The sequence below is a fragment of the Kineosporia sp. NBRC 101677 genome (genome assembly GCF_030269265.1).
GTDB classification, from domain to species: domain Bacteria; phylum Actinomycetota; class Actinomycetes; order Actinomycetales; family Kineosporiaceae; genus Kineosporia; species Kineosporia rhizophila.
This window is the reverse complement of the sequence record NZ_BSTA01000006.1, coordinates 504,671-560,829: the sequence shown is the minus strand read 5'-3', so window position 1 is coordinate 560,829 and position 56,159 is coordinate 504,671. Positions and strand designations below refer to the sequence as shown.

The 56,159-nt window shown below is 68.6% G+C and carries 55 protein-coding genes, 1 pseudogene and 1 riboswitch (2 of these 57 running past the window's edge); of the genes and pseudogenes, 28 read left to right on the top strand and 28 right to left on the bottom strand.

Annotation, left to right across the window (positions count from 1 at the left end; translation table 11 throughout):
• Positions 1 to 437 carry the 5' portion of a TetR/AcrR family transcriptional regulator gene (locus tag QSK18_RS20650; RefSeq protein ID WP_285622015.1) on the bottom strand. It extends 118 nt beyond the left edge of the window, so only the first 437 of its 555 coding nucleotides appear in the window; the start codon lies at positions 435 to 437; the stop codon falls past the left edge of the window.
• 82 nt (positions 438 to 519) lie between these two features.
• On the opposite strand from QSK18_RS20650, the gene QSK18_RS20645 reads away from it, so the two are divergent.
• Positions 520 to 1,239 (top strand): SDR family oxidoreductase, encoded by a 720-nt coding sequence (locus tag QSK18_RS20645; protein WP_285622012.1) that lies wholly within the window; start codon positions 520 to 522, stop codon positions 1,237 to 1,239.
• A gap of 197 nt (positions 1,240 to 1,436) precedes the next feature.
• A complete protein-coding gene (locus QSK18_RS20640; protein WP_285622008.1) occupies positions 1,437 to 2,375 on the top strand; it encodes an NAD(P)-dependent alcohol dehydrogenase in 939 nt (312 codons plus the stop codon).
• 14 nt (positions 2,376 to 2,389) lie between these two features.
• Here QSK18_RS20640 and QSK18_RS20635 read toward each other — a convergent pair whose 3' ends face one another.
• Together QSK18_RS20635 and QSK18_RS20630 are read right to left on the bottom strand one after the other, a co-directional pair.
• Positions 2,390 to 2,731 (bottom strand): YciI family protein, encoded by a 342-nt coding sequence (locus tag QSK18_RS20635; protein WP_285622005.1) that lies wholly within the window; start codon positions 2,729 to 2,731, stop codon positions 2,390 to 2,392.
• Between the two features lie 542 nt (positions 2,732 to 3,273).
• Complete coding sequence (locus tag QSK18_RS20630; RefSeq protein ID WP_285622004.1) at positions 3,274 to 3,717, bottom strand: MarR family winged helix-turn-helix transcriptional regulator; 444 nt, start codon at positions 3,715 to 3,717, stop codon at positions 3,274 to 3,276.
• Between the two features lie 85 nt (positions 3,718 to 3,802).
• On the opposite strand from QSK18_RS20630, the gene QSK18_RS20625 reads away from it, so the two are divergent.
• The 3 genes from QSK18_RS20625 (at position 3,803) to QSK18_RS20615 (ending at position 6,349) form a co-directional block, all read left to right on the top strand.
• The gene (locus QSK18_RS20625; RefSeq protein WP_285621999.1) at positions 3,803 to 4,216 is read left to right on the top strand and encodes an SDR family oxidoreductase; all 414 of its coding nucleotides are present in this window, start codon (positions 3,803 to 3,805) and stop codon (positions 4,214 to 4,216) included.
• Positions 4,164 to 4,661 carry a Rossmann-fold NAD(P)-binding domain-containing protein gene (locus QSK18_RS20620; RefSeq protein ID WP_285621994.1) on the top strand — a complete coding sequence of 166 codons (498 nt, stop codon included), beginning with the start codon at positions 4,164 to 4,166 and terminating at the stop codon, positions 4,659 to 4,661. The genes QSK18_RS20625 and QSK18_RS20620 overlap by 53 nt, the downstream gene beginning before the upstream one ends.
• 128 nt (positions 4,662 to 4,789) lie before the next feature.
• Complete coding sequence (locus QSK18_RS20615) at positions 4,790 to 6,349, top strand: S1 family serine peptidase (RefSeq protein ID WP_285621992.1); 1,560 nt, start codon at positions 4,790 to 4,792, stop codon at positions 6,347 to 6,349.
• Positions 6,350 to 6,404: 55 nt separating this feature from the next.
• Here QSK18_RS20615 and QSK18_RS20610 read toward each other — a convergent pair whose 3' ends face one another.
• Positions 6,405 to 6,842: a MarR family winged helix-turn-helix transcriptional regulator gene (locus QSK18_RS20610; protein WP_285621989.1), complete on the bottom strand. Its 438-nt coding sequence runs from the start codon at positions 6,840 to 6,842 to the stop codon at positions 6,405 to 6,407.
• Positions 6,843 to 6,912: 70 nt separating this feature from the next.
• Here QSK18_RS20610 and QSK18_RS20605 point away from each other — a divergent pair, with 70 nt between their 5' ends.
• Positions 6,913 to 7,860: an NAD-dependent epimerase/dehydratase family protein gene (locus QSK18_RS20605; RefSeq protein WP_285621986.1), complete on the top strand. Its 948-nt coding sequence runs from the start codon at positions 6,913 to 6,915 to the stop codon at positions 7,858 to 7,860.
• 8 nt (positions 7,861 to 7,868) lie between these two features.
• Here the strand turns inward: QSK18_RS20605 and QSK18_RS20600 are convergent, their stop codons facing one another.
• From QSK18_RS20600 to QSK18_RS20580, 5 genes are all read right to left on the bottom strand, one after another.
• Positions 7,869 to 8,663: a TIGR02452 family protein gene (locus QSK18_RS20600; protein WP_285621983.1), complete on the bottom strand. Its 795-nt coding sequence runs from the start codon at positions 8,661 to 8,663 to the stop codon at positions 7,869 to 7,871.
• Between the two features lie 103 nt (positions 8,664 to 8,766).
• Positions 8,767 to 9,636, bottom strand: a complete 870-nt coding sequence (locus tag QSK18_RS20595) for an NAD-dependent epimerase/dehydratase family protein (RefSeq protein ID WP_285621980.1) — start codon at positions 9,634 to 9,636, stop codon at positions 8,767 to 8,769.
• Positions 9,637 to 9,828: 192 nt separating this feature from the next.
• Positions 9,829 to 10,188 carry a FlgD immunoglobulin-like domain containing protein gene (locus QSK18_RS20590; protein WP_285621977.1) on the bottom strand — a complete coding sequence of 120 codons (360 nt, stop codon included), beginning with the start codon at positions 10,186 to 10,188 and terminating at the stop codon, positions 9,829 to 9,831.
• A gap of 135 nt (positions 10,189 to 10,323) precedes the next feature.
• Positions 10,324 to 10,932, bottom strand: coding sequence for a hypothetical protein (locus QSK18_RS20585; protein ID WP_285621974.1), 609 nt, complete (start codon positions 10,930 to 10,932; stop codon positions 10,324 to 10,326).
• 751 nt (positions 10,933 to 11,683) lie between these two features.
• Positions 11,684 to 13,027, bottom strand: a complete 1,344-nt coding sequence (locus tag QSK18_RS20580) for a GGDEF domain-containing protein (RefSeq protein ID WP_285621971.1) — start codon at positions 13,025 to 13,027, stop codon at positions 11,684 to 11,686.
• Positions 13,028 to 13,383: 356 nt separating this feature from the next.
• Between QSK18_RS20580 and QSK18_RS20575 the strand changes: the two genes are divergently transcribed.
• Entirely contained in the window at positions 13,384 to 14,181 is a 798-nt protein-coding gene (locus QSK18_RS20575) for a hypothetical protein (protein ID WP_285621969.1), read from the top strand.
• Positions 14,182 to 14,339: 158 nt separating this feature from the next.
• Positions 14,340 to 16,145 carry an AfsR/SARP family transcriptional regulator gene (locus QSK18_RS20570; protein WP_285621966.1) on the top strand — a complete coding sequence of 602 codons (1,806 nt, stop codon included), beginning with the start codon at positions 14,340 to 14,342 and terminating at the stop codon, positions 16,143 to 16,145.
• Positions 16,146 to 16,153: 8 nt separating this feature from the next.
• Here QSK18_RS20570 and QSK18_RS20565 read toward each other — a convergent pair whose 3' ends face one another.
• The 3 genes from QSK18_RS20565 to QSK18_RS20555 form a co-directional block, all read right to left on the bottom strand.
• Positions 16,154 to 17,062: a pyridoxamine 5'-phosphate oxidase family protein gene (locus tag QSK18_RS20565; protein ID WP_285621963.1), complete on the bottom strand. Its 909-nt coding sequence runs from the start codon at positions 17,060 to 17,062 to the stop codon at positions 16,154 to 16,156.
• 13 nt (positions 17,063 to 17,075) lie between these two features.
• Positions 17,076 to 18,470 carry an FAD-binding oxidoreductase gene (locus QSK18_RS20560; RefSeq protein WP_285621960.1) on the bottom strand — a complete coding sequence of 465 codons (1,395 nt, stop codon included), beginning with the start codon at positions 18,468 to 18,470 and terminating at the stop codon, positions 17,076 to 17,078.
• 97 nt (positions 18,471 to 18,567) lie between these two features.
• Positions 18,568 to 19,995, bottom strand: a complete 1,428-nt coding sequence (locus QSK18_RS20555) for an MFS transporter (RefSeq protein ID WP_285621957.1) — start codon at positions 19,993 to 19,995, stop codon at positions 18,568 to 18,570.
• An 87-nt stretch (positions 19,996 to 20,082) separates the two neighbouring features.
• Here QSK18_RS20555 and QSK18_RS20550 point away from each other — a divergent pair, with 87 nt between their 5' ends.
• Positions 20,083 to 20,682 (top strand): helix-turn-helix domain-containing protein, encoded by a 600-nt coding sequence (locus QSK18_RS20550; RefSeq protein WP_352396590.1) that lies wholly within the window; start codon positions 20,083 to 20,085, stop codon positions 20,680 to 20,682.
• Between the two features lie 65 nt (positions 20,683 to 20,747).
• Here the strand turns inward: QSK18_RS20550 and QSK18_RS20545 are convergent, their stop codons facing one another.
• From QSK18_RS20545 to QSK18_RS20530, 4 genes are all read right to left on the bottom strand, one after another.
• The gene (locus QSK18_RS20545; protein ID WP_285621952.1) at positions 20,748 to 20,954 is read right to left on the bottom strand and encodes a tautomerase family protein; all 207 of its coding nucleotides are present in this window, start codon (positions 20,952 to 20,954) and stop codon (positions 20,748 to 20,750) included.
• 32 nt (positions 20,955 to 20,986) lie between these two features.
• Positions 20,987 to 21,892, bottom strand: a complete 906-nt coding sequence (locus QSK18_RS20540; RefSeq protein ID WP_285621949.1) for an SDR family oxidoreductase — start codon at positions 21,890 to 21,892, stop codon at positions 20,987 to 20,989.
• Between the two features lie 163 nt (positions 21,893 to 22,055).
• Entirely contained in the window at positions 22,056 to 22,811 is a 756-nt protein-coding gene (locus QSK18_RS20535) for an alpha/beta hydrolase (RefSeq protein ID WP_285621943.1), read from the bottom strand.
• Positions 22,812 to 22,883: 72 nt separating this feature from the next.
• On the bottom strand, positions 22,884 to 23,501 hold the full coding sequence (locus QSK18_RS20530; protein WP_285621938.1) for a TetR/AcrR family transcriptional regulator: 618 nt from the start codon (positions 23,499 to 23,501) through the stop codon (positions 22,884 to 22,886).
• 97 nt (positions 23,502 to 23,598) lie between these two features.
• Here QSK18_RS20530 and QSK18_RS20525 point away from each other — a divergent pair, with 97 nt between their 5' ends.
• Entirely contained in the window at positions 23,599 to 24,387 is a 789-nt protein-coding gene (locus tag QSK18_RS20525; protein ID WP_285621935.1) for an SDR family oxidoreductase, read from the top strand.
• Positions 24,388 to 24,408: 21 nt separating this feature from the next.
• On the opposite strand, the gene QSK18_RS20520 is transcribed toward QSK18_RS20525, so the two are convergent.
• Entirely contained in the window at positions 24,409 to 24,999 is a 591-nt protein-coding gene (locus QSK18_RS20520; RefSeq protein WP_285621933.1) for a hypothetical protein, read from the bottom strand.
• Positions 25,000 to 25,135: 136 nt separating this feature from the next.
• Here QSK18_RS20520 and QSK18_RS20515 point away from each other — a divergent pair, with 136 nt between their 5' ends.
• The gene (locus QSK18_RS20515; protein WP_352396589.1) at positions 25,136 to 25,996 is read left to right on the top strand and encodes an LLM class F420-dependent oxidoreductase; all 861 of its coding nucleotides are present in this window, start codon (positions 25,136 to 25,138) and stop codon (positions 25,994 to 25,996) included.
• Between the two features lie 18 nt (positions 25,997 to 26,014).
• Here the strand turns inward: QSK18_RS20515 and QSK18_RS20510 are convergent.
• From QSK18_RS20510 to QSK18_RS20475, 8 genes and pseudogenes are all read right to left on the bottom strand, one after another.
• Positions 26,015 to 26,368 (bottom strand): annotated as a pseudogene (locus QSK18_RS20510) (MFS transporter); the annotation flags it as partial.
• Between the two features lie 112 nt (positions 26,369 to 26,480).
• Positions 26,481 to 27,707, bottom strand: coding sequence for an Nramp family divalent metal transporter (locus tag QSK18_RS20505; protein WP_285621920.1), 1,227 nt, complete (start codon positions 27,705 to 27,707; stop codon positions 26,481 to 26,483).
• A gap of 1 nt (position 27,708) precedes the next feature.
• Positions 27,709 to 28,674 carry a class 1b ribonucleoside-diphosphate reductase subunit beta gene (gene nrdF / locus QSK18_RS20500; protein WP_285621908.1) on the bottom strand — a complete coding sequence of 322 codons (966 nt, stop codon included), beginning with the start codon at positions 28,672 to 28,674 and terminating at the stop codon, positions 27,709 to 27,711.
• Positions 28,675 to 28,688: 14 nt separating this feature from the next.
• A complete protein-coding gene (gene nrdE, locus QSK18_RS20495) occupies positions 28,689 to 30,854 on the bottom strand; it encodes a class 1b ribonucleoside-diphosphate reductase subunit alpha (RefSeq protein WP_285621905.1) in 2,166 nt (721 codons plus the stop codon).
• Complete coding sequence (gene nrdI, locus QSK18_RS20490) at positions 30,833 to 31,240, bottom strand: class Ib ribonucleoside-diphosphate reductase assembly flavoprotein NrdI (RefSeq protein ID WP_285621900.1); 408 nt, start codon at positions 31,238 to 31,240, stop codon at positions 30,833 to 30,835. Before nrdI ends, nrdE begins: the two co-directional genes overlap by 22 nt.
• A gap of 4 nt (positions 31,241 to 31,244) precedes the next feature.
• The gene (nrdH, locus tag QSK18_RS20485; protein WP_285621897.1) at positions 31,245 to 31,478 is read right to left on the bottom strand and encodes a glutaredoxin-like protein NrdH; all 234 of its coding nucleotides are present in this window, start codon (positions 31,476 to 31,478) and stop codon (positions 31,245 to 31,247) included.
• A 132-nt stretch (positions 31,479 to 31,610) separates the two neighbouring features.
• Positions 31,611 to 31,830, bottom strand: a riboswitch (cobalamin riboswitch).
• 272 nt (positions 31,831 to 32,102) lie between these two features.
• Entirely contained in the window at positions 32,103 to 32,777 is a 675-nt protein-coding gene (locus QSK18_RS20480; RefSeq protein ID WP_285621894.1) for a DUF6766 family protein, read from the bottom strand.
• Between the two features lie 93 nt (positions 32,778 to 32,870).
• On the bottom strand, positions 32,871 to 33,272 hold the full coding sequence (locus QSK18_RS20475) for a hypothetical protein (protein WP_285621891.1): 402 nt from the start codon (positions 33,270 to 33,272) through the stop codon (positions 32,871 to 32,873).
• 315 nt (positions 33,273 to 33,587) lie between these two features.
• Here QSK18_RS20475 and QSK18_RS20470 point away from each other — a divergent pair, with 315 nt between their 5' ends.
• The 17 genes from QSK18_RS20470 (at position 33,588) to QSK18_RS20390 (ending at position 52,171) form a co-directional block, all read left to right on the top strand.
• Complete coding sequence (locus QSK18_RS20470; protein ID WP_285621887.1) at positions 33,588 to 35,525, top strand: methyl-accepting chemotaxis protein; 1,938 nt, start codon at positions 33,588 to 33,590, stop codon at positions 35,523 to 35,525.
• 27 nt (positions 35,526 to 35,552) lie between these two features.
• Positions 35,553 to 37,199, top strand: coding sequence for a chemotaxis protein CheW (locus QSK18_RS20465; RefSeq protein ID WP_285621884.1), 1,647 nt, complete (start codon positions 35,553 to 35,555; stop codon positions 37,197 to 37,199).
• Positions 37,196 to 38,245, top strand: coding sequence for a chemotaxis-specific protein-glutamate methyltransferase CheB (gene cheB, locus QSK18_RS20460; protein WP_285621882.1), 1,050 nt, complete (start codon positions 37,196 to 37,198; stop codon positions 38,243 to 38,245). The genes QSK18_RS20465 and cheB overlap by 4 nt, the downstream gene beginning before the upstream one ends.
• A 70-nt stretch (positions 38,246 to 38,315) precedes the next feature.
• Positions 38,316 to 38,945: a HEAT repeat domain-containing protein gene (locus QSK18_RS20455; protein ID WP_285621879.1), complete on the top strand. Its 630-nt coding sequence runs from the start codon at positions 38,316 to 38,318 to the stop codon at positions 38,943 to 38,945.
• A complete protein-coding gene (locus QSK18_RS20450) occupies positions 38,942 to 39,853 on the top strand; it encodes a CheR family methyltransferase (protein ID WP_285621876.1) in 912 nt (303 codons plus the stop codon). The genes QSK18_RS20455 and QSK18_RS20450 overlap by 4 nt, the downstream gene beginning before the upstream one ends.
• Positions 39,850 to 40,263 (top strand): response regulator, encoded by a 414-nt coding sequence (locus QSK18_RS20445; protein ID WP_285621873.1) that lies wholly within the window; start codon positions 39,850 to 39,852, stop codon positions 40,261 to 40,263. Before QSK18_RS20450 ends, QSK18_RS20445 begins: the two co-directional genes overlap by 4 nt.
• Positions 40,260 to 42,665, top strand: a complete 2,406-nt coding sequence (locus QSK18_RS20440) for a chemotaxis protein CheA (protein WP_285621870.1) — start codon at positions 40,260 to 40,262, stop codon at positions 42,663 to 42,665. The genes QSK18_RS20445 and QSK18_RS20440 overlap by 4 nt, the downstream gene beginning before the upstream one ends.
• Entirely contained in the window at positions 42,646 to 43,188 is a 543-nt protein-coding gene (locus tag QSK18_RS20435; protein ID WP_285621867.1) for a hypothetical protein, read from the top strand. Before QSK18_RS20440 ends, QSK18_RS20435 begins: the two co-directional genes overlap by 20 nt.
• Positions 43,188 to 43,562, top strand: coding sequence for a response regulator (locus QSK18_RS20430; protein WP_285621864.1), 375 nt, complete (start codon positions 43,188 to 43,190; stop codon positions 43,560 to 43,562). Before QSK18_RS20435 ends, QSK18_RS20430 begins: the two co-directional genes overlap by 1 nt.
• A complete protein-coding gene (locus QSK18_RS20425; protein WP_285621862.1) occupies positions 43,559 to 44,572 on the top strand; it encodes a methyl-accepting chemotaxis protein in 1,014 nt (337 codons plus the stop codon). Before QSK18_RS20430 ends, QSK18_RS20425 begins: the two co-directional genes overlap by 4 nt.
• Positions 44,573 to 44,943: 371 nt before the next feature.
• Positions 44,944 to 45,759: an ABC transporter permease gene (locus QSK18_RS20420; RefSeq protein WP_285621860.1), complete on the top strand. Its 816-nt coding sequence runs from the start codon at positions 44,944 to 44,946 to the stop codon at positions 45,757 to 45,759.
• A complete protein-coding gene (locus QSK18_RS20415; RefSeq protein ID WP_285621858.1) occupies positions 45,756 to 46,532 on the top strand; it encodes an ABC transporter permease in 777 nt (258 codons plus the stop codon). Before QSK18_RS20420 ends, QSK18_RS20415 begins: the two co-directional genes overlap by 4 nt.
• A gap of 199 nt (positions 46,533 to 46,731) precedes the next feature.
• The gene (locus QSK18_RS20410) at positions 46,732 to 47,907 is read left to right on the top strand and encodes a serine hydrolase domain-containing protein (RefSeq protein WP_285621855.1); all 1,176 of its coding nucleotides are present in this window, start codon (positions 46,732 to 46,734) and stop codon (positions 47,905 to 47,907) included.
• Positions 47,908 to 48,103: 196 nt separating this feature from the next.
• Positions 48,104 to 48,310: a hypothetical protein gene (locus QSK18_RS20405; protein ID WP_285621851.1), complete on the top strand. Its 207-nt coding sequence runs from the start codon at positions 48,104 to 48,106 to the stop codon at positions 48,308 to 48,310.
• A 29-nt stretch (positions 48,311 to 48,339) separates the two neighbouring features.
• Positions 48,340 to 49,050 (top strand): SDR family oxidoreductase, encoded by a 711-nt coding sequence (locus QSK18_RS20400; protein ID WP_285621848.1) that lies wholly within the window; start codon positions 48,340 to 48,342, stop codon positions 49,048 to 49,050.
• A gap of 83 nt (positions 49,051 to 49,133) precedes the next feature.
• Positions 49,134 to 50,987, top strand: a complete 1,854-nt coding sequence (locus QSK18_RS20395; RefSeq protein ID WP_352396600.1) for an ABC transporter ATP-binding protein — start codon at positions 49,134 to 49,136, stop codon at positions 50,985 to 50,987.
• Positions 50,988 to 51,391: 404 nt separating this feature from the next.
• Positions 51,392 to 52,171 (top strand): hypothetical protein, encoded by a 780-nt coding sequence (locus QSK18_RS20390; RefSeq protein WP_285621836.1) that lies wholly within the window; start codon positions 51,392 to 51,394, stop codon positions 52,169 to 52,171.
• 1 nt (position 52,172) lies between these two features.
• Here QSK18_RS20390 and QSK18_RS20385 read toward each other — a convergent pair whose 3' ends face one another.
• The 3 genes from QSK18_RS20385 to QSK18_RS20375 form a co-directional block, all read right to left on the bottom strand.
• Positions 52,173 to 53,255, bottom strand: a complete 1,083-nt coding sequence (locus QSK18_RS20385; protein WP_285621834.1) for a Gfo/Idh/MocA family protein — start codon at positions 53,253 to 53,255, stop codon at positions 52,173 to 52,175.
• Positions 53,256 to 53,347: 92 nt separating this feature from the next.
• On the bottom strand, positions 53,348 to 54,721 hold the full coding sequence (locus QSK18_RS20380) for an AAA family ATPase (RefSeq protein WP_352396599.1): 1,374 nt from the start codon (positions 54,719 to 54,721) through the stop codon (positions 53,348 to 53,350).
• Between the two features lie 194 nt (positions 54,722 to 54,915).
• Positions 54,916 to 56,159, bottom strand: partial view of an FtsX-like permease family protein gene (locus QSK18_RS20375; protein ID WP_285621826.1) — the 3' portion only. Its footprint extends 229 nt past the window's final position; the window shows 1,244 of its 1,473 coding nt (coding positions 230-1,473); its start codon lies beyond the right edge, outside the window; the stop codon is at positions 54,916 to 54,918.

Genomic DNA, 56,159 nt, shown 5'->3' with positions numbered 1-56,159 from the left:
GCCAGGCGGTCGTTGGGGGTGCCGGGCGGAAGGTCGCCGTCCTTCGCACCGCGCTCCAGTCGGCTCACGAGCCGCTGATGAAGCTCCTCGCGTTGTGAGGCGAGCCGTGGCTCGGTCAGCATCAGGCAACCGGGAGGCGTTTGGACGTCGGTGTGGGCGTGGGCGGTGTCGTCCAGTATGCGCAGGATGCTTTCGCGCGCGGTGGGCAGTTCGGCCGCCTGGTCGAGTCCCTCGCACGTGCGCCGGAAGTACTCGGCCGAGGCTTCCTCGAACAGACGCTGCTTGTCCCCGAACGCCGCGTAGAGGCTCGGCGGCGACACGCCCATGGCCGCGGTGAGCGTCGCGATCGACGTCGCGTCGTACCCCTCGCGCCAGAACTGTTCGACGGCAGCCGCCAGGGCTGCGTCGCGATCGAAGCTTCGGGGTCGGCCGGCCATGCACCCATCATAACGTAGTGATCGCTATGGAATGTGGTAGCGTCCCCGACATCAATAGTGATCGCTACAGAATGGAACTGTCGTGGAGCTGAAGGACGCAGTAGTGCTCGTCACCGGAGCGAACCGGGGCATCGGGGCCGAGTTCGTCAGGCTCCTGAAGGAGCGCGGAGCCGGCAAGATCTACGCCGCCGCCCGGGACGAGAGCTCCATCCAGGCCGACGGCGTCGAGCCGATCAGGCTCGACATCACCGACCGCGGCCAGATCGAGGCCGCGGCTCGCCGCGCCGGTGACGTGCAGGTCCTGATCAACAACGCCGGCATCTCCACGGGTACGTCGCTGATCGGGGGAGACGAGGAGGCCGTACGGCGGGAGATGGACACCAACTTCTACGGTGCGCTGCTGCTGACCCGTGCCTTCGCCCCCGTCCTCAAGGCCAACGGCGGCGGCGCCATCCTCAATGTCGTCTCCGCCCTGTCCTGGTTCACCCTTCCCGGGGCCGGCGCCTACGCGGCGTCGAAAGCCGCAGCGTGGAGCCTGACCGACAATGCGCGCCTCGAACTCGCACCCCAGGGGACGCATGTGGTCGGCGTGTACATGGGCCTGGTCGACACGGACATGAGCAAGGGCCTGGAGGCGCCGAAGGTCCCGGTGGCCGACCTAGCGGGCGCGGGCCTGGATGCGATCGAGTCGGGGGCCCAGGAGGTCCTGGCGGACGACTGGGCGAAGTTTGTGAAGTCCGGGCTCACGCTCGACCCGCAGCAACGGTACGAGAAGATCTTCGCCGCCCTCAGCGGGAGCTGAGCGGTCCCTCCCCTTCTAGGCCCCACACCATTCGGTGAGGTCCAGAGGCCCGGCCCTCACACTCGTCCTGAATTCGATCTTTCTGCTGGGCGTCTGGGCTATGCGTGAACCTCCTCGTCGACCCAGGCGTGTCAAAGGGTGTAGGGGTTTGCTCACCGCGGCCCGTCGCGTAGTCCCGTGCTCGCAGGGAGGGTGCCGTGAAGGCAGTTTGCTACGAAGCGTTTGGTCCGCCCGAGGTGCTGCGGGTGCTCGAGGTTCCTCCACCTGTGGCCAGAGCCGGGCAGGTGCTCGTCGAGGTGCACGCCGCGGGGGTTCACCCGGTCGAGATGGCTATCCGCCAGGGCAAACTGCGCAAGATCGTTCCGGGCCGGTTTCCGCGGGGCGTGGGCGGTGACTTCTCCGGGCGGGTCGCTGCAGTGGGAGAGGGGGTGAGCCGGGTGGCTGTCGACGAGCTTGTCTACGGGGTCATGCCGCACATGAAACTGGGCAGCGTCGCGGAGTTCGTGGCTGTCCCGCAGGAGAAGGTGGCACGCATCCCGGACTCGATCAGCGCCATCGAGGCGGCCACTCTTCCTGTTGCCGGAACCACCGCCCAGCGGGCGCTGACCCATAGCGTCACTCTCGGCCCGGGCCAACGCCTACTGGTTCGGGGCGCCACCGGCGCCGTGGGAGTCGTGGCGGTGCAGCTGGGTAAGGCCCTGGGTGCTCACGTGACCGCACTGGCGAACGCACGCCATGGCGATCTGGCGACGTCCTTGGGGGCCGACGTCGTCCTGGACTACAAGAAGACGCCACTGCGTACGCTAAAACAGTTCGACGTGATCCTCGACCTGGTCGGCACGCAGGTGTCGGACCTGCGTCGGCAGCTGAGCCCGAAGGGGCGGCTGGTCACCCTGGCGCTAGACCCGGATCATCTGCTGCGTTCCTTCCTCGGGGTGCTCGCACCCAGGACCCGGGCGTTCACGAACAATCCTTCAGCGGCCGACTTGGAGGCGCTCACCCGTTACGTCGAGCAAAAGCAGATCCGCCCGGTCGTGAGCGAGGTGCTGGCCATGCACGAGGTGGTGCGGGCGCACGGACTCGTCGAACGAGGTGGCATCCGTGGCCGCCTGATCCTGGACCTGGGTAAGGCCTAGAGGGACGAGGGTGCTCACACCTGCGGATCCGGCATCAGTTCGTGGACTTTCTGGGGGCATCGACAGGAGACGGCGATCCGGGCCGCCCACTCCAGCGCCTCCTGCCTGGTGGGCACGTCCACGATCGAGAAGCCTCCCAGGGCCTTTTCTTCTACTGCGTCACCCACGTAGTCGGTAACCGACCCGTCGGTGGCGACCACCTGCCTCCCCTGATGGATCAACCCGCCTCCGAACACCCACACTCCCGCGGCCTGGGCCGCTCTCACCACTGCCATCGAGGCTCTCGCGAGTTCGGGCAGTTCCTCCGGGGTAAAGATCATGGTGCCCTCGTCGAAAGAGATCATGTAGCGGGGCATCGGGCTTCTCCAGTCTGCGGGTGGCTCCGCAGGAAGGACCGGCGAAGCCGGCAGAACTCATCGTGCAGGCAGCACTCAGGATTCGCGCCCGGTCGCGTCGGTGACGACGAGCGCGCCGGTGTCAGGATGCCCGAACGCCTGTCTGAGGCTGCTGGCCTTGGTGCTCGGCACTCGGTTTTCCGGGGTGTCGAGGGTTATGCGTACCCTTCACCTCGTCATTGCCGCCGAGAACGAGACGGTCGCTTCGTAGCCGGTCAGGGCAAGAGCCGCTCATTGAGTGAGCAGCTGAACCGGAACCGATGCTCATTCGTGTCATGAGTGCCCCAACTGGGAGGGGCGCAGTTCCTGCGGGGATGTCATCAGGGTGATATTTCCCGCAGGAACGCTCTCCCAGGTTCTCTCGGGGCCGCTGGTGCCGGCCAGACCGGGATCCCTCAACCAGGGCCTGGCCGGCGCCTAGCGGAGGCGCAGGGATGTATTGCAGGGGGTCCGCGGGCTTGAAGCGTTAGTACTCGCGAGGGCCCGTTGCTGTCGGCACCCCATCACGCGCATGGATTGTTCGTCCTGCTAGGGGCCAAGCGCGGGAGCACCGCGTTCAGCGTGTCTGTTTCTTCCCGAAGCAACCCCAGCTGATCCGGCTGGTTCTCGGTCTGCACCGCGGGCCAGACCTCCTGCGTCAGAGCGTGCCCCGGGTCGGTAAGGGCAGGGATTGCGGCGTCCTTTGGCCCGGCCCCTTCGCAGCGGCTTACACCGCGCTCCACCAGTCCGTCCAGGACACCGCTGATCGACTGTGGGCGTGCCAGCACCTCACGTGCCAGATCAGCCTGGGTGAACACGGCCCCGGTGGACGGGTGGCATTGCACGCCGAACTGCACGGGAGAGATGCCGCGCGGGGCGAAAATCTGGTAGCTCGCGTTCGGCCTAGCGTGCGGCGGGATCAGAAACCACTTGCCCAGGCCGTCGATGTGTTGAGGGGGCACGTTCACATCGGCTTGCCACCGCTTGGGTCTTCCATTCCCTCACTATCAGGTTCCTGCTATCCGTAAGGTGGGCATGTCTAAATCCCTACCCATGTACTTGCCCTCTGCGCAGAGTGACGTTGAGGGGCGCTCGCTGGTCATCGGGGCCATCGGTCGCGCCCTGGCCGACGAGCTGCTCGCTGGCGGCGCCGATCTGCGGGTGATGTGCCGACGTGCCGAACAGGTACGTGGCTTCTTAGGCCGCGGAATCGACGCTGCTCAGGGCAGCCTGGACGACAGCGACGGCTTGCGTGCAGCGTTGCGTGAGTGTGATCAGCTGTTCTTGAACGCTCCGCCGGGGCTGCAGCAGCGCGGGCAGAACCGCCGTATCGTCGATGCCGCCGTCGATGCGAGAGTGTCTCATGCGGTGAAGATCTCGGATGCGAACCCGGAATTAGCCATTCTCTGGGCGCATGACCACGCCCGGGCCGATGAGTACATCAGGCGCAGCCTGGACTGTTCTTAAACCCGGCGCCTTCGTCGGTAACCTGCCGACCGAAGCGGCGGCGATCCGCCAGTTCGCTGCCGCAGACGAGCGGAAACGGCGCCCCCGCATGGGCGCCACGGCCGATACTGCGGCCGTGGTTGCCCGAATCCTGGCCGATCTCGATCTGCAGGGGCAGGCCGGCGATGGCGGGAAGACGTACCTGCTGACCAAGGATCGTCCTCGCTCCTTCCTGAAGATCGCCAGCCTCCTCACGGAGGCCCTGGGGTGCCGGGTGCGTTACCTCCAGCTGCCGGTCTTCTACGCGAGGCTGAGCGCTTCGGGGGTTCCGGACTGGCGGGCACGCGGTCTGGCTCACCAGTACGTGGACGTAGTGCGTCGTGGTCAAGACGGCGGAAGGTTGTGCAGCCGACCATCCCTGACTTGCTGGGCCGCCCCGCCACCACGCTCGCCGACTTCGCCGTGAAGCACCGAAGGAACTCAGCTGCGACTGAGCGCACCCCTGAGTGAGCGCCATGACGGCTCTGGGGTTTCGTCAGCGTCTGCGATCTTGCTTACGCTGACGAAACCCCGCCGTCGCTAGCTTCCGTGGCCATGAGCAGACGGATACAGACGATCGTGCTGGGTGGCCTGGCCATGGTCATGGCCGTGGGGTGGGCGCTGGTCAGTACCGGTCCCGCAGCCGCGGTCATCGGCAGTACCGAAGCCCGGCAGCCCTATTCGTTCATGGCGTCAGTTCAGTACGAATCGCCCCGCAGTGACGGGCACCGGTGCGGTGGTGTGTTGATCGCACCGCAGTGGGTGCTCACGGCCGGGCACTGTGCCAACACCCCGACCGGAGCCACGGTGGCAGTGCCGCGCGGCTGGAAGGTGCGGGTCGGCTCGTTGAGCACCGACACCGGCGGTGAGCTCGTCGAGGTGGGCAAGTTCTACCGGCGCCACAATCGGTACGACCCGGCCGGGGAGGACCTGACGCTGCTGCACCTGAAGCATGCGGTGAAGGCGAAACCGGTGACGCTGTCCACCGGTACCCCGGCGGACGGAACCGCTGTGCGGATCCTGGGATGGGGTGCCACCTCTGAGGCCTGCTTCGGCGAGTTCAATGACCGGACGTGCTTTCCCGGCCAGCTGCACCAGGCCGACACCAAGGTCGTGCCCCTGGCCCAGTGCTGGGACGAGGACGGCAACACCCTGCCGCTGTGCATCGGCAGCAGGGAACCGGCGGTCGGCGCGGGCAACATGGACTCCGGTGGCCCCGCCCTGATGCGCGTCAACGGCGACTGGGTCCTGGCCGGCACGGTGATCGGCCCGGGCACCCGGGGGGCAGACCTGCCCGTCATGTACACCGACATCTCCAAGAACCGTGACTGGGTCAACGGCATCATCACCGGCACGAATGTGCCCGCCGACAGCGTCATCCCGGACATGGAGGGCTCGGCCACGGTCGGCGACTGCCGCGGAGCGGTGGTGCGCCCCCGCACCGCCCGGCCACAGGACAAGGCACTGGTGCTCACGAACGGCCACTGCGTGGCGGGTTCACGGCCGGCGCCGGGCAAGGCCCTGGTCGATCGGCCCGCCGGACTGGACGCACCGGTCGTCATCGCCGACGCCGCCGGATACCCGCAGGCCAGCGCCCGCGCCGAGCGGCTGGTGTACGCGACCATGACCGGCACCGACATCGCCCTGTACCGGCTGGACAAGACCTACGCCCGGCTCACCACTGAGGGGGCGAAGGTGTTCGACCTGACCACCCGCCCTCTGCGCGCCGGTGACTCCTTCGCCTTCCTGAACCAGATGGCCCGTCCCACCTGCTCGGTCGAGGCCGTGGTGCCGCACCTGCGGGAAGCCGGCTGGCAGCAGGACAAATCGGTGCGATACGCCCTCGCTGATGCCTGCACCAGCAGGCCCGGCGACTCCGGTTCGCCGCTGGTGTCCCTGGGCGGGGGCACCGTGCTGGGAATCAACAACACGCACAACGACAGCGGTGAGCGCTGCACCGAGAGCAACCCGTGCGAAGTGGGCCTGGACGGGACGGTCGTCGTTCGTGAGGGCCACAGCTACGGTCAGCAGGTACACCAGATCGCCGGGTGCCTGAACAAGTCCTCGGCGCTGGACCTGAAGCGGGCGGGGTGCTCGCTGACTGCTCGCCGCTGACACGTACCGGGGCGGTGGCTGCGCTGAACGATTCAGGTGGCCACCGCCTTGGGTTTCACCCCTCCAGCAGTGTGCGCAACGTGCGGTGGAGCTGAGCCGATGCGTTCGGGTCAAGGCCTGCCAGGAAAGACTTTTCGGCCTGTGCGTACGCCGCCCACGCGGCATCGAACGTTTTCAGGCCTTCTGGCGTCAGCTCGACGACGTTGCGCCGGCGGTCGGCCGGGTCGGGCCTGCGGGTCACCACGCCCTTGCGCTCCAGGGCGTCCAGCAGCGCCACCATCGTCGTCCGGTCGATACCGAGCGTCTGCGCCACCTGCAGCTGTGACTTCGGCTCCTGGTGGGCCAGGACGCGCAGTGCTCCGATGTCTTTGCTGTCGATCCCGAACGGCTGCAGAGCGGCGTCCGTCGCGGCCGTGAGCCTCGCGGTGGCGTGTTTGAGCAGATACGCCAGGACGTCGTGCGGATCGGCGGCGGGGCGGGCTTCGCTGGACATGACCCGCAGTCTACGCCTAGTCTGATCGTCAGCAGCACTGACGATCAGACATCAACCGAAAGGCACCATCATGATCCTCGTGACCGGCGGGCTCGGCTTCATCGGCTCCCACACCGTCCGCGCCCTCACCGACGCCGGTGAGGAGTGCGTCCTCCTGCAGCGGCGTGAGCCCACCCTGCCCGAGCACCTGGCCGGCCTACCGGTGCACACGGTCCAGGCCGACATCTCCGACCTCGACGCCCTGCTCGCGGTGGGCAAGAAGTACCCGATCACCGGCATCGTGCACCTGGCCGTCTCGCTGCCGTGGGTGAACGACGGCGCCGACCCGGTCGACTCCTTCGGCCAGTCGCTGGAGTCGTTCCTGAACATCGTGCGGGCCGCACAGGCCTGGGGCGTGCGCCGCGTCGTCACCGCCAGCACCATCGGCGTCTACATGGGCACCCCGGTCGAAGGTGCCCTCACCGAGGACATGCCCCTGTCGCTGGAGTTCACCCACGCCATCCCGACCTTCAAGAAGATCACCGAGCTGGTCGCCGGGCACCTCTCGAACACGACCGACGTGCAGATCGTCAACGCCCGCATCTCCGGGACCTGGGGCCCCGGTGGCCATCTGCCCGACCCCTTCTTCGCCGCTCCCTCTCTGATCCAGGCCGCCGCCCTGCGCCGGGAGCCCGACCTGAGCGGGCTCGCGCAGCCCGCCCACGCCGAGGACTCCCTGGACCTGATGTACGTCAGGGACACCGGCCGCGCCCTGGCCCTGCTGCAACTGGCCGGCGAACTCCACCACCCCACCTACAACGTGGCCTCCGGCCGGGCCACGAGCAACACCGAGGTCATCGCCGCGATCCGTTCGGCCGAGCCCGCATTCGACGCCGAGCTCCCCTCGGCCGGCGCGCAGCCGGCCGCCTGGCTGGACATCACCCGCCTTCGTCAGGACACCGGTTTCGAACCGGAGTACGACACCGCCGCCGCGGCGGCCGACTACATCGCCTGGCTGCGGGCGGGCAACGCGAGGTGAAAGTCTGATCAGCTGAAGACGTCCGCGAAGGCGGCGTAGGTGGGTGTCCCACGGTGGTGGTCCAGGACGGCGAAAACCACCTCGTCGAACCAGGGCCCGCGATCCAGGGCGAGCGCGAAGGCCTCGGCCACCACAGTGGGGTCGTTGCCGAAGACACCGCACCCCCAGGCCCCCAGGACGATCCGGCGGTGACCGTGCGCGGCGGCGACGGCCAGGACTCGGGCGGCCCGGCGTTGGAGGATCTCGGCCACGCTGGGCAGGAGCGCGGGCTGCTGCCTGGTGAGGGCCGCGCGGTTCGGGGCTGCCGAGGTCAGGAACGACACCAGGTAGGGCTTGGCCAGCAGGTTGCCGTCGTCATCGCGCACCACCGGAACATCGGGGGAGTAGATGACGCGATCGGAGTAGGTGAGTTCTGGATGCCTGCGGTGGTAGCCGTAGAAGCCCTCGACGGGGCGAAGGCAGGCGTACAGGGCCGAGCTCCGGGCCAGGCTCTCCTCCTGCGCCTGAGAGCCGTTGAGGAAACCGCCGCCGGGATTGCGGGCCGAGGCGAAGTTCAGGCAGGCCACGCCATGTCCGAGCTGCTGCGCTGCAGACAGGCTGGTTTCGTTGGTCACCGTCACCTCGGCCTTCCGTGCAGGGACGGCCGGTGCGGCCAGGGCGTCGTCCGGGACGTACAGGACCGTCCCCGTCACCGCTGCGGTGACTTGCCCGCGGATGTCGACCTCTCGCCCGTCCACCGAGTAGGTTCCGCGCTCAAGGATGCCGACCGTCTCCTCGGCCATGGCCTTGCGAATGTTCCGCATGCGCCACATCCTGATGCCCGCCGTCGCCCGCCAGCAAGGGAAAACGTCCGACGAGCACGGCGCACCAGCAGTGAAGCCCCGCGGGGTTTCGCAGTGATGACATTCAGTCCGGTGAAACCTCATCGCGCCAGGAGTGCCGCGGCTCGTAACCCAGTACGCGACGTGCCTTGTCGATACTCAGCAGGGTCTCGTGCTCGCCCAGCTCTTTGCGGATCTCCACGTCCGGGAAGACCTCGGCCATCAGCGAGGCGCTGGAGCGGGACATCACCGTGTCGGCATTGGCGATCACGAACACCTCGCGTCCCGGGGTGCGGTACTCCAACGAGCGGCGCACGGCCTGGGCTCCGTCACGGGCGTCGATGTAGCCCCACAGATTCCACTTACGCAACTGCGGGTCGGCGTCGAAGGCCGGGAAAGCGGCGTAGTCCTCGGGGTACATGACGTTGGAGAACCGCAGGCCGGTCATCGACAGTTCGGGGTCCCAGCGGCAGAACTGCGTGGCCATCTCCTCCTCCAGCGTCTTGACCAGCGAATAGGTCGACTCCGGGCGGGGGTGGTACTCCTCGTCGACGGGCGCGTACGGGGGAGGGGTGTCGAAGGGCAGGCCGAGCACGGTCTCGCTGGAGGCCCACACCACCTTGCGGACGCCCGCGGCCCGGCAGGCGTTGAAGACGTTCCAGGTCGCGGGGGCATTGTTGGCGAACGTGGCCGAGTTCGGGATCAGGCCGGGGGCGGGGACCGCGGCGAGGTGGACCAGGGCCTCGGGCCGGGGGCCGCGCTCGTCCACGGCTCCGGAGACGATCTCCAGCACCTGCCCGTAGTCGGTCAGGTCGGCGCGAAGCGAATCCCCGCTCCAGCCCGTGACACTCACCCGGTCCACGGCCAGGACGTCCCACCCGTGGGTGGCCAGGTCGGTGATGACGGCCCGGCCGAGCTTGCCGGCGGCTCCGGTGACGACGACGCGTTGTGACATGGCATAGGACGGTAGTGCCAGGAGACCCGTTGTGCCCGCCCGCCCACCGACGAGAACGCCCGGCCACCACAGTGGCCGGGGCCATCTCTTAGGTCACTCGGTGTCCGGTGCTCCAGCGGCTTCCTCGGCAGCGCCGCGCACGGGCGAGTCGTCCCCAGCTAGTCGCCGGTGCCTCGCCACTCACGACGGCTCTCAGCGACTCAGGGCGACGCGGCCGGTGATCGCCCCTCCGTCGACGCCGATCAGCTTCCCTTCGCCGTCAGCCGCTTTGGCGCTCAGTTCCCAGGTGTAGGTACCCGTTGCAGCCTTGCCGCCGGTCTGGGTCTTGCCGTTCCAGCGCACGTCGCGGATGCTCCCGTCCGGTGCATTGCCTTTCAGAGTCTCTACGGTCCGTCCAGTGCTGTTGCGGACGGTGAGAACGACCGCGGTCAGCGGCTTGCTGGTGTTGAACTCGAGCCGCCAGGAATCGCCGCGGCCGTCCCCGTACGGCTGCACGGTGTGGGTGGCGTTGCCGCGGTCCAGCAGTCGGTAGGCGCCCGGTGTGCCCGGCACACCCAGGGCACAGCGTCCCGCGGAGAAGGCAATCGGCCGCCCCGAGGCACCCAACCGGAGCTGACGCTCGTCCGAAAAATTGGTTCGTCTGTGCCGGAGACCCTGATGCTGCCAGACCTCGGCTCCAGGCTGCTTCTACCGGGAGCCGTCAGCGGTCCACAGCTGCCCCGCGCTCAGGAGAGCCGAGGCAATCAAGGCCTTCTCTGCACCAACAGTGGCTATCCGCTTGGCGGTCCGGTCGATCGAGTACACCCCCGCGGTCCTCAGCGGGCCGCCGACCGCCGCGACGAAGCGGTTGCCCACACCGGCCACGCCCGTGTTCCGGCCGGTCAGTTTCACGGTACGCACGCTCGTGCCGTCGAAGATTCTCAAGCACCAGTCGCTGTCGCCGGGGCGAACGATCGGGCCGACGCGCTGGTCGGCCAGCGCCAGAGCCGACTGCGGCCACAACGGTTCGGTGTACCGCGTGATCCGGTCACCGGATCGCACCCAGAGGCGGATCTCCCGCTTGTTATCTGCGAAGTCGCCGGGGCTGAACCAGCTGATCGTCGTCGCCGAGATAGCGGGGCCGAAGAGCGTGCCGGTGGAGGACTCGATCCGCTGCACCTTCGCGGTCGCCAGATCAATGAGATCCACGGCGTAGGTGGTCTGCATGCCGTCCGCGCTGACCGTATGACTGGTCACCCTGGCCCCCATCGCGTCGGCGGCGACCTCCGGCGCCTGTTGCAGGCCGGTGAGCTGCACCGTGCTGGATCCGTGGGGGCCGTGGCGGGTCAACGTGCCGTCGGCGTACCCCAGCCATCCGTCGGTGGTCAGGGGCGAGCGGGGTCTCTGCCGTTTCGGTGATGCTTTCGGTGCGCGTGACCAGGTCGAAGCGGTGCAGGCGGAACGGCGGGCCCACCGTCGCCGGGTTGGCGCTCGTCCGCCAGCCCATGACGCCGTTCAGCGTGCCGACCGGGGTGAGGAAGGCGCCTGACTGCGAGGGGAACAACTGCAGCCGCGAATCGGGCGGCCCAGCCAGCAGATCCTGGTCCCTGCGCTGCAGCACCGCGAAGCCGGCCTTGGATGCGCCGAGCAGGGAGATGGTTGAGCTGTCGCTGCGGTGCAGCGGGACGGGTGTTCATACGTCGGTGTCCTGAGCGAGCGCAGCGGCCGACGCTGTGAGTGGGTCGGCCGTGACCACGCCGGTGCCGAAGAGGTCCGGCGAGGTCAGGACGGATGCCGCGATGATCGCGGCGGCCGCGGCGGAACGGGCGGCTCGGACGCGTGCCCTGGAGGTCGGTCGCCGGCTCGATGGAGTGGGCTCTGGTTCCCGGGTCATCGCCGCCTCCGATCAGGCCGATACCGTGCCGCCGGGTCTCCTTCGTGCGATCGCTCGTAACCGGCGATCTGTTACAGGTAGCAGCGTTGCATCAGATCGGTCTTCTGCTGGAGGGACACGATCGGGGCGGTTACGGCTGAGCAAGCGTTCGTACGGGCGGGCGAACAGATCAGATCACGCTGAGGCAAAGACCTCGATGCGGCCCCGGCCGTTCTCCTTGGCCCGGTACAGCGCCATGTCTGCGTTGTGTATGAGGGTCGCCGCTTCGGGGCTGTCTTCGGTGAGGACGGCGATACCGATCGAGACGCCGATGGTCACCGGGTGGCCGTCGAGGTCGAAGGGTTCGGAGAGAGCACTGCGGATCCGCTCGGCCACCGCGTGTACGTCGGTGCTGTGACGTACGCCGCGGCACAGCACGAGAAACTCATCGCCTCCGAAACGGCAGACGAAGTCGTCAGGGCGAGTTGCGTCGGCAAGGCGCCGGGCGACCTGTCGCAGGAGGTCGTCACCCGTGGCGTGGCCGTAGGTGTCGTTGACGGGCTTGAAACCGTCAAGGTCGAGGAAAAGTGTCCCCACGATGCTGGGAGGGTCGGTCGACCTCCTGCGCCGCCAGTCGTTGATCGCTGCGTCGGTACGTTCCATGAAAAGGGCGCGGTTCGGCAGGCCCGTGAGTGGGTCGTGCAGGCGGGCCTTGGCGAGGCGGTTGGCGTTTCCCAGGGCTGAGAACCCCATAAGCAGGATGAGCAGCATGGCAGCGGCGAAGGCTGCGAACAACTGCCAGGCCGCCCTGCTGGCCGCTTGGACGGGAGCCAGCAGTGTCGTACGCGGTGCTGTCATGAGCAGTTGCCACCGGCTGTCGGCGATCTGGTGCGCCGAGAAGTACGTGTTGCCGACAACGCCCTTGCTCATCGATCCACTCGGTACCGTCCTGGTCTGGTCGCCCAGGGGGGTGCCGGGTTCAGCTGTCGTCGAAGACGTGATGATTTGTTTCTCTCCGTCGATCACGTACGAAGAGCCCGTGACGGGGCTGATAGCTCCAGCGAAGAGCTGGTCCAGTTGCGCCAGAGGAACCGGGACCACCATGAGGCGCGGGCCGTCCAGGGCGTCGAAAGGCTGATAGGCCAGAACGCCCGAAGAGTCACTGCTGCGGTCGATGTTCCCGAAAGCTATTTTTCCGGTCTCCTGGGATATGGCGAAACCAGGGTCAGACGACAGGACGGCCTCCGCTGGTACATCGGATCTCGGGTGCGCGAAAAGCATCCGGCCGTCGGCGTCCAGAACGGCGTACCACGCCGTCCCCAGATCCAGGTTGCGGGTGTTCACCCGCATCTGCGCTTGTGTGCCGGCGAAGTACCGTTCCGCGTCGGCCCGGATCTGGGCGTCGTTGCCCGCCAAAGTGCCAGAAACGAACTTTGCCGCAACGGCGACCCGGGCATCGAACTCGGCAAGGGCCTTGTCCCCTGAGGCCGACGTGGTGTTGTGGACGTAAGTGCCGGCGGCGACGACAACGACCACCATGAGAGCCACGGGAAACCCAACGCGTACCAAACGCGCCAATTGCATCAGGGGCCGTCCCGTCAGACTGTTCCTCACCCACCCTTTGTCGGCACTCCACTGCCTAGCATGAGGGGCGGCTGCCGAGTGGCGAAGCAGGAGCATGCCCTGATCAGGCCCGTGCGGAGGAGAGATCCGGGCCTTTCGCAGGTCGCAGAACCTGAGAGCCACCTGAGGAGGACCTTCAATGTTCGAGAAATCGCCTGCACCGGTTCACAGGTAATTCTAAGCTGACGCGGCGCCCCGGGGAGGATGCCGGGCCGCGTCAGCGTGCCTCCTGCGTCCTGCCGGCACGCTTCGAACTCAGCGAACGGAATCGCATGTCCGCGAACAACTCGCGACCTCTCCACACCCGCTTCTTCACCGCCACCGCGGCCGCCGTGCTCGGCGCTGCCGTACTGCTCGCCGGGACCGGTGGCGAGAGCGCCCAGGCGATCACCGCCCAGAACGTCTCGGCGCCCCTGGCCCAGGCTGCCGCCCCGACCGGAGCACAGACCGCCGCCTACTCGGCCGCCGCGCGGACGCCGATCCAGATCCTCAAGGCCGCCCGCGCCAAGGCCAAGAAGGCCAAGACGGTGCGCGTCCAGGCCACGATCAAGGACCCGGGCGGCACCATCAAGCTGGACCTGCGGATCACGAAGGCGGGCAAGGCCACCGGGAGCCTCTCCACCCCCGGTGACGGCTCGATGAAGCTGATCCTGGTCAGCAAGAAGAAGGGCTACTTCAAGCCGGGCAAGGACATGCTCGAGCAGATCGCCGAGGGCGACGAGTCGGTTAAGGAGCAGCTGGCCGGGCGCTGGATCGAGTTCGGCCGGGGCGAGGGCCTGGACGACGCCTTCGAGCTGGCCTCGTGGAAGACCTACACCCAGGACGTCTTCACCCTGGCCGGGCCGCAGAGCGGCCTGGTCAAGGTCAAGGGCAAGAAGGTCAAGGGCTACAAGAAGACGATCGGCCTGAAGGAGCGGGGCATCCAGGGCACGATCCTGATCGCCGCTGACGGCACGAACCGGCTGGCTGCCTACACGCACCCGGAAGGCCGCTTCACCTACACCGCCTGGAACGCGAAGGTCAAGATCAAGGCCCCGGCGAACCCGCTGAGCGCCTCCAGCATCTCCTGATCCATCCCCCTCGAAGACGCTCCCGGCCCTGCGGCCGGGGGCGTCTCCGCCTGTCCGGAAGGAGACCGAAAGTCCCTCTCCAGTAGGATGCTTCGCCCTCTCGAATCGTCAGCTAGAGTATTGGGTTCGGTAAGGCGATCGGTTCGGAAAGGACTCCGGTGACGACTGAAGAGGCCACCGAACTGCGCTTTGCCGTTCTGGGCCCGGTGCGTCTGTGGCGTGGTGGGCAGGAGATCGCAACCGGTTCGCCGCAGCAGCAGGCTGTGCTGGGCGCCCTGCTGCTGGCCCGGGGCCGTGCAGTCTCGATCACAGAACTGATCCGCGTGGTCTGGGGCGAGGAGCCGCCGGCCACCGCCCTGGGAACGGTGCGGACCTACATCTCCCGGATGCGGCGCCTCCTGGAAGGCACCAGGGCCCGGATCGATGCGGTCGCCGGTGGCTACGTACTGCGCGACGAAGGCCTGCGGGTGGATGCCTGGGACGTCCAGTCCGCGCTGAACCAGGTCACGGGCAGCGCCGCCGACCCGATCCCCGTCCTGGCCGATGCCCTGGCCGCCTGGTCCGGCCCAGCCCTGGAAGGGGTACCGGGAACTTGGGCGCAGGCCCAGCGGGTGCGTCTCAACGACCTGCGCGTGGCCGCGACCGAAGCGCTGATCCGGTCCCGCTTACGAGAAGCAGGACCCAGCGCCCGAGAGGTCGACGACCTCACCGGCCTGGTCCAGGAGAACCCCCTGAACGAAGACCTCCGGGCGCTGCTGATGCTGGCCTTGCACCACCAGGGGCGGCGCGCGCAGGCGCTGGAGGTGTTCCACACCGGACGGCATCTCTTGCGCGAGGAACTGGGGCTCTCGCCGGGCCCGACCCTGCACGCGGCGCAGGAGCAGATCCTGCGGGACGACGAGAACGTCCCCGCGCGGCCCCCCGCGCGGCAAGTGACCTACCTGCCCGTGGTCCTGGCCGACTTCGTCGGGCGCCGACAAGCGCTGGCCGAGCTGGAGTCGGCGCTGACCGGCCCGGGCGCGGTGGCGGGGATCGCGGGGATGGGCGGTTCGGGCCGCTCCTCGCTGGCCGTTCTGGCCGCCCACCGTCTGGCTCCGGGGTTCTCCGGCGGTCAGGTCTACGTGGATCTGGCCGGCCCCGGAGGACTGGACGGGGTGCTGGAACAGCTCCTGCGGCTCATGGGGGCCGATCTCTCAGCCTTGCCCGGCCGGGAGGCCAGGGCGGCTGAGCTGAACACACTCGCGTCGGGCGAGCGGCTGCTGCTGGTCGTCGAGAACGTCAGCTCGCTCGAGCAGCTCCAGCTCCTTCGCCAGGCCCTTCCCTCAGCCGCCCTGTTGTTCACCTCGCTGCGGCAGGTGCACGGCATGGCCGACGTCACCTGGGTCCGGCTGCAGCCGCTGAGCCACTCGGAGAGCCTCGAGCTCTTCGCCGCGGTCGCCGGGCCCGAGCGCGTGGCCCAGGAGACGCAGGCCTGCCGGGAGCTGGCGGCCCTCAGCGGTGGGTACGCGCTCGCGGTGCGGGTCTTCGCCCAGCGGGTACGGGACCTGCCCCGGTGGAACGTCTCGGCCATCACCCAGAACATGCGTGAAGAGATGGCCCACCCCTTCTCCTCCGGCCACGCGGACTGCGACCTGCTCGCGGCGCCGGTCGAGCGCACCTACAGCGTGCTGGACCCGGAAGCGGCGCGGATCATCCGGATGCTGGGACTGCTGCCCGACCAGGAGTACTCCGCCGCCCGGATCGCCGACCTCCTACGGATTCCGGTGCACCAGGTGTTCTTCGCGGCGGCCGCCTGCATCGACGTCTCGCTGCTCAGAGAGTGCGCCACCGAGCACCACTACCGCCTGAGCGACCCCGTCGTGCGCACCGTGATGATGCGCCTGGCCCATGCCACCGACGGGGCGCGGGAGGTGGCCCGGGTGCAGGCCGACCACGCGAGCGATCGGCTGTGCGCCCCGGCCTGAGCAACGGTTTACCCAGCCAGGTGGCGGAACCGGTCCCACTGCACCGGGGCCGGGCTGATCCCGCGCCGGTCCCGATAGCGGCGGGTGGCCTGCTTGTTCTTCCTGACCAGACGCAGGAGGTCGAGCGGGGTGCGCAACCGCATCGGTTCCACAACCCGTTCGGGCACGAACAGCCGTCGCCCCGTCCCGTCTGTCTCCAGGCGCCCACGCACCAGGGCGTTGGCCTGTCCGGCCACGAGTTCGTCGTGGTGATGCATCAGCAGACTGGCCGGCCCGTCCAGGGCTTCGATACCGGCCGGGACGTCGACGCGGTATCCACCGGCCGGAGCGTCCGCCACGGCCTCCACGCGGAACAGCACCGGCGCCCCGGACCGGTCGCGGGCCCCCAGCACGGCCGAGGGAGCCTGGGCCAGGGCCTCGGCCCCCACCAGGCCTGTCGCTGACATGCTGGCCCGTTTCTGCGGTCGGAAGGCCGGCAGCGTGGTGACCGCCGTCGGCTCGACGTCGATCCGAAGCCGGACGAAGTACCAGTCCATCAGCCGGCGCATGGGTCCGCGCAGGTATGCGCGATTGCCCGGCTGACGGGCGAAGACCATCGCCCAGTAGGCCTCCAGACCCTCCGGAGAGACCAGGACCGATTCCGGGCTGAGGGCCGAGCCGGACACCAGGACCTGCGGCGGCAGGTCCCGGCCACTGCCGGTCGGGTCGGAGAACAACAGAGCCACCCGGCCGTCCCGGCGCACGTTCACCGCCTTCTGGGCGAAGGCGAGGGTGGTGGTGATCACGAACGAGCCGTCCGGTTGCCGCAGGGTGAGGGTCGGCCAGGCCAGTGGTGTGCCGTCCGGCCCGAGAGTGGCGAACTCGCACGAGCGGTAGGCGTCGACGAGGGAGGAGACATCGGGGTCGAGGGAGATCACGTCGGCCTCGCCGTCAGCCGGCGATCAGGACGTGGTTCACCCGGAACCGGTTCAACGGGTCGTACTTGAGCTTGCACTCGAGCAACCGCTCGTGAACGGCCGGGGAATAGGCCCGCGCGATCTGCGCCGGGTCTGCGTCGGCCGGGCTGAGGAAGTTCAGCACCGACCCAGGATGCTTCCACGGGGTCAGGGCATCCAGCAGCGCATCAAGAGGGTCGGCGACCGCCGCCTGATTCCCCGGAGCTGCGGTTGCTCCCAACCACAGGGTGAACGGCGCGTCTCGATGGCCGACCGCGTTGGCCACCTCGGGCTCGCGGCCGAGAGCTCCTCCCAGGCGACGGATCTCGGCCACCAGGACGGGGGTGTCCGCCCCTGCGCCCGCGGCCTCGACGAAGGCCTGGGCTGCCTCTGGCGGGAATCCGGTCAGCATGGTGGTGCGCTCGTAGGCCGGCAGCGGCTCGACCGGATCATTGTGTACCACGGCATATTCGGTGTACGGACGCTCTTGCGCCAGGTCGATGAGCGCCGGCGCCGCGACCCGTACCGGTGCCAGCAGCGCCTCACCCTCCGCGGCCGTACCCAGATGGGAAAAGCGCAGATGCGCAATGACCTTCCCGCGCAGAGGCTCGGGGACGAACGGCGCCGGAGGCAGCCTCAGAAAGGCAAAGGAGACACTGACGCGGTCGTCGTCCAGACCGGCCAGACGGCGGAACTCGCTCAGGACGGCATCTGCATGCTCGGCGTCGAAGTAGAGGCCGCCGCCGTAGAACCGAGACACCGGCATCAGCGAGAACGTGAGCGAGACGACCACCCCGAAGTTGGACTTGCCCCCGCGCACGGCCCAGAACAGGTCGGGCTCGCTCTGCGCGGTCACCGTGCGCAGTTCGCCGTCCGCAGTGACGATGTCGAACGAACGCACGTGGTCGGCCGCCCAGCCGAAGCGGCGCCCGAGCACCGGGCTGAGGCCACCACCGAGGGTGTAACCCACCACCCCCACGTTCAGGGCCGAACCACTGACCGGCGCCAGGCCGAGGGCACCGGCCGCGGACACCACCTCCTGCCACTCGACGCCCGCCCCCACGGTCGCCGTTCGGGCCCTCTGATCGATCTGCAGGCTCTTCAGCCGGCGCACGTTGATGAGTACAGCCTGGTCGGCTGTGCTCATCACACCGTGCCCCGTGGCCAGAACGGCCACCGGCAGGTTCTGGATCGCGGCGAAGCGCACGGCCGCCTGCACGTCGGCAGCATTGGTGGCGCCGACCGCCACTGCCGGCGTCTGCGGGAAACCCAGGTTCCAGGCAAAGGTCTCGTCGCCGTACGACTGGTCAGCAGGAGTAGCTACGGGACCGGCCACCTGGCTGGTCAGAAGGTCCAGGGCGGCCGGGGGAATGATCACTGCGTCGTTCATGCCGATCAGCACAACAGGGCACGATCAACAAAACATGGACGATGGTTGGACGCGGGTACCTGAGGACGTCGGTCTGGTGCGGGCCGCCGTTGACGCCTCAGCGGGGAGGCTGTTCGTCCCCGCGCCCTGGTCGCCCAGGGGACTGTGCGCTGAGCGCAGCCACAGCGACAAGTACCAGCCCGCAACCGGACACGATGATCCAACCGGGGCGGGAGGCGGCCGCCAGGCCCGCCGCATCGACATCGGCCACCAGACTCCCACCGACAGCTATCCCGATGGCCGCGCCCACCTGCCGGGCCGCCGATGTGGTTCCACCTGCCACACCCGCCCGTTCCTTCGGCAGACCGGTCACCGCGGTCGTCGTGAGCGGAGCGTTCGCGAAGCCGATCCCGATCCCGACCAGGGCCAGGGCGAGCAGGGCCCATCCGGTTCCTCCCCGGTCGCCGGCCAGGAGCAGACCCAGCCCGCCCACGGCGAGGAACCCGCCGGCCAGCAGCAAGGGCAGACGGGGCCCGCGCCGGCCCATCAGCGTCCCGGCGATGGGCGCGCAGATCGTGGCCCCCACTGCCAGAGGCAGCGTCGCCGCCCCGGCCCGTGCTGCCGACCAGCCCAGGGTCTCCTGCAGGTACAGGGTGTTCAGGAACAGGATCGTGTTCAGCGCCACGAACACCGCCGCGGCCCCGAGCACGGCGCCGGCGAACGCCGGCCTGCGGAACAGGGCCGGATCCATCAGTGGCTGCTGCCGGCGGGTCTCGATCTGGACGAAAGCGAGGACCAGGACCGCCAGGAGAAGGGGGCCCGCGATCAGCCCAGCGGTTGCGTGGTGCAGTCGCGGCATCTCGATCAGAAGTCCGACGCCCAGGCCGATCGACGTCATCAGCAGGACCTGGCCGGGCAGGTCGAGGCGGCGGTGCCGGTGACCTCGGGACTCCGGCACGACGAGCGCCACCAGAAGAAGGGCCGCGAGCACGATCGGGACCCCGGCCCAGAACACCGCCCGCCAGCCGAGCGCAGTGGTCAGCGCCCCACCCAGGACCGGCCCGGTGGCCATGCTGAGCCCGAAGACGGACGCCCAGACTCCGATCGCGCGGGCCCGTTCACGCGGCTCGGGCATGGCGTTGACCACGATGGCCAGCGCCACCGGGCTGAGCATCGAGGCGCCCACACCCTGCAGTGCGCGCGCCGCGATCAGGACCTCCAGGGACGGGGCGAGCGCGCAGGCGAGCGAGGCGGCACCGAACGTCACCAGGCCGGTCCGGAACACCCGGCGGCGCCCGTACCGGTCGGCGAGCGAACCGGAGGTGATGAGCAGGCCGGCGAAGACGATCGTGTAGGCATCGACCGTCCACTGCAGCCCTCGGGTGTCCGTGCGGAGGTCACGGCCGATGTCCGGCAGGGCCACGTTGACGATCGTGGTGTCGAGGCCGATGAGGAACATGGCGGTCGCGCACACGGCCAGCACCGTCCAGCGCCGCCTCGTGCTGAGCGCGGGGGATGCAGGGGAGACCTGCTGGGAGATGGTCACGAGTCACCGTCCGTCGGAAGCGATTGGGGTGGCTCATCGTGTGGGCGGGGGTGGGGCCGGGGCGACGGAATTTGCGAGAACTGCAAAATGGTGGACGTGAGTGTGGAGGAAATCCTGGACGGCATCGGCACACGGGTGCGTTCAGTACGTCAGAGCCGAGGACTGACGCTGGAGTCGCTGGCCGAGGAGACCGGCCTGTCGGTCAGTACCCTCTCGCGGCTGGAGACCGGCCGCCGTCGGCCGACCCTCGACCTGCTCATCCCCCTGGCCCAGGCTCTGCATGTCGCACTGGACCAGCTCGTCGCCGCACCGGCCACGGGCGACCCGCGCACGCACCTGACCCCGCAGCGCCGGGACAGCGGCAGCGTCTTGGTACCGCTGACCCGCTATCCCGGACGGGTACGCGTCTTCAAACAGGTTCTGGCGCCGCGTGAACCGCACCTGGTCTCGCATCCCGGATACGAATGGCTCTACGTGCTCGCCGGACAGCTGCGCCTCATTGTCGGTGAACGCGAATTTCACCTGGTGCCGGGCGAGATGACGGAGTTCGACACTGCCGAGCCGCACTGGTTCGGTCCTGCGGACGGCACGGCCGTCGAGATCCTCCATCTCTTCGGGCCGTTCGGCGACCAGCCGGTCGTCCGGGCAATTGGCCCGGTGATCGGCCCGGAGGAGACCGGCTCGTAGCGGGTCAGGCGGAGGTGGGTGACCTGCGCCTGACCGCGACGACAGGAGGCGGGGGCAGGCGCCGATCAGCTGCGGCCGAGCATCTCCGCGGTCAGGATCGTTCCGCCGAGGTTCCAGCCACCCTCGACGACCTCGTCGACGAGTACGAGGGTGGTGGCCCGGGCGCGTTCACCGTAGACCGAGACGTAGGCCTCGACCACCGCGTCGGAGAGTTTCTTCTTCGACTCTGGGGTGAGGGTGTCGGCGGGAACCTTGAGGTTGGCGAAAGGCATGGTTGTTCTCTTTTCTTTCTGGTGACGGGTTTTCAGAGTGCGGCGTTTGAGGGCAGCAGGCTCTCGAGGCCGACGCGGCGGTAGAACTCGGCGCGGATGCGGTCGGCGACGGCCGAGACCACTTCGCTGCCGTCCCGGCTGGGGTCGACGTGGGTGCGGAAAGGCCTTTGGCCTGCGGGGAGATCGATCACGCGCACGATCTCGTCGGCGACGGACTGCGCGTCGGCGTCGGCCGGAATCAGTGCGGCCAGGCGCTGAGGCAGGTCGTTCAGCAGTTCACCGTACAGCGGCGCGTACGCCGCCTCGGTCGCCTGGTCCTCGGGGCGGCCGGCGTGGGCGAAGTGGTTCGTTCCAGAGGTGAACGCCCCGGGGACCACGATCGTGGTGTCGATGCCGAAGCGGATGAGCTCGCCGGCGTAGCTTTCGGCCAGGGCGTCCATGGCGGCCTTGGCGGCGAAGTAGGGGGCCAGGAACGGCGGGTGCCCGCCGCGGGTGGAGGAACTGCCCACCCAGACCAGCAGGCCGGAGCGCTGCTCGCGCAGCAGGGGGAGGGCGGCCCGGTTGACCCGCTGGGTGCCCACGACGTTGACGTCGTAGAGGGCGGCCAGCTGATCGGGGGTGAAGGCTTCGGCCGGTCCGCTCACCATGTGGCCAGCGTTGTGCACGATGACGTCCAGACGTCCGTGCTGCTGGTTCACTTCGTCGAGGGCGGCGTCGGCGGAGGCCTGGGACTGCACATCCAGTTCGACGGCGCTCAGGCGCAGGCCCTCCGTGCCGGCCAGTTGGGCGAGATCGGCGACGACTTGGGCGTTGCGGCCGGTGGTGGCGCGCATTCCGGCGATGACCGTGTGCCCGGCGCGGGCCAGGGACAGGGCGGTCAGGTGGCCGAAGCCGCTGGAAGCGCCCGTGATGAGGACGACTTGGGGGGAGTCGGTCATGATGCACTCCAGTCTGTCGATATCGTCGGTACGGCTTGCCCGTTCCGTTGATACGAAGATCGTAACACACTCATGGATCGTTGGTAGTTTGTCGCCGTATCGACGATACGTAAGGAAGTGTGTCACCCCGGGGAGCGGCCGATCCCGTGGTCGGCGGCCCAGGTCAGGTGAACGAGGTCAGCACGGCGTCGCCGAGTGTTGTGCCCTTCACCAGCAGGTCGTAGGGCAGGTCGAAATGGTTACGGCCCGGTACCACCAGGTCGACCGCCGGCTTCAGCCGATGGGCCATTTCTCGGTGCTGACGGGCGTATTCGTCAGTCTCGTTCTCGCCGCGAGCCATGATCACCGGGGGGCAGTCGGCGTGCAGGTGGTGGATCGGGCTCAGGGCTCGGGCGTTGGTGGCGTCGAGGCGCAGGGCGTCGTTGACATAGCTGTGGCGCACTGGTTCCAGGTCGTACATCCCGCTCAGCAGCACGCACCCGGCGACCGGCGTGGTCCGAGAGAGAACCGCGGCCGCGACCAGATGGGCACCGGCCGAGGATCCGGCCACGTGTATCCGGTCGGCGTCGAAGCCCAGGGTGGTGGCGTTGTCGTGCAACCAGGTCAGACCGCCTCTGACAGAGGCCACCATGCTCGGTAGGGAGTTGTCCGGGGCCAAGCCGTAGCCGATCGCGGCGAACGCGATGCCGGCCCGGTGTGCGTCCGGGGCGGCGAAGGCCGACTCCTGGCGGCTGAGGGCCTGCCAGTTGCCGCCGTGTACGTAGACCACCAGGGGGCAGTCAGGGTCCGGCCCAGGAAAGAAGTCCAGCCGCTCGGCCGGGGCCGGGCCGTAGGCGAGATCAGGCTGGTGCTCGAGACAGGTCCGAGCCCGGCGACTGCGTTCGGCGTAAGCGTCGAGGTAGGCCGTGAGAGACTCCACGCGACTGCTCGGCGAGTACTGCTCATCGAGTTCCTGCCGTGAGTATCTGCGCCAGGAAGCCATACTCAGACCCTACGTCATAGTAGCTTCTGTGGATCGGCTTCCTTCGGTGTCTTCCTGAGGCCCGTGCCAGAACGCCGGTGAGGCGGCCATGATCAGCCACTCGCCCCGCTCGACGTCGAGAACTTCTGCCTCGAGCCATACTTCGAGAGCCCCGACGGTGCCGGCGGCCGCGTAGGCGGCGAGCCCTCTGATGTCGCCGTCGGACTGCGCCCCGGCGGGCAGGATTCCGGGATGTCGGCGGGCATGTGCCTCCAGCGATCCGCGCACCACCGCCTCCAGATTGTCCCGAAGAGGGCTGAGCAGGTGGGGTGTGGAGGCGTTGCGGTAGACGCCTGCATGATCGGCGACGTGCTGGCAGAGTGCGCGCACCCCGGCCCGCATGCCGGAGTCCGTCCGGCTGCTTCCGGAGAGGTCCGGGTGATCGCCGGCGATGTTCTCCAGTTCTTCGCGCAGCAGGGTCGCCAGCAGGTCCAGAGGTGAGCTCGAGTGACGGTAGAACGTGTCGCGGGTCACCTCGGCCTCTCGGCACAGTTCGGTGACGGTGACGTCGGTGACCGGGCGTTGCTCGGCCAGGCGGTAGACGGCCACCCGCAGAGCGTCCCGGGAGCGCCGGAAGCGCGAATCCATCGTTCGAGTGTAGTCCCCGCCTCTATCTGACATGTGTCAGATAGAGGCGTAGAGTTCTTTCGGTCGGCACAGAGGCCGGCGCAGAAAGGACGCGAAAATGACCAGGTTCGAAGGTAAGACCGTTGTCGTCACCGGCGGTGCCCGCGGGATGGGCGCTGCCCACAGTCGTGGCTTCGTCGCCGAAGGTGCCCGGGTGGTGATCGCCGACGTGCTCGACGCGGAGGGCGAGGAGCTGGCCGGAGAGCTCGGCGAGGCCGCGCTGTACCGCCACCTCGACGTGACCGACGAGCAGCAGTGGGCCGAGGTCGTCCGGGCAGCGACGGCCGCCTTCTCCGCGCCCACCGTGCTGGTGAACAACGCCGGGATCGGCGGCAGCGGCACCCTGGTCGAGGACAAGACGCTGGCCGACTGGCGCAAGCTGCTCGCGGTCAACCTGGACGGCGTCTTCCTGGGCACCCGGGCGGTGATTCCCGGAATGAAGGCGGCCGGTGGCGGCGCCATCGTCAACATCTCGTCGTTCGCGGGGCTGATCGGCACGCCGAACGCGGCCGACTACACCACCAGCAAGTTTGCGGTCCGGGGCTTCACCAAGGCGGTGGCGATGGAAGTGGCCCCCTACGGCATCCGGGTCAACTCCGTGCACCCGGGCTACATCCGCACCCCGATCCTCGGGCCCCTGGGCGACGAGGTGGTGCACGGCAAGGTCGCGCTGGACCGGATGGCCGGCCCGGAAGAGGTGACCCGGATGGTCCTGTTCGTCGCCTCCGACGACGCCAGCTACTCCACCGGCGCCGAGTTCGTCATCGACGGCGGCTGGTCGGCGGGATCCACGGTGGGCATCGGGCAGACGAACGCGCAGTACTACCAGCAGAACTCGGAAAGCTAGAACGAGCCGCCGAGGGGCCGCTCAGTCACGGCCCCTCGGCAGCACGCTGAGGTGATCCAGGCCCTTAGTAGGCCCGTACTTCTCCAGCCACGCGCGGCCGCGCCGGGAGTCGCGGATCTGGAACGGCACGGACGCTGTCACCCCGACGATCCCGACAATGATCAGGACGTCCCAGGGCTCGAACTCGCCGTCCAGCAGATTGAAGGTCCACAGCAGCAGGAAGAACGGCACCATCCACAGCAGGCGGCGCTGACGCACCAGGCCCTGGGCGGTGTTGACGGCGACCTCATGGTCCCGCTCCTCGACGGGTTGCCCCGCCCTGACCGCCTTCACGACGGCCTTTCGCCGGTTCTTGTCGACTCCCAGCAACAGGGATGGCTGCGCCCAGGCGGTGCCCCTTCGCCGCAGCCAGACGACCAGGCCCAGTGGGATCAGTGCGGCCGCGGTCACGGCGAGGGTCAGGACGACCCAGAACAGCGGTGAGTCGCCGTCGGACAGGACGAACAGCACGCCGTACAGGAGCGGGGTCAGGACGATGGAGACGAGCGCAAGGATGCCCAGCCATCGGTTCTGCCTACGCCGGGCCCGAAGCACCACATCCGTCTCACTCATGTGCATGATCTTCACCGAGTCGGCGGATGGGCGCATTTCGGACGCGGGACCACGTCCTCGTTGACTGCGGTCGAAGACTGAGGTTGGCTACAGGGGCGCCGCCGCAGGTGCTCGAAGCTGAGAAGGGGTTGCCGGTTTGAAGCTCTCAGGTGTCGGTGTGTGGGACGGATGGCTGCGCTACGGCGACCCGCAGGAGGTGGCTCAGGCTGCGGCAGAGCTGGAGAGCCTGGGCTACAGCGCCCTGTGGATCCCGGACACCGGCGGCCCGGTCTTCGACGCCGTGCGCAACCTTCTGGCCGCGACCAACGAGATCGTGGTCGCCACCGGCATTCTCAACCTCTGGATGCACGAGCCCCAGGCAGCGGCCGCCGCTCACGCGGAACTGACGCAGACCTATGGGCAGCGATTCCTGATGGGCATCGGCGTCAGTCATGCCCCGATCGTGGACAAGGCCGAGGCCGGCCGCTACCAGAAGCCGCTGGCCGCCACCGCGTCGTTCCTGGACGGCCTCGACCAGGCGCAACCGACGGTTCCGGCCGAATCCAGGGTCCTGGCGGCGCTGGGCCCGAAGATGCTGGAGCTGGCTCGCCGCCGTACCGCAGGGGTGCACCCCTATCTGGTGACGCCCGAGCACACCCGGATCGCCCGTGAGGCGCTGGGCGAGGGGCCGCTGGTACTGCCCGAGCAGACGGTCGTTCTGGCCGGTTCGCGGCCGGAGGCCCGCCAGATCGGGACCGGCTGGCTCAAGGGCTACTTCGGGCTGCCCAACTACACCAACAACCTCCTGCGCCTGGGCTTCTCCCAGGAAGACATAGACACGATCAGCGACCGGGTGTTCGATGCAATGATCGCCTGGGGCGACGAGGGCGCGATCCAGGCCCGGATCGCCGAACACCGCGCTGCAGGAGCCGATCACGTGACCATTCAGGTGCTGACCGCCGAGGGCGTGGCCGATCCGCGCGAGCAGTGGCGCCGTCTGGCTCCCGCACTCGTGTAGACGCGTAGATCGAAGGCTCTACCTGGAGAAGCGCCGGCTGGAGGGAATGCAGGCAGCCGCCAGTGGCTCAGCCACGCAGACCACGGCCGCGCCGAACAGCACCGGACGCAGCCCGAAGGAGTCGATCGCCGGCGTGATCAGCGCCAGCCCCAGCGGGGCCAGGCCGTAGGAGACCAGGAAGTCCAAGGACGAGAGGCGGGAGAGCCGCTCCGGCGGAACCTCGCGCTGGGTCGCGGTGAACCGGGGTACGTTGAACAGTTCGATACCGACGCCGACCACGAAGTAGGTGGCCACGACGACGAGCGTGGGAGCACCGGTCGCCAGGGCCAGAGGCGCCAGGGCATAGAGTCCCAGGCCCGCCAGAGCCACCCAGGAACCAGGGGTGGCGGCGTGTCTCTCGGACTCCTTCGGCGCCTGAGCGAAGACCGGCCGCAGATAGCTGTTCTCGGCCTGCTTCGGCGGGATCCTTCCGGTTCTCAGTGGATCAGCCGGTGAAGGTCAGGCCCAGCAGAACCAGATTGAGGACGACGATGAGGACGCACGCTGCCCCCGCGGCAACGATGGTTGCGGGTTTGTTGCGGGCCTCGCCCATCACCGATCGCTGAGAGGTCAGGATCAGCAGGGGGATCAGGGCGAAGGGGATACCGAACGACAGAACCACCTGGGAGTAGATCAAGGCGGTGGTGGGGTCGGCGCCCACAGCCAGGATCGTCAGGGCCGGGATCGCGGTGATCAGACGCCGCACCAGCACCGGGATCTGCCGGTGCAGCAGCCCACCCATGATCACCGAGCCGGCGTAGGAACCGACTGCGGTGGAGGCCAGTCCGGAGAACAACAGAGCCACGGCGAAGCACAGGGCCGCCACCGGGCCCAGGGTGTCGCCGATGGCCTCGTGCACGCCCTCGATCGAGCTCACCCCGTCCAGGCCGTTCAGTGCTCCCGCTCCGATCAGCAACAGGGACAGGTTCACCGCTCCCGCGGCCAGCAGGGCCACCCCGACGTCGGTGCGAGTAGCCACCAGAAGCCTGGGTAACCGGTCGGTCTCGACCCGGCCGTGTCGTTCGCTGGCCAGGGCCGAGTGGGCGTAGATGGCGTGCGGCATGACCGTCGCCCCCAGCATCCCGACCGCCAGCAGCAGGCTTTCCTGCCCCTGCAGCCGGGGTACCAGCCCGCCGGCCAGGTCACCCGCAGCCGGCAGGTCGAACAGCAGCCCGGCGATGAACCCGGCGAACACCACACCGAGCATGACCACCACTACCCGCCCGAAACCGGCCCGCCCGAAGGCCAGGACGATCATCGAGACGGCCGTGGTGATCAGTGCGCCGGGCAGCAGCGGGATCCCGAACAGCAGGTTCAGGGCCAGTGCGCCGCCGACGATCTCGGCCAGGTCGGTGGCCATCGCCACCAGCTCGGCCTGCCCCCAGTAGGCCAGCCGGGCCGGGGCGGGCAGCCGCTCGCGCAGGAGCTGCGGGAGCGACTGCCCGGTGACGATGCCGAGCTTGGCCGAGAGAAACTGCAGCAGAGCGGCGATCAGGTTCGCCCCGACGATCACCCAGACCAGCAGGTATCCGAACTGGGCGCCGGCCGAGGTGTTGGTGGCCACGTTGCCGGGATCGACGTAGGCCGCCGAGGCGACCAGGGCCGGGCCCATCAGCAGAGCGATGCCACGCCAGCGGGTGACCCGCGAGCCCACCTCGGTGCCGGCGCTCATCTCAGAAGTCCCAGTCCTCGTCCTCGGTGTTCACGGCCTTGCCGATCACGTACGAGGAGCCGGAACCCGAGAAGAAGTCGTGGTTCTCGTCGGCGTTCGGCGAGAGCGCACTCAGGATCGCCGGGTTCACGTCGGTCTCGTCCTTGGGGAACAGCGCCTCGTAGCCCAGGTTCATCAGGGCCTTGTTGGCGTTGTAGCGCAGGAACTTCTTGACGTCCTCGGTCAGGCCGAGCGGGTCGTACAGGTCCTGGGTGTACTCGACCTCGTTCTCGTACAGCTCGAACAGCAGCGAGAACGTGTAGTCCTTCAGGTCCTGACGCTCGGCCGCGGTGACCAGCTCCAGGCCCTTCTGGTACTTGTAGCCGATGTAGTAGCCGTGCACCGCCTCGTCGCGGATGATCAGGCGGATCAGGTCGGCCGTGTTCGTCAGCTTCGCCCGGCTCGACCAGTACATCGGTGCGTAGAAGCCGGAGTAGAACAGGAACGACTCCAGCATGGTCGAGGCGACCTTGCGCTTGAGCGGCTCGTCACCGTTGTAGTACTCCAGCACGATCTCGGCCTTGCGCTGCAGGCTCGGGTTCTCCTCCGACCAGCGGAAGGCGTCGTCGATCTCCGGGGTGGAGATCAATGTGGAGAAGATGCTCGAGTACGAGCGGGCGTGCACCGACTCCATGAACGCGATGTTCGTGTAGACGGCCTCCTCGTGCGGGGTCAGCGAGTCCGGGATCAGGCTCACCGCCCCGACGGTGCCCTGGATCGTGTCCAGCAGCGTCAGACCGGTGAAGACCCGCGTCGTCATCTGCTTCTCGACATCGGTGAGGGTGGCCCACGACTGGATGTCGTTGGACAGCGGCACCTTCTCCGGCAGCCAGAAGTTCCCGGTGAGCCGGTCCCAGACCTCGAGGTCCTTCTCGTCCTGCAGTTTGTTCCAGTTGATCGCGGAGACGCGATCGATGACCTTGACCATGGTGTTCGAACCTCTCAGAGCATGCAGGAGACGCAGCCCTCGACCTCGGTTCCCTCGAGGGCGAGCTGGCGCAGGCGGATGTAGTACAGCGTCTTGATTCCCTTGCGCCAGGCGTAGATCTGCGCACGGTTGATGTCCCGGGTGGTGGCGGTGTCCTTGAAGAACAGCGTCAGCGACAGTCCCTGGTCGACGTGCTGGGTGGCCTCGGCGTAGGTGTCGACGATCTTCTCGTAGCCGATCTCGTACGCGTCCTGGTAGTACTCCAGGTTCTCGTTCGTCATGAACGGCGCCGGGTAGTACACGCGTCCGAGCTTGCCCTCCTTGCGGATCTCGATCTTGGAGACGATCGGGTGGATCGAGGAGGTGGAGTTGTTGATGTACGAGATCGAGCCGGTCGGCGGAACCGCCTGCAGGTTCTGGTTGTACAGGCCGTGCTCGCGCACCGCCTCGGCGAGAACCGCCCAGTCCTGCTGAGTGGGGATGGCGATTGAGGCGTCCTCGAACAACTGCTTGACGCGGGCCGTGCGCGGGACCCAGGCCTTCGAGACGTACTTCTCGAAGTACGAACCGTCGGCGTACTTCGACTTCCCGAACCCGGCGAAGCTCGTACCACGCTCTCGCGCCAGCAGGTTCGAGGCGCGGATGGCGTGGTAGGCCACCGTGTAGAAGTAGATGTTCGTGAAGTCCAGGCCCTCGTCCGAGCCGTAGAAGATGCGCTCGCGGGCCAGGAACCCGTGCAGGTTCATCTGCCCGAGGCCGATCGCGTGCCCGCCGGCATTGGCGCGCTTGACCGAGGGGACCGATTCGATGGACGTCTGGTCGGACACCGCGGTCAGCGCGCGGATCGCGGTCTCGATGGTGAGCCCGAAGTCGGGGGAGTCCATCGTGTGCGCGATGTTGAGCGAGCCCAGGTTGCACGAGATGTCGCGGCCGATGTGGTCGTACGACAGGTCGGTGTTGAACGTCGAGGGGGTGGAGACCTGCAGGATCTCCGAGCACAGGTTGGAGTGCGTGATCCGGCCCTCGATCGGGTTCGCGCGGTTGGCCGTGTCCTCGAACAGGATGTAGGGGTAACCGGATTCGAACTGCAGCTCGGCCAGGGTCTGGAAGAAGTCGCGAGCGTTGATCTTCTTCTTGCGGATCTGGCCGTTGTCGACCATGTCCCGGTAGTTCTCGCTGATGCTCACGTCGGCGAACGGCTTGCCGTACACGCGTTCCACGTCGTACGGCGAGAACAGGTACATGTCCTCGTTCTTCTTGGCCAGCTCGAACGTGATGTCCGGGATCACCACGCCCAGCGAGAGCGTCTTGATCCGGATCTTCTCGTCCGCGTTCTCCCGCTTGGTGTCCAGGAAGCTCATGATGTCGGGGTGGTGGGCGTGCAGGTACACCGCACCCGCGCCCTGGCGCGCGCCGAGCTGGTTGGCGTACGAGAAGGAGTCTTCCAGCAGCTTCATCACCGGGATCACCCCGGAGGACTGGTTCTCGATGTGCTTGATCGGGGCGCCGTGCTCACGGATGTTGCTCAGCAGCAGCGCGACTCCGCCGCCGCGCTTGGAAAGCTGCAGCGCGGAGTTGATGCCGCGGGCGATCGACTCCATGTTGTCCTCGATGCGCAGCAGGAAGCACGAGACCGGCTCGCCGCGCTGGGCCTTGCCCAGGTTCAGGAAGGTGGGCGTGGCCGGCTGGAAGCGGCCCGAGAGGATCTCGTCCACCAGCTGCAGGGCGAACGTCTCGTCGCCGTCGGCCAGGGCCAGGGCCACCATCGAGACCCGGTCCTCGAAGCGTTCCAGGTACCGCTTGCCGTCGAACGTCTTCAGCGTGTACGAGGTGTAGTACTTGAACGCGCCCAGGAAGGTCGGGAACCGGAACTTCTGCGCGTACGCGTGCTGGTACAGCCGCTTGATGAAGGCCCGGTCGTACCGGCCCAGCACCTCCGGCTCGTAGTACTTGTTCTCGACCAGGTAGTCGAGCTTCTCGTCCAGGTCGTGGAAGAACACCGTGTTCTGGTTCACGTGCTGCAGGAAGTACTGCCGCGCCGCCTCACGGTCCTTGTCGAACTGGATCTCCCCGTCCGGACCGTAGAGGTTCAGCATCGCGTTCAGCGCGTGGTAGTCGAGGCTCACCGGAGCGGTCTCGATGACCTGTAGGTCGTCCTTCAGACCGGCTGTCGTTGCCAAAATCGTTCCAATCCATCGCGGACGCGCTGCACGTCCTCAGTCGTTCCCATGAGCTCGAAGGCGAACAGGTACGGAACCTGGCACTTCGCCGAGATGATGTCGCCGGCCACGCAGTACGCGCTGCCGAAATTCGTGTTGCCCGCCGCGATCACCCCGCGCAACAGCGACCGGTTGCCCTCGTCGTTGAGGAACCGGACCACCTGCCGCGGCACCGCCCCGCCCTCGTTGCCCCCGCCGTAGGTGGGAACCACCAGCACGAAGGGGGACTGGGCGTGGAGCATGGGCTCGGTGGGGCGCAGCGGGATGCGCTCAGCCTCCACGTTCAGTTTCTGAACGAAACGATGCGTGTTCTCCGAGGCGCTGGAGAAGTAGACCAGCGAACTCACCGGATCAGGCGGGCTGGGCGGCCAGGGCCTTGATGCGGTCGGGGCGGTAACCCGACCAGTGCTCCTCGCCGACCACCACGACCGGGGCCTGGAGATAGCCCAGCGACAGCACGTACTCACGGGCCGTGTCGTCCTGGGTGATGTCGATGACCTCGTAGGCGAGGCCCGCCTTGTCCAGGGCGCGCTTCGTGGCGTCGCACTGCACGCAGGCCGGCTTGCTGTACACCGTAATCGTCATAGCTCTCTTTTCCCGATCTTCTGGAACCAGGTGCGCGAGAGCCGGAAGACGGCACAGCGGTGCCCAAGGAGGCAGTCTGCTGAGCCGTCCGGTTCCGTCCCGCGCGGCACCACGGACGCGCCCACCCTCATCGGGGCGGGCGCATCGCTGGCAGGTCTTCGGACTCGCGGGCATGCCGGGCCGCAGACCCAGCACCTAGTAACCGTCGCTTCCCAGACGCGCAGGCGCACCCAGTGCTGTTGACGGCGGTCGTTCCCACTCACCGCTGCGGGGCAGCCCCGGAGTCACACCGGGTTCCCTCTTACGACGGCCCACCTGGATGGCAGGACGAACCAGCAACATCACGCACCATATGCCGTAGGTGGCCGGGTGCGCCAACACCACATCTAGTGCGCGTGTCCTGATCGATGCCCTATAGCAGATGGGCGCGAAGAGCGGATCAGGTGTGTTGGCAGGCGGTGGCGAGCGTGAGGATCAGCGGTGCGAGAGTCTCGAGCGACAGAACGTGATCAGCGGTGTGGCGCGTTCCTCGGTCGCCGCGGGCGTCCGGGTGCTGAGCGGTGCTCTGCGAGGTGGCGGCAATCACGGTGTCGCTGAGGCGCGGCAGCGCACGGCACTGGACGTTCAGCCCTCGACGCCGGTGCTGTCGTGGCTCGATCCGACCGGCTTGGACTCCGGTGACCCTCGCTGGCGCAGGTAGATGGAGAACACGGCCATCGAGCCCACGGCCAGGAACTCCGACTGCCAGTTCTGCATGGTCCGGCTCCAGAAGTCCGGGGAGCCGAGATAGCCGGCCCAGCTCACCGGCGCCTGGAGCTGGGCGATCTGCTGCTCGTTGTAGGCCACCTGACCGGTCAGGGACTGCACGAACCAGCAGGCCAGGAAGATCAGCCCCATCACCAGCCCCAGGCTGTTCGAGTACAGCGCGCTCACCCAACCCCCGGCCCGGGCCAGGCGCGGAGACTTCGGGGTGATGTAGGCGCCGACCTTCTGGTCCTTGTCGCTCTCGCGCCCGGCCTTGTCCAGCGGCTTGGACTCGGGCGAACCGCGCTGCAGCAGCCACGTGGTGGCCACGATGAACAGCAGGAACTGCAGGAACTCGCTCTGCCAGTTCTCGGCCACGTCGGTGCCGAACGAGGACGAGGTCAGGTAGCGCCCCATCGTCACGGTGGCCAGCCCGTTGCTGACCTGCTCGGCGTTGTGGTCGGCCAGTCCGGCCACCGCCTGCCCGGCCAGGGCAAGCAGCAGGATGAACCCGAAGAACAGGCCGAGCGCGTTGTCGTGAAGGAATTTACGCATGGGTCAGCGGGCCAGCAGGGCGAGCACGAAGAAGTAGACCAGCCCGCCGGCGATGAACAAGGCGTAGGCCGCGAAGAGTAGACGCATGAGCTCTCATCCTCCCGAGACGGCACAGTCGTAGGGAGCCGAGCCCTGTTCGGTGCAGCCGGCACCGATCACCTTCCAGCCGTCCGGGAACTCGGACAGGAACATCGTGTCGGTAGCGGTGACGACGAACGCGCTGCGCCCCTGGCGTTCCACGCGCTCCAGTCCGGACGGTGCGGGCAGATCCTGATTGAGGACGGCGTCTGCGCACGTTTGCGAGGCTTCCTCGGCAAGGCTTGTGGCGATCTTCGGGGACAGCAGGGCGCAGGCTCGAGCGCCGTCCTGGGAGCCGACGGCCTGACTGAAACCGGCAGCCACGTCCCCGGCCTCGGAGGCCGCGCCGTCGCTGCCGCAGGCGCTCACCAGGAGCACGGTGAGTCCGGCCAGGAATGCACTGGCGGTGCTGCTCAATCGGTGTCACCTCACCTGGCCTGGTTCTGCTGCTGGTCCACGGAACGCTACTCGTGCTCGGCCTCCCGGCAAGTGACGCGGGCGCGCTCTCCTCTGTGTCGCCCGGCTACTGCAGGCCCTTTGGGAAGCAGGCCGGACGGGAGTGATGCATGGGGTTTTTGGTGACCCATGGTGACCTGGTTCCCCCCTTGCGCCTACTCGTTGGGGCGACGCTGCGAAGCCATCCTCAAGAAGAGCGGGCCACCGGGCCGAATCCTCTTCTCGAGCCGCACGATCCGACGGCCCGCCCCCCTCACGTGGGAAGGGACATTGCACATGCCCATCACCAAGAGCCCGTCCGCCGGTGTCCCGTCGTCGCGGCGCACACCACCGCCCGAGCGTGGCCCCAGCGACGGTGGTCAGGGCGCCTCACGTGCCGCCGAGGCCGACCGGCGGCGCGCCCGCTCGGTGGCCAAGCAGCAACAGGCGGCCGAGCGGATCGCCGCGGCGACCACCGAGGTCGCCTCCCAGACCGCCGAGGCGACCGAGGCGTCCCGGCAGCTGCGCGACGCCATGCAGCAGATCGCTGCGGGCGCCGAGCAGGCCTCGGGCGCCTGCACCCAGAGCCTCGCCGTCACTCAGCAGGTGGCCGAGAAGATCCGGCTGCAGATGCAGACCACCGAGCAGTTGGAGACCACCTCCCGCGACCTGCAGTCGCTGCTGGTCGAGACGATCGGGGGGATCACCGGGCTGCTGTCGAACGTCAGCGACGCCTCCGCCCGGCAGGACACCTCGGTCGTGATGATCACCGAGCTGGAGAAGCAGGCCGAGGAGATCGGCGAGATCGTCGCGGCGGTCGCCCGGATCGCCGACCAGACCAACCTGCTGGCGCTCAACGCGGCGATCGAGGCCGCCCGGGCCCGTCAGCACGGTAAGGGTTTCGCGGTGGTCGCCGACGAGGTCCGCACTCTGGCCGAGACCTCCGAGCGCAGCGCCAGCGAGATCCGGGGTCTGATCGACTCGGTCCGGTCCTCGGTCACCGTGATCGCCGAAAGTGTCCAGGCGTCAGCGTCTTCGGCGCGTAACGAGGTGGAGAAGGGCAAGGAGATCACCTCGGCTCTGGAGACCATCCGGCAGGTGATGTCCGGGATGATGGAGGCCGCGGTCGAGGTGGCCAGTTCTGCGCAGCAGTCGCAGAAGGCAGCCCAGCAGGCCCAGGCCAGTTCCGAGGAGATCGCCGCCGCCGCCGAGGAGCAGTCTGCGGCCGCCGAGGAGTCCCTGCAGACGGTCACGCAGCAGGGAGAGGCGCTGCAGCAGAGCGAGAAGGCGGCCGAACTGCTGTCCGAGGTCGCCGAGGAGCTGCGCAGCAGTTCCGACATCGGCAAAAGTGCCGAGGACGTGGCCTCCACGGCCGAGGAACTGTCCTCCGCGGTGGAGGAGATCAACCGGGCCGCCGCGCAGATCTCCACGGCCATCGGGCAGATCAGCCGCGGCGCGCAGGCGCAGTCGGTGAAGATGCAGGACGCCCAGGGCGCGATCGCCCAGATCGAGAACGGTGCCCAGGTGGCGGCCGAGCGTGGCCAAGAGGGCGTCGAGCGGTCCGACGACCTGCTGGTCCAGCTGGGGCAGAACAAGCAGAGCGTCGACGCGATGATCGGCACGATCACCACGGCCGCCACCAGCAGCCGCGAGAGTGTGCGCCAGGTGGTCGAACTCGAGCAGATCAGCCGCAAGATCGACAAGATCGTGGACGCCATCGCGAACGTCTCGATCCAGACCAACATGCTGGCGGTGAACGGCTCGGTGGAGTCGGCCCGGGCCGGCGAGTTCGGCAAGGGTTTCGCCGTGGTCAGCACCGACATCCGCAACCTGGCCCGGGACTCGGCCGAGAACGCCGAGCGGATCAAGGACCTGGTCAAGGAGGTGCAGGACCGGATCGTGGCGGTGCGCACCGACCTGGAGGAGACCTCCCGCCTGGCGCTGATCGAGGTGGAACGGGCCAAGACCACCACCACCCGGCTGATCGACGTGGAGCGGGGCATGGGGACGCTGCGCGCGGGCAACGACGAGGTCCGCGCCGCGGCGCAGGACATCGTGCGGGCCCTGGGCGAGGTCAAGGGCGGGCTGGAGCAGATCGGGGCCGCCGCCAACCAGGCCGACGCGATGGCCAACCGGGCCTCGGACGCGGCTCGCGAGCAGGGGCAGGGCGCCGAGGAACTGGCTGCGGCGATCGAGGAGATCGCCGCCCTGGCCGACGAACTGCAGAACGCCTGAGCTCAGCCGGGCAGGAGGGGAGGGCCGATGAGCACCACCCAGAGCGTCCCGTCGGCAGTGGCAGGTGTTCCGGAGCAACGCAGTTCGCAGGAACTGGACGGGGACGAACCGCTCGACGGCGCCGGGACCGACTTCGTGACGTTCGTGATGTCGGGGGAGACGTACGCCTTCCCGATGGAGCGGGTGCAGGAGATCATCCGGATGCCCGACGTGGTCCGGCTGCCGTTGAACGGCCCGGCCCTGGAGGGGCTGGCCAACCTGCGCGGACGGGTCCTGCCGGTGGTGAACCTGCGCCGGTGCTGCCACCTGCCGGACGTGGAGCACGACGAGGCGACCCGGGTCATCGTGGTGGACGCCGGTACCACCCTGGGTTTCGTGGTGGACCGGGTGGCTGCGGTCACCTCGGTGGAGAACGACCGTCTGGTGCCCGCCGAGACCGTCACCGTCACGCTGCGCTCGGACCTGCTGGCCGGGGTGATCCAGGGCGCCGGCGGTGAGCTGACCTCGGTGCTGGACGTGCAGGCGCTGGTCGAGGCCGAGTTCTCCTCGATCGCGCACCTGTCCGAGGGCGAGACACGTTCGGGTGAGGCCGGTTCCCGTCCGCGGGCCGAGGACGACTCCGACGAGGACGGCGCCGACACCCTGGAACTGGTCAGCTTCACGGTGGCCGGCCAGGAGTACGCGCTGCCGATCCATCGGGTCCAGGAGATCGTCCAGATGCCCGAGCGGATCACCGCCGTACCCAACAGCGAGCGGCGGATGCTCGGGGTCATGGACCTCCGCGGCGGGCTGCTGCCGGTGTTCAGCCTGCGCCGGATCCTGGGCATGGGGCAGGAGGACCTGCAGCCGCACAACCGGATCGTGGTGATCGGGGTCGACGGCGAACCCGGCCACGGCCCGCTGGTGGTCGGGGTGGTGATGGACACCGTGCGGCAGGTGCTGCGGGTGCCGCAGTCGCTGGTCGGGGACCTGCCCGCGGTGGCCACCAACGGGATGGCCGCCTCCCAGGTGGAGTCGGTCTGCCGGCTGGAGGACGGGGCCCGGCTGGTGTCGGTGCTGGCCGCGGAGAGGTTGTTCGACGCCTCGGCCCGTCAGGCGATCGATGCGCAGGTGGGCGAGCAGGACCTCGTCGAGGAGGAGGTCCAGGAGGGCGGAAGTACGATGGCAGAGGACGACGGGCGCGGCGACGACGAGCTGATGGTCGTGTTCCGGCTGGCCGAGGAGGAGTACGGGGTCGACGTCGACGCCGTGCAGGAGATCATCCGGGTGCCCGAGAGCCTGATCCGGGTACCCCAGTCGCTGGAGTTCGTCGAAGGACTGGTGAATCTGCGCGGCGCGGTGCTGCCGGTGGTGGACCTGCGCACCCGGCTGCGGCTGGACCGGGTGGAACGCGACGAACGGCAGCGGATCGTGGTGCTGCTGATCCACGGCACCCCGACCGGTTTCATCGTCGACTCGGTGGCCGAGGTGCTGCGCGTGGGGCAGGGCACGATCGAGCCGGCCCCGCAGCTGTCGGCCGAGCAGGCCCAGCTGGTGGGCAAGGTGGCCAACCTGGTCGCGGCGGGACGGATGCTGCTGATCCTGCAGCCCGGGCAACTGCTGGCCGCGGACGAGCTGGAACAGCTGGAGGGCGAGCCGGTGGGGGCGGGGGCTCAGCTCGCGACCGCGCCGTGATCACGGTGATGGTCGTGGACGACTCGGCGCTGATGCGCAAGGCGATCCGCGGCATGCTCGAGGACGCCGGTGGCTTCGAGGTGGCCACGGCCCGCAACGGGGCCGATGCCATCGAGCAACTGCCGAGCGTGCGCCCGGACGTGATCACGCTGGACGTGAACATGCCCGAGATGGACGGGCTGACCTGCCTCAGCGAGATCATGCGCACCCAGCCGACGCCGGTGGTCATGCTCTCGTCGCTGACCGAGCGCGGGGCGCTGACCACGCTCGAGGCCATGGAGCTGGGCGCGGTCGACTACCTGGCCAAGCCCGGCGGCACGGTCTCGCTGAACGTCGCCGAGGTGGGCGACGAACTTGTGCGCAAGGTCAGGGACGCGGCCCGGACCAGGCCCCGCACCCGCAGCAGCGGCCTGGCCCAGCGCATGCGGGGGGAACGCGACCGGGTCCGGCGGACCGCACCGGTACGCGCCACCAGCAAGGTCCAGGCCGTGCTGATCGGCAGCTCGACCGGCGGGCCGGCCCTGGTCACCGAACTGCTCAGCGAACTGCCCGGTGACTTCCCGGCCCCGATCGTGGTGGCCCAGCACATGCCCGCCGGGTTCACCCGCTCGCTGGCCGCGCGGATCGACGGGGTGGCCCAGATCCGGGCGGTCGAACTGACTTCGCCGGCCTCGCTGCAGCCCGGCACCGCCTACATCTGCCGGGGCGACGCCGACGGGGTGATCAGCCGCCGCGGCGGCGTGCTGAGCGCCCGCAGCGTGCCGGCCTCGGCCAGTCACCGCTGGCACCCCAGCGTCGACCGGCTGGTCGAGTCGGCCCTGGAGGTCGTCCCGGCCCCCGCCCTGCTCGGGGTCCTGCTCACCGGCATGGGCGACGACGGGGCCCAGCAGATGACCAGGATCAGCACCGGGGGCGGCCGGACCATCGCCGAGTCGCAGGAGTCGGCGGTGATCTGGGGCATGCCGGGACAGCTCGTGGCAGCCGGTGGAGCAACCGCTGTGCTGCCTGCGGGGGACATCTGCGCTCAGTTGATGAAGTGGATCTGAGACGCGGCCGACATCAGTCTGGAGCCTCCCGGCGAAACCGTCCGGGAAGGCTCGAGCAACAGGAGCCACCATGGCATTGGTCCGAAAGACACCTCAGGACGAGCCGGCGACCGAACCGCCCCCGGCCCGGGATTTCGGGTCGCTGGCCGAGCGCCTGCACGACCGCGACCCCGAGACCCGCCGCCTGGCCGCGATCGACCTGCGGGAGTACCCGCGCGCCGGTCTGACCCTGGTCGAGGCGGTCGCCGCCGAACAGGACCGCACCGTGCGCGACGCGCTGCTGACCACCCTGGCCGGGTTCGACTCGGTCGAGGTGGCCCAGGCCCTGGCCCAGTTCCTGCGCAGCGACGACGCCTCGCTGCGCACGGCCGTGACCGACAGCCTCATCGCCATGGCCGACTGCGCCCCCGACGTCCTGCCCGGGCTGCTGGCCGACCCCGACCCGGACGTACGCATCCGCGCCGTCACGGTGGTCAAGGAACTGGCCACCTCCGAGCACCTGTGCCGGCTGCTGGAGGAACTGGTGGCCTTCGACGAGGTGGAGAACGTGGTCGCCGCCTCGGTCGAGGCCCTCTACGACCTCGACGCCCCCGTGCTCCTGGCCACCGCCGAACTCGCCGTGCGGCGTTTCCCGGGCAACCCCTACCTGCAGCACCTGGAGAGCATGGTGCGCGCCCAGCACGTGGGGGCCCAGTCGTGACGGCCGCGCACTCCAGCCTGACCTCCCGGGCGAGCTCGACCCCGACGATGGCCGACCAGCTCACCGACGCCGAGTTCATCCGGCTGCGGGACTACTTCTACCGCCGCACGGGCATCCAGTTCCCCGACAACAAGCGCTACTTCGTGGACAAGCGGGTGATCGGGCGGATCCGGGCCTTCGGGCCCCGGGCCGGCTTCGACGAGTGGTTCTCGGCCGTGCGCCACGGCACCGACTCCGGTCTGGTGCAGGAACTGATCAACGAACTCACCGTCAACGAGACCTACTTCCTGCGTGAGGACTACCAGTTCGACTCGCTCGTGGGTTCGGTGCTGCCCGCCGTGATGGCCCAGCGCAAGGCCGAACGCATCACCGGCCCGGTACGGATCATGTCGCTGCCCACCTCCACCGGGGAGGAGCCGTACTCCATCGCGATCCGGCTGATGGACGACTGGCCCGACATCGAGACCGTCGACGTGGAGATCGCCGGCGGCGACATCGACACCCGGGCCCTGGAGAGGGCCCGCCAGGGCGTCTACGGAGCCCGCTCGCTGCAACGCGTCTCGCGCAAGCAGCTCTCGGCCTACTTCCGCCCGGCCGGCGAGGACCGTTACCAGGTGATCGACGACCTGCGCGAGGCCATCTCGTTCGACGTGATCAACGTGACCGATCCGGAGGTGATGCGGCGCTTCCGCTCCTTCGACGTCATCTTCTGCCGCAACCTGCTCATCTACTTCGACGAACTGTCCATGCGCCAGGCCGCCGAGAACATCTTCGGCGCCCTGCGCCCGGGCGGCTTCCTGTTCCTGGGGCACTCGGAGTCGATGAGCCGGATCTCCCCGATCTTCGAGCCGGTCCGCTTCCCAGAAGGGCTGGTCTACCAGCGGCCCTCGTTAGGAGCCAGGCGATGAGCCAGCCAGCACGCGTCCTGATCGTCGACGACGCCGCCACCATCCGCCAGTACCACCGCAGCGTCCTGGAAGGCGGCGGCTACGTCGTCGACGAGGCCGTCAACGGCTACGAGGCCCTGGAACGAGCCGGGGCCGAGGACTACGACCTGTTTCTCGTGGACGTGAACATGCCCGTCATGGACGGCTTCACGCTGGTGCAGTCGCTGCGCCGCGACGAGGCCACCGCAGCCGTGCCGATCGTCATGATCAGCACCGAGAACAAGACCGACCACGAGGGCCGCGCCCAGTCTGCCGGAGCCAACCTCTACCTGGTCAAACCCGTGAGCCCACGCGAACTGACCACCGTCGCCGACCTGCTCACCGTCTCGGCCAAGGCGACGGCGGGTGTCTCGGGGGGCGGGCGGCCTTGAACCCGCTGCTGGAACAGTTCGTGGCCGAGGCCGACGAGTTGCTCGCCTCGGTCAGCGAGGGTCTGCTGCGCCTGGAACGGGACCCGCACGACGAGGACATCGTCAACTCGGTCTTCCGTGCCGCGCACACCTTCAAGGGCAGCTCCGGCCTGTTCGACCTGCCCGAGCTCACCGCGCTCACGCACGCCGCCGAAGACCTGCTGGACGCCGTGCGCGGCGGTGAGATCGCCCTGACCGGCGACCTCACCGACACCCTGCTGGCCGCCTTCGACGTGGTCCGCGCCTGGATGGACCACATCGCCGAGACCGGCACCACCCCACCCGACGCCGTGCCCGTGCGGGTCAAACTGGCCGCCCGCCTGCGCGCCCCACTGGGGGAGGGGCCCGATCCGGCGGTGGTCGAGGCCCTGGTCACGCCCCAGGCCGTGCACCGCGCCCCGGACTGGCTCGCCGTGTGCGGCGAGGAGTACCTGCGCTCGCTAGCCCAGCACCTGAGCGTCACCTCCTCCCGGGTCCGGGCCTTCCACTACCAGCCCGAGGCCGGCTGCTACTTCCGGGGTGAGGACCCGCTGGGCCTGGTCCGGCAGGTTCCGGCCCTGGACCAGTTGCAGGTCCGGATGCCCACTCCGATGCCCACGCCCGAGGAGTTCGACGAGTACTCCAACGTGGTCGCCTTCGTCGGCACCACCCGCGCCGGCCTGGGTGAGCTGGAGTACCTGTTCCGTTACGTGGACGAGGAGGTCGAGATCGCCGTCGTGGACGGCGAGAGCATCGAACGACTCCTGGCCGGCGAACCCGAGGAGAGCGCACCGGCCGAACCGGCCGCCGCCTCAACGGAACTCGACGAACGGCACAGCCTCGCCCTGCGGATCCTCACCGCCCAGCTGGAGACCCTGGGAGCGCCCTGCCCTCCGGACGGACTCGAAGGACGGGTGCGCTCGGCCGCCGCCGCGGCCCAGGCCGCCCTGATGGCCCTGGAGAGCACCGAACTGGGCGCCGACCTCGACGCTGCGGTGGAGGCGTCCCTGGCCGAAGGAACCACCGCACCGCTGACGTCCGCTCTGACCGCCATCGCCGAGACCGCGGGAGCCGCGGCACCCAACGTGCGCACGAACGTCGTCAATCCGAACGAGGACGCCGCCCCCGAATCCGCTGAACCGCAGGTCGAGAGCGGCCGCGCCCCGGCTGCCGAGGCCGACACCGGCGGCCCGGTGGCCCGGGTCCTGCGGGTGGACCAGGCCAAGGTCGACCGGCTGCTGGAGATCGTCGGCGAGCTGACGGTGGCCAACAACGCCCTGCCCTTCCTGGTCGGCGACGCCCAGACGCCCGACACCCTGCGCCTGGCCCGGAAGGTCAAGGACCAGTACAGCGTCCTGGGCCGGATCTGCGAGGAACTGCAGGGTTCGGTGATGGACATCCGGATGCTGCCGGTCTCGGTCGCCTTCGCCCGGATGCCGCGTCTGGTCCGGGATCTCAGCCGCAAGCTGGACAAGGAAGTACGCCTCGACGTCGAGGGGGAGGACACCCAGGCCGACAAGGACGTGATCGAGGCTCTGGCCGAGCCGCTGATCCACCTGGTCCGCAACAGCCTCGACCACGGCATCGAAACCCCCGACCAGCGGACCGAGGCCGGAAAACCGACCGAGGCCCTGCTGGCCGTGCGCGCCACCTCCGAGGCCGACGCCGTGATCGTCGAGGTGATCGACGACGGACGTGGCATCGACCCCGAGCGCGTCAAGGCCAAGGCAGTGGAACGCAACCTGATCGACGCGGCCGCGGCGGCCGCCATGAGCCCTGAGGACGCCGTCAATCTGGTCTTCGAACCGGGATTCTCCACCGCGGCGGCAATTTCGGACGTGTCCGGCCGGGGCGTGGGGATGGATGCGGTCCGCAGCAGCGTGGAGCGACTCGGTGGAAGCGTGGCCCTGCGCTCCACACCCGGCCAGGGCAGCACCGTCACCCTGCGCCTGCCGCTGTCCATGGCCGTCTCGCAGGTGATGGTGATCCGGGTCCTGGACCAGCGATTCGGAGTACCGGTCGACAGTGTGATCGAGACCGTGCGGATCCCGCGCTCGCGGGTGCAGAAGGTCGGCGGGATGCCGGTGCTGGACATGCGCGGGGTGCTGGTGCCGATCGTCGACCTCGCTCAATTGCTCGGCATGGGAACGGTGAGCAGTGAGGACGAGGAGGACATCTCGGTACTGGTGTGCCAGGCCGGGCCGGACCGGATCGGCCTGGAGATCAGCGACTTCCACCACAATACTGACGTCATCGTGAAGGCTCTGGGCGGAATCGTCGCCGGCACCCCCGGGTTCCGCGGAACCGCCCTGCTGGGCGACGGATTCGTCCTGCTGGTCCTGGATGTGAAGGAGCTGGTGCGCTATGCCTGTCCGGTTGGCTGACCAGGTCGCGATGCTCTGCGGGACGGTCACTGTCGAGGAGGTCGAGCCGTTGGCCGAGTGGGTCCGGGCCCACCCCGCCTCCCCGGTGATCCTGCACAACTGCGAGCACCTGCACACCGCTGTGCTGCAGCTCTTCCTTGTCCACGGCACGAAGATCAGCCGCCCGCCCCGCGACCCGTTCCTGGCCAGTTGGGTCATGCCGCTGCTCGGGCAGTCCGAGAACCCGGGTGAGGACGAGGCGCAGGACGACTGCACACAGCAGGAGGCTGAGCCAATCGAGCCGGTCGCTCAGGAAACGGTCGTCCAGGAGACGGTCATCGAGGAAATGGTCGTCCAGGAGGTTGTGCAAGAGGTTGTGCAAGGCGAGAACGGCTCTGTAGCAGTCGGGGTCGGTGTCACGTACTCGGTCGAACACGCGGACAGCGCGGACAAGCCGGACGAGACCGGAGAACCTGGCCCGGAGGCGGCTACGTTGGTGGCCGGTGACTCCGGTGCTGAGTCGAGCGCGAAGGAGGTCATGTGATGACCACGGTGATGTTGGTGGACGATTCCCCTACGATGCTCATGAGCATCAAGACGATCCTCGGCAAGGCGGGGATCGGGGTCGAGACCGCGGGCGACGGCCGGGAGGCCCTGGACCGGGTGCTCGGTGGCCTGAAACCGGACCTGATCATCAGTGACGTGAACATGCCCCGGATGGACGGCATCACGTTCGTCAAGGAGGTCCGCAAGGCCCCCGGCATGCGGTTCGTGCCCATCCTCATGCTGACCACCGAGTCCGAGCAGACCAAGCGGAACGAGGCCAAGGCGGCCGGTGCCACCGGCTGGCTGGTCAAGCCCGTCCAGGGTCCCGACCTGCTCGGTGTCGTCCGTCAGGTCCTCCCGGGCAAGAAGTGAGCGGATTCTCCATCCCCCGCAGGCGCGACGAGTCCGGGGCGGGTACCGGCCCGCGCCGGGGCCAGGCCGACCCGGCCGCGGCCGAGCGCACGCTGCGCGAAGTGGGCCCGGTGCTCGACGTACTGGGCCGCCAGCTGGACGACGTGGTCACGCAGACCGAGACGGCCGCCTACGGCCTGCTGGAGAAGATCCACGGGGTGGACGGCTCGGCCGCCCAGCTGGCCGGGAAGGTCCGCGCGCTGGCCGAGGAGTCCGTGCGTCACGCCGACCAGGTGGCCACCCTCGGCACCGAGAACGCCCAGGTGGTCGAGGCCTTCGTGGCCGAGGTCGCCCAGCGCGACGCCTCGGTGCTGGCCCTGGTGGCCGAGGTCCGCAGCCTGGACGTGTTCGTGGAGCAGATCCGGCAGCTGGCCTCGGCCACCAACGTCCTGGCCCTCAACGCCAAGATCGAGGCCATGCGGGCCGGGCAGTTCGGCCTGGGCTTCCAGGTGGTCGCCGAGGAGGTGCGCCGCATCGCCTCCACCTCCGACCAGGCGGCCAAGGACATCGGCGCCGGCATCAACCGGGTCACCGCGATGATCGAGGAGAAGCTGCGCCAGGCCTCCGGTGAAGGCTCCTCCGGCAACGACGGAATGTCAAAGGTCTTCGAGGCCCAGCGCTCGATCACCGCACTGATGGAGACCTCGGCCGCCACCTTCGGCCAGACGGTCAACGAGATCGACTCCTCCGCGCAGACTCTGGACGAGCTGACCACCGGCCTGGTGGGGGAGCTGCAGTTCCAGGACATCGTGCGTCAGTCGGTCGAGACCGTCACCAAGGGCCTGACCAGCGCCGGCCAGGACGTCCAGGGCGTGGCGGACTACCTCGGCGGCGCGAGAACCGACCTGCCCTCACCCGCCCAGACCCTCTCTGCGCTCCAGGACAGCTATGTCATGCGCCGGCAACGAGACATGCACAACGACGCGGCCGACACCGGCGCTGCGCCGTCGGCCGCGATCGAGTTGTTCTGAGCAGTCAGGTGCTCGCAGAACACACCCAGAACGCCAGACGGTCGTTCTGTTCCCCCCTGATGTGGCGCCACCTCAGGGGGTTGGGGCTCAGCAACTGGTCGTGCAGGCCCTGAGGTGACCGTGGCGAGCAGCGTTGCGGTGCCGTATATGCCTGTGTAACCATCGGGAGCTCTGACGGTCGCGGTCGCTCGTCGAAGGAGTTCTCGTGCTTGGTCTCGTCCAGACAGGACCTACCTCAGCAACGACGCCGTTCAGAGCCACCCCACCCAACTGTTCTTCATCTCGCCGCGGCTGATCGAGTCCGGACCGGAGCTGGTCAAGGACATGACCGCAGCGCTGGAGAAGACCGCCGACGTGGCCGGGCTCCTGCCATGACGCTCACCGCCACCCACACCCCGTCCACCATTGGGCGCCCGCGCATTCCGGCGCCCGTCCTGGGACTGGGCGGCCTGCTCACTCTGGTCGCCGTGTTCGAGGTGTTGCCGCGGGTGGGCGTCCTGCCCCGCGAGTACTTCCCGCCCTCCTCCGAGATCGGCTCGGCGATCGCGGAACAGGCCGGGCGCGAGGTGTTCTGGCAGGCGCTGGCCGACACCCTCACCGGGTGGGCGCTGGGCCTGGCGATCGCGGCCACGGCGGGCATCGTCCTGGGCGTGCTGATCGGCAGTTCCCGCCTGGCCCGCGACCTGACCGCCTCCACCATCGAGTTCCTGCGCCCGATCCCCTCGGTGGCCCTGATCCCGATCGCGGTGCTGCTGTACGGCTCGGACCTGGAGAGCAAGCTGCTGCTGGTGGTCTACGCCGCCTTCTGGCAGGTCCTGGTGCAGGTGCTCTACGGCGTGCAGGACGTCGACCCGGTGGCCCTGGACACCGCCCGGGTCTACGGCCTCGGGCCCTGGGCCCGGATGCGGCACCTGACCTGGCCCACCGCCCTGCCCTACGCGATGACCGGGCTGCGCCTGGCCGCCGCGGTGGCACTGATCCTGGCCGTCACCTCGGAACTGGTCATCGGCAACCCGGGCCTGGGGCAGTTGCTTGCGGTGGCCCAGAGCAGCGGTGCCGTCGAGACCAGTTACGCCATCGTGGTCGTCACCGGGCTGCTGGGAGTCGTGGTCAACATCGGGTTCCGCTGGACCGAGCGACGGGCGCTGTGGTGGCACCCGGCACAGCGAGGGGAGATCAACCGGTGATCGCCGTACTGCGCCGCATCGGATTCACTCTGGGCCTGCCGGCCGTCCTGCTGGCCCTGTGGTGGGTACTGAGCGCCAACAGCACCAACTTCTTCTTCCCGCCGCTGTCGCAGATCCTGGAAAGCCTGGTCCAGGAATGGTTCGGCCCTCGACTGAGGGCCGACGCGCTGCCCAGCATCCTGCGCCTGCTGGCCGGCTACGGCCTGGCCGCCGCGTTCGCCGTCACGCTGGGCCTGCTCATCGGGACCTCCCGCACCGTGCGCGGTTTCCTCGAACCGGTGCTGGAGTTCTTCCGCGCGATCCCGCCCCCGCTGCTGGTGCCGATCTTCATGCTCATGCTGGGGATCGGCGATCGGATGAAGGTCGTCGTCATCGCCTTCGGCTGCATGTGGCCGATCCTGCTGAACACGGTCGAGGGGGTGCGCGCCCTCGACGAGGTGCTCAGCGACACCGCCCGCAGCTTCGGCATCACCGGCCGGGCCCGGCTGCGCCACCTGGTGCTGCCCGCGGCCAGCCCGCAGATCTTCGCCGGTCTGCGGCAGGGCCTTTCGGTGGCGATCATCCTGATGGTGATCAGCGAGCTGTTCGCCGCCTCCAACGGCCTGGGTTTCGCCGTGGTGCAGGCCCAGCGCAGCTTCGCGATCGCCGAGACCTGGGCCGGGATGCTGATGCTGGGGCTGCTGGGCGTGCTGCTGGCCCTGCTCTTCCGGATCGTGGAGAACCACCAGCTGGCCTGGTACCACGGCCTGCGCCGGTCCCAGCGTTCCTCCTGAGACCCCAATCAGGAGGGGAATTCGTCCATGCTCGAGGTAAGGCGTCGTCCCTCACCCGCAGTGACTCGGTGCCGCCGGGCCGGGCACTCACCGCCGGTGTGGTTCGTCTGGATCTGACGAGGGGTAGACGACAGGGGGAGTCATGACGAACTCAAAGCATCTCGGCCGCTCTGCGGTAACTGCGTTCAGCCTTGCGGCAGTGCTGGTCACCACGACCCTGGCCGGCGCAGCCGCGCAGGCCGCAGGCACCGACCGGCCCAGGAACGATCTGCAGCGCACCGCCGACGCGGTGGTCGAGGCCGGGGCGGTCGGCTACCTGGTGCGGGTGAATGACGGGCAGCAGGTGCGCACTGCGACCGCGGGCCTGGCCGACCTGAACACCCAGCGGCGGATGAGGAACAAGGACCAGTACGAGGCGGGCAGCCAGACCAAGACCTTCGTCTCCGTCCTGACCCTGCAGCTGGTGGCCCAGGACAAGGTGAAACTCGATGCGCCGGTGGAACAGTACTTGCCGGGCGTGGTGCCCAATGGCCGGAACATCACGGTGCGGATGCTGCTGCAGCACACCAGCGGCCTGTTCAACTACACCGAGCACGAGAACTTCTTCCCGGGCATCGTGACCGAGCCCAGCCGTGTGATCGCACCGCCGGAAATCCTGAAGATCGCGTTCGGCCACGAGCCCTACTTCGAGCCGGGCCAGGGCTGGCACTACTCCAGCACCAACTACGTGGTGCTCGGTGAGATGCTGCACGAGCTCACCGGCCGTTCGGTGAAAGACCTGATCCAGCAGCGCATCGCCAAGCCGCTGAAGCTGCGCGACACCTACCTGGCCGACCCGTTCGCCGAGGACACCGGTCCGGGCTTCGCCCACGGGTACGCCCTCGAGATCGCCGACGGTGAGTTCACCTACACCGACACCTCCGACTGGTCGCTCAGCTGGGGCGGCGCCGCGGGTGCCGTGATCTCGACGTCGCGCGACCTGAGCGCCTTCTACGCCGCCCTGCTGTCGGGGAAACTCCTCCCGGCCGCCCAGCTAACCGAGATGAAGAAGACCGTCCCGATGGACGAACAGGGCTTGTACCGTTACGGGCTGGGGCTTTTCTCTCAGAAGACGTCCTGTGGCACGGCCTGGGGGCACGACGGCGGCACGCTCGGGCACAACTCCATCACCCTGGTCAGCCCCGACGGCCAACGCACGGTCTCGAGTGACGTCAACATCTCCCTGATCACGGTGGCCGACAAGAACGACCCGGCGCTGGAGGCCTCGGCGCAGGCCTATGGCGAAGCCCAGATCACCGCTGTCTGTGCGATGTTCGGCAAGAAGGTGTCTTCCGGGAGCTATGCGGATGCTGCGGGGCTGAACGTACTGCGGTAGCCGGCGGTCAGGCCCGGCCGCGCGAACGCCGCGACCGGGCCGGACCGAGGCCTGTTGGCCGGGCCTCTCAGGCTGCGGCTATGTCTGAGAACCCCTTTCCCAAAGGATCGGCTCGGCCCGGTCCGGATCTCTGACGATCCGGCTCTGGGCGTCTATCCACATGGTGGCGCGGTCCTTCAGCCTGTAGGTCGCCGCTGTGCAGGCTCTCGAGGGCGTGAATGTCTTCGAGCCGGGAACGGATCGCGTGTGCGTCATCCCGGACGTTGTCGTGGTCCGGACCGACCGGATCGTCCGGGTGCCCGGTCAGGGGGAGGGCGTGTTGCCGGACGGGCTGGAACTCGTCATTGAGATCACCTCTTCCAGCCGGGAGGTCGACCTGGGGTTGACACGGACTTGCCCCTGACGCCGGTGTCAGGTTCTAGCTTGGCCGACATGCAGATCAACGGAAAGAAAGCACTCGTCACCGGCGCCAACCGCGGCCTGGGCAAGGCCTTCGCCGAGGCCCTGGTGGCCCGCGGCGCCAGCACCGTCTACGCCAGCGCCCGTCGCCCCGAGCTCATCGACATCCCCGGCGTCACACCCCTGCGGCTGGACATCACCGACCCGGCCTCCGTGGAAGCGGCGGCGGCCGAGGTGGGCGACCTCGACATCCTGATCAACAACGCCGGGATCTCGACCGACGCCCCGCTGCTCGGTGCTTCCCTGGAGAACGTCCGTCGTGAGTTCGACACCAACTTCTGGGGCACCCTGAGCGTCACGCGTGCCTTCGCCCCCAGGCTGGCGGGCGGTGCGATCCTGAACGTCATCTCGGCGCTGAGCTGGTACGTCTTCGCCCCCGCGAACAACGGCTACGCCGCCTCGAAGGCCGCGGAATGGTCGCTCACCAACGGCGTCCGGCTGGAGCTGGCCGAGCAGAAGACCCAGGTGACCGCTCTGGCCCTGGCCATCGCGGACACCGACATGATGGCCGCCTACGACATCCCCAAGCTCGCCCCCAGCGAGGTGGTCGCCCTGGCCCTGGACGGCCTCGAGGCCGGCAAGCTGGAAGTGATCGGCGACGCGCCGACCGCCAACGTCAAGGCCTCGCTCGCCGGCGACCCGGCTCTGTTCTACGCCGACATTCCCGCGGCGCTCTTCGGCTGATCCTTGAGGCAGGGCGGGCCCGTCGTTGCGTCCAGACCGGTCACTGTGGGGCCGGCCGACCGCTAGGTTGCCTTTCCATGAGCATGGAAATGGCCGCCTGGTCGACGATCGCGGGCGCCCGGTCGGCCCGGGAACGGCAGCCGTTCCGGCCCGGCACCGTACGCCGCGTGGTCGCCATGGCTCGCGAGCGCTGGCGTCCGTTCGCCCTGTTCGTGGTGGGCAGCGCGGTGACCGCGGTGCTGTCGGTGGTCACCCCGCTCCTGGCCGGGTGGGTCGTGGACGCGATCGGCGAGCAGGACAGGGGCGCGGTGGTACGGCTGGCCCTGCTGATCGCCCTCATCGCGGTGGCCGAGGCGGTCCTGGGGGTGGCGGTGCGCTGGTTGTCGGCGCGCCTGGGTGAGGACCTGATCCTGGATCTGCGCACCCGGGTGTTCGACCACGTGCAGCGCATGCCGCTGGCCTTCTTCAACCGCACCCGCACCGGTGCCCTGGTCAGCCGGCTGAACAACGACGTCCTGGGGGCGCAGCGGGCCTTCAGCAACACCTTGTCGGGTATCGTCAGCAACCTGATCGCGGTCGCCCTGACCGGTGCGGTCATGATCGGGATCTCCTGGCCGGTGACGCTGCTGGCCCTGGTCCTGCTGCCGCTGTTCGTGGTGCCGGCCCGGATCATGGGCCGGCACCTGGCCCTGCTGTCCCAGGACGCCGCCCAGCTGAACGCGGCCATGATGACCCAGAGCACCGAACGCTTCTCGGCCAGCGGGGCCGCCCTGGTCAAGCTCTACGGGCGGCCGCAGGACGAGTCGCGGTTCTTCGCCGAGGCGGCCGGACGGGTGCGGGACATCGGGGTGCGCACGGCGGTACTGCAGACGGTGCTCATCACCTCCCTCACCCTGGTCTCCGCGCTGGCCCTGTCGCTGGTCTACGGAGTCGGCGGAGTGGCGGCGGTGACCGGGAGCCTGGAGACCGGCAGCATCGTGTCCCTGGCCCTGCTGCTGACCCGGCTCTACGCACCTCTGACCGCCCTGGCCAGTGCCCGCATCGACATCATGGGCGCACTGGTCAGTTTCGACCGGGTGTTCGAGGTGCTGGACCTGGTGCCGTTGATCCAGGAGGCTCCGGACGCCCGCCCGGTGCCCGAGGGACCGGTCAGTGTCGAGTTCCGTGATGTGCGCTTCGCCTACCCGAGCGCGGCGCAGGTCTCACTGGCCTCGCTCGAGGATGTCGCGACGCTGGAGACCCGCGGTGGGGCGGAGATCATCCACGGCGTGTCCTTCCGGGTCGAACCCGGTCAGGTGGTCGCGCTGGTGGGTTCGTCCGGGGCCGGGAAGTCGACGCTGGCGAACCTGCTGGCCCGGCTGTACGACGTCAGTTCCGGGCAGATCCTCGTCGGCGACAGCGATGTTCGGCAGTTGCAGACGGATTCGCTGCGCCGCACCGTGGGGGTGGTCAGCCAGGACGGCCACTTGTTCCATGAATCCCTGCGCTCCAACCTGCAGTTGGCCCGGCCCGGAGCGAGTGACGAGGAACTGCTGGACGCCCTGCGGCGCAGCCGGCTGGCCGATGTGATCGCCGGGCTGCCGGAGGGCCTGGACACGGTCGTGGGGGAGCGTGGGTACCGGTTCTCCGGTGGCGAGAGGCAGCGGCTGACCATCGCCCGGCTGCTGCTGGCGCAGCCCCGGGTGGTGGTCCTGGACGAGGCCACCGCACACCTGGACTCGGCCTCGGAGGCCGCCGTGCAGGCCGCCCTGGACGAGGCTCTCGAAGGCCGCACCGCCATCGTCATCGCCCACCGCCTGTCCACCGTCCGCTCGGCCGACCAGATCCTGGTGCTGGAGGCCGGGCGGGTGGTGGAGCGTGGTACGCACGACGAGCTGCTGGCCCTGGACGGGCGTTACGCCGAGCTGCACCGGACGCAGTTCGCGACCACGAACTGAATGCCCCCAAGCGGGGCCTGCAGGCCGGCTCCAGTCCGAGAACCGCGCGAACAGGTCCTGGATCGGCCAGTTTCAGGCGGCACCAGCCCACTGTCATCCCTTTTGCGATGTAGTCGGCTTGGCGCTCTCGAGGCGACCCCGGTCGTCCTCAATCAGCTTTCTGGTACCTGTCGCACGATGTCGGACGAACCGGGCTCGGGCAGAACACGATTGGGTGAGACGGCGACCACAGAGCGTGAGAAGCCGAGGGTGGAATAGGGGGAAAGGTTCGCTTTCGCACCAATGGTCGGCCCGGACTCACAGTTAATCTCAAGGAAACGCGGCGCCGGAGGGGTTTCCCGGTCGCCCTGCGCGCCTCTTGCATTCCGCAGGTGCGCTCCGAACCAGTGAACGGATCTGCTGCCATGTTCGCCCGTAGCCCGCGACGTCCTCGTACCCGCTTCCTGACCGCCGTCACGGCGGCCGCTCTGGGAGCCGCGGTACTGCTCACCGGCCCTGGTGGCGAGGGTGCTCAGGCGGCCGCCGCGCCCAGCGTGTCCGCGCCCCTGACCCAGGTTGCCCCGGCTGCCTACTCGGCCGCCGCGAAGACGCCGCTGCAGATCCTCGAGGCCGCCCGCAGGAAGGCCGGCAAGGCCAAGTCGGTGCGGGTCCAGGCCACGATCAGGCACACCGACGGCAACGTCCGGGTGGACCTGCGGGTCACGAAGGACGGCAAGGCCACGGGAAGCCTCTCCACGCCCGCGGACGGCTCGATGAAGCTGATCCTGGTCAGCCAGAAGAAGGGTTTCTTCAAGCCGGGCGCGGACATGCTCGAGAAGATCACCGGTGGCGACGCGCAGGCGAAGGCGCTGCTGGCCGGGCGGTGGATCGAGTTCCACCAGGGTGAGGGCCTGGACGACTTCTTCGGGCTGGCCTCGATGAAGACGTACACCCAGGACGTCTTCACCCTGTCCGGCCCGGAGAGCGGCCTGGTCAAGGTCAAGGGCCGGACGGTCAAGGGCTACAAGAAGACGATCGGCCTGAAGGAGCGGGGCGTCCAGGGAACGCTCCTGATCGCCGCGGACGGCACGGACCGGCTGGCCGGCTACCAGGACCCGCAGGGCCGGATGACTTTCACCGACTGGAACAAGAAGGTCGTGGTCAAGGCCCCGGCGAACCCGCTGAAGGCGGCCGACTTCTCCTGAATCAGCTCGTCCAAGGCACTCCCGAGACCTCGACCGTCCCGCCGGTGACCGCCGCCTGCTCCACGGCCAGGCTCACGGCGTGGTCGTGGCAGGCCTCGGCCAGGGGATAGGGCGCCGGGCCCTCGCCGCGCCGCCAGGCGGCCATGGCCAGCATCTGCGTCAGGATGGCGATCTCCTCGTCCGGCAGACGCAGCCCGACGAACGGGTTCTCCCACAGGAGCTGCCCGTCCAGGGCGATCCACTCGCTGTCGTAACCCTCCAGGTCCAGGTCGTACCCGCTCTGCCGGCGCAGCAGCGGTGAGGTGAGAACGCGCCCGTCCCAGCGGATCACGCTCTCGTCGTTGATCTCGCCGTGCGTGCCGCGGACGAGCAGCCGGCGCGAGCGCAGCCGGTTGTGCCACTGGTTGTCGGTGAAGTCGTACAGCCCCGAGCGTCCCGGCCCGAAGTCCAGGGTGGCGATCGTGGTGGTGGCCGGGTGCGGGCCCGGGTCTTCGCGCAGCCCCGCGCGGGTCATCGGGTCGAGCAACGGAGCGCTGGAGGTGGAGGCCCGCACCTGCACGTCGCCGAGCCCGGCCCCCAGGAAGGCCCGGATCAGGGCAATCGCGTGGTACTGGTGGGTGGAGGAGACGTGTACCGACGTCGGTGTCCCGATCAGCCCCCGCCGCGTGGCCTCCAGGCGAGCGGCATGCATCGGCATCAGCGGGTACTGCTCGGCGACCTGCACCAGTCCGCTGCCCCCGACCCGGTTCCACAGTTCCTTCAGCGCGGGAAGGTCGGGGGCCGGCGGGGTCTCACTGAGCACGGCGACGCCGGCTGCGACCACCTGTTCCAGCACCCCGGGGTTGGCGTCCCAGGTGACCGAGCTGATCACGAAAGCCGGATCCGTCTGGGCGATCATCTCGTCCACGGCACCGAAGACGGGTACTTCCCAGCCCAGCCGACGGGCCTTGTCGGGGCTGCGCGAGACCACCCCGGCCAGTTGCAGGGCGTCGGGCCGGAGCCGGGCCAGGCGAACGAAGAACGCCGCCCGCCATCCGGTGCCGACCACGCCGAAGCGGACGGGTGACTCTGGGCTCTGGCTCACAGTTAGCTCCTTCGAGAGAGGGCCCGACCGTAGTGAGGGTGGCATGCCGCCAGATCGGCCTGGGCACCGGCCTGTCCGGTAGGAACCGCCGGCTACGTCGCCGCGGAATACAGGCGCTCGACATCAACCAGCAGGATGCTGTCGTCGTTCGCGGCTGCGGCCTTCAACTCGTCTGTGAAGCCGGCCCCGCCGTAGACCGTCAGTACTGTTTTGCTGGTGTCAAAACCTTTGGCCTGCAGTAGGTCACGAGCAGTGGCGAGACGAGCGACGTGATGGCGCCCGATGACCTCCCCCCATTTGGCCTCGCCCAACGACAGGACGGGGCGCGCTCGGTTGCCCTCCTGCGCTGCCAGTGCGACCACGTCGATCTCGATCTGGGAGCGGTTGGCGGGGTCGTTGACCGTCGCGGATCCGACCTCGGAGGGTTGCTCGGTGAACAGGTCGTCTCCCGACTCAAGGGTGAAGGCCCGGGCGAGGGACTCGAAGTGTGGGCCGACCACCTGGGTGAGGAAGGTCTGCCGGGTGCTGGCCCAGACCCGCTCGGCCCGGTGGATCTCCAGTTCCGCCCAGCGCTTACGCATGATCGCTTCGTAGAAGGTGATGAGCGGTTCGACGATGCGGTAGCGGGACCGGCCGGGACGGAACAGGTCCGGTTCGCGGGCGATCAGCGCGCAGTCCTCCAGAACGTTCAGCGGATGCGTGATCTGGTCCGACTTGCGGCCGATGAAGCCGGCGATCCCGCCGTTGGTGTTGTTTCCCGAAGCGATTGCGGCGAGCACCGAGTGGTAGAGAGCTGGATCGCGGATGGCAGCCTCTTCGGCCAGCAGGTAGCGGGCCTCCCGGAACAGAGGCGTCTGAGGGTTCAGGACGGTTCGGATCACCCAGGCATCAAAATCCTCGATCGACGCAGGGACGTCCCCTCGGGTGAACTCGTAGCGGTAGGCGGGCGTGCCTCCGGCGACGGCATGGACCAGAACGGCCAGTCGGGGGTCGGTGATCCCCCAGAACTGCGCGGCCTCGCGGTAGCGGAACGGTTGCATGACGAGTTCGAGGCTGGACCGCCCGCGCAGTGGCGCCTGGCCGGACAGGAGGCCGCCCATGACGGACATCGCCGAGCCGCACAGCACCAGGCGCACCGAACTCGAGCGGCCGCTGCCTCCCGGGCCCAGTTCGCGCTGAATGATCGACGGGAGGGCCGGGGAGGCCTTGGTCAAGAAGGGGAATTCGTCGATGACGACCACCGTCGGCCGCCCCTTCAGGCTCCGGAACATGTGCGCTATGGCGTCGTTCCAGTCCCGGAACGGCTCGGCGATGAATTGCTGGGTGTGTCTGGCCAGGGCTTCGGAGAACAGGCGGAGGGACTCGGCCTCGGTGGCCTCGGTGGCCGCGAAGTACAACCCGTCGGCCTGCTCGACAACGGCTTGCAGCAGGAAGCTCTTGCCTTGCCGACGCCGACCGCTCACCACGCCCAAGGACGCAGCGTTCTGGGTCGCGGCCAGGGGGCTGTCGGCGAAGGAGACCAGGCCCTGCCACTCACGGGCCCGGCCGAAGATCTGGGGCGGCTTGTTCACGGCGACCTTCCAAGAGTTGCAGAAGTATAGTTCCCAGAAGTATATCTCTGTGAAAGGATCAGCTGGCTCTCAGCAGGACTCGCACCGCATCACTCAGCCCGCAGCTCGGCCGGATCGGTGCTGCGCCGCAGCAGCGGCAGGGTGAGCAGGATCAGCAGCAGAACGACCAGCAGGGTGCCGAAGCTGGCCGCAGCCAGGCCGGCCCAGGGCACGCCCACCTCGAACTCGGCACCGTTGTTGCCGACGGTGGTGCCCAGCGCGCCTCGAGCCGCGAAGATGCCTGCTGCGGTGGCCGCCAGCACCGCGGGCACCAGGGGAGCCATCGACTCGATCACGGTGGCCCGGGCCAGCACCGAGCGTGGGACGCCCACGGCGGCGAGGCTGGCCAGCATGCGCCGCCGGGTCAGCACGCTCTCCACGCAGCCGACCAGCAGACCGGCCGCAGTGATCAGCGCACCTACCGCGAAACCCAGGTCGACCAGAGCCAGAGCCCCTCGGTAGAACGAGCCGTTGGTCTGGAACAGTGCCTCGTCCCGCTCGACGCCGGCCAGGAGGTTGGCCCCGAAGCCCTGGGTGAAGGCCCACAGCAGCACCACCAGCAGCAGGGCGGCATTGGTGCGCGCACTCTGGCTGGGGGAGGCCAGCAGCCGGCGCCCGGCGATCAGCAGGCTGGGCCGCTCGCCGAAGCGCACCAGCAGCCGGCCGATGGCTGCGGCCAGAGCAGTGGTGCTCATCAGCAGGCCGATGCCGGTGACCAGGAACAGGACCAGGAAGAGCAGACCGATCCCGGCCGCGGCACCGTCTTCCAGGCCCAGGACGTCGACAACGGTGGAGAAGCTGGCCAGCGCCAGCGTTCCCCCGGCGAACAGCAGCAACGCCGTGAAGCGGCTGGGGCGGTGCTGCTCGCGGTGGACCACCCCGAACGGTGAGAACGTGACCCCGCGCAGCGCGTAGACCGCGAAAAACGTTGCCAGCAGCGGAATGACCACCACGACCAGGACGAGCACGGGGGTGGAGGGCAGGACATCGGTGGGGAAGCGCAACGCCGGGCCGGTGTACTCGCGTTCGGTGTAGCCGTCCTGCTCCTGCAGCCGGTAGGTGGCGGTGACCGGATTGCCGAGGAGCACCCGCAGGACGAAGAACGCGCCGGTTCCCAGGACCGCCCCCAGAGCGGCGGCCAGCCCGGTCTCGGCGGCAGCGATGCGCACCACGTCGAACGGCGTACCGCCCTGCATCCGGACGGCCGCGAGCCGGCGGTCGCGGGCCGGGGCCCCGATCCGCGAACACTGGCCGACGAAGCCCAGAATCGGCACGCACAGCAACAGGAAGGCGA

Bases quoted from the DNA above. Each gene is read 5' to 3' on its own strand.
- QSK18_RS20635 (WP_285622005.1), bottom strand. From the start codon at position 2,731: ATGCCCCGCTACATGATCTCTTTCGACGAGGGCACCATGATCTTTACC.
- QSK18_RS20625 (WP_285621999.1), top strand. From the start codon at position 3,803: ATGTACTTGCCCTCTGCGCAGAGTGACGTTGAGGGGCGCTCGCTGGTC.
- QSK18_RS20620 (WP_285621994.1), top strand. From the start codon at position 4,164: ATGACCACGCCCGGGCCGATGAGTACATCAGGCGCAGCCTGGACTGTT.
- QSK18_RS20615 (WP_285621992.1), top strand. From the start codon at position 4,790: ATGAGCAGACGGATACAGACGATCGTGCTGGGTGGCCTGGCCATGGTC.
- QSK18_RS20610 (WP_285621989.1), bottom strand. From the start codon at position 6,842: ATGTCCAGCGAAGCCCGCCCCGCCGCCGATCCGCACGACGTCCTGGCG.
- QSK18_RS20605 (WP_285621986.1), top strand. From the start codon at position 6,913: ATGATCCTCGTGACCGGCGGGCTCGGCTTCATCGGCTCCCACACCGTC.
- QSK18_RS20600 (WP_285621983.1), bottom strand. From the start codon at position 8,663: ATGCGGAACATTCGCAAGGCCATGGCCGAGGAGACGGTCGGCATCCTT.
- QSK18_RS20595 (WP_285621980.1), bottom strand. From the start codon at position 9,636: ATGTCACAACGCGTCGTCGTCACCGGAGCCGCCGGCAAGCTCGGCCGG.
- QSK18_RS20580 (WP_285621971.1), bottom strand. From the start codon at position 13,027: ATGGTGGTCGTTGTCGTCGCCGCCGGCACTTACGTCCACAACACCACG.
- QSK18_RS20575 (WP_285621969.1), top strand. From the start codon at position 13,384: ATGTCCGCGAACAACTCGCGACCTCTCCACACCCGCTTCTTCACCGCC.
- QSK18_RS20560 (WP_285621960.1), bottom strand. From the start codon at position 18,470: ATGAACGACGCAGTGATCATTCCCCCGGCCGCCCTGGACCTTCTGACC.
- QSK18_RS20550 (WP_352396590.1), top strand. From the start codon at position 20,083: ATGGTGGACGTGAGTGTGGAGGAAATCCTGGACGGCATCGGCACACGG.
- QSK18_RS20545 (WP_285621952.1), bottom strand. From the start codon at position 20,954: ATGCCTTTCGCCAACCTCAAGGTTCCCGCCGACACCCTCACCCCAGAG.
- QSK18_RS20540 (WP_285621949.1), bottom strand. From the start codon at position 21,892: ATGACCGACTCCCCCCAAGTCGTCCTCATCACGGGCGCTTCCAGCGGC.
- QSK18_RS20530 (WP_285621938.1), bottom strand. From the start codon at position 23,501: ATGGATTCGCGCTTCCGGCGCTCCCGGGACGCTCTGCGGGTGGCCGTC.
- QSK18_RS20525 (WP_285621935.1), top strand. From the start codon at position 23,599: ATGACCAGGTTCGAAGGTAAGACCGTTGTCGTCACCGGCGGTGCCCGC.
- QSK18_RS20520 (WP_285621933.1), bottom strand. From the start codon at position 24,999: ATGAGTGAGACGGATGTGGTGCTTCGGGCCCGGCGTAGGCAGAACCGA.
- QSK18_RS20505 (WP_285621920.1), bottom strand. From the start codon at position 27,707: ATGAGCGCCGGCACCGAGGTGGGCTCGCGGGTCACCCGCTGGCGTGGC.
- nrdF (WP_285621908.1), bottom strand. From the start codon at position 28,674: ATGGTCAAGGTCATCGATCGCGTCTCCGCGATCAACTGGAACAAACTG.
- nrdH (WP_285621897.1), bottom strand. From the start codon at position 31,478: ATGACGATTACGGTGTACAGCAAGCCGGCCTGCGTGCAGTGCGACGCC.
- QSK18_RS20480 (WP_285621894.1), bottom strand. From the start codon at position 32,777: ATGCGTAAATTCCTTCACGACAACGCGCTCGGCCTGTTCTTCGGGTTC.
- QSK18_RS20470 (WP_285621887.1), top strand. From the start codon at position 33,588: ATGCCCATCACCAAGAGCCCGTCCGCCGGTGTCCCGTCGTCGCGGCGC.
- QSK18_RS20465 (WP_285621884.1), top strand. From the start codon at position 35,553: ATGAGCACCACCCAGAGCGTCCCGTCGGCAGTGGCAGGTGTTCCGGAG.
- QSK18_RS20455 (WP_285621879.1), top strand. From the start codon at position 38,316: ATGGCATTGGTCCGAAAGACACCTCAGGACGAGCCGGCGACCGAACCG.
- QSK18_RS20445 (WP_285621873.1), top strand. From the start codon at position 39,850: ATGAGCCAGCCAGCACGCGTCCTGATCGTCGACGACGCCGCCACCATC.
- QSK18_RS20435 (WP_285621867.1), top strand. From the start codon at position 42,646: ATGCCTGTCCGGTTGGCTGACCAGGTCGCGATGCTCTGCGGGACGGTC.
- QSK18_RS20430 (WP_285621864.1), top strand. From the start codon at position 43,188: ATGACCACGGTGATGTTGGTGGACGATTCCCCTACGATGCTCATGAGC.
- QSK18_RS20420 (WP_285621860.1), top strand. From the start codon at position 44,944: ATGACGCTCACCGCCACCCACACCCCGTCCACCATTGGGCGCCCGCGC.
- QSK18_RS20400 (WP_285621848.1), top strand. From the start codon at position 48,340: ATGCAGATCAACGGAAAGAAAGCACTCGTCACCGGCGCCAACCGCGGC.
- QSK18_RS20395 (WP_352396600.1), top strand. From the start codon at position 49,134: ATGGAAATGGCCGCCTGGTCGACGATCGCGGGCGCCCGGTCGGCCCGG.
- QSK18_RS20390 (WP_285621836.1), top strand. From the start codon at position 51,392: ATGTTCGCCCGTAGCCCGCGACGTCCTCGTACCCGCTTCCTGACCGCC.